Origin of the sequence: Kribbella rubisoli (genome assembly GCF_004217145.1) — a bacterium.
In the GTDB taxonomy this organism is placed as follows: Bacteria; Actinomycetota; Actinomycetes; order Propionibacteriales; family Kribbellaceae; genus Kribbella; species Kribbella rubisoli.
Map to the genome: position 1 here is coordinate 1,096,885 of NZ_SHKR01000013.1, position 43,696 is coordinate 1,140,580.

Here is a 43,696-nt window from a genome sequence, read left to right on the forward strand (position 1 = left end):
CGGCGGCGACCGGATCGAGCAGCTCGACAAGGCTGCGGCCGACGTGGAGCGGCTCGGAACGAAGTACGCGAATCTCGGCAAGCTGGCGACCAATCTCATCGAGGGGATCGCCGTGGCGGGCGCGGTGGTCGCCTTGCTGCAACTCGCCGTACCGCATCTGGCCCTGATCGTTGCCGGTGCGCTGGCGGCGGTTGTCGCCGGAGTGCTGCTGCTGGCCATGGACTACGTCGGGGATCGACCTGTGCTGCACACGATCCGGGGCGTCAAACTCGTCCTTGCTGACGCAGTCGGGTGATGGGGATGGCGCGACCCGCTCTGGAAGATCGGGTGGCCGCTGTCTGCGAACAACTCGAGCTGGCCGAGCGGCAGCTGGACCTGCCGTTGATCCGCGATCTGCTCGAGCCCCAGGCGGCGACGAGGCTGAGCGGGAAGCTGGGTGACAGGCGCAAGAGTGTCAAGCGAGCCTTGAGTACGGCGACCGAGGACGCCGGCTGGGACTTGTTCGCTACCGAGGAGAAGGCCGCACGTCAACTGATGGCCGAGCTGTTCGCCCTTGTCCAGGGCCGCCTGTTCAGCTCGGCGGGATTGGACAACGGCATCGCCGGGGCAGCACGCCGACTGCTGCAGGATGTGCAGGAGCTAAGCGGCTTGGACCGGGGCGTGCTTGTCACGTTCAGCCCCGACACCGAGAGCGTCGACCACACGATCGGCCTGGTCCGGCTGCGGTTTCCAGGCACCACCGTGTGGGACCTGCCGTTCGCAGTCCACGAGTTCGGTCACCATGCCGTCCACGAACTCGCACACATCGACGCCGCCCACAGCGACGACCGCCCGCTGCGCTCACTCGTCACCGGCCCGTTCGGCACCAAGGCCGGCCTCGACGAATCCCACGTCCATGAACTGATCGCCGACGTCTTCGCAACGGTCGCGCTCGGCGCGACGTACCCGATCGCTTGCATCCAGCGGCGGATCAACGCGAAACAACGAGCCACCGACGGTACGACGCACCCGTCCTGGCAGCGCCGCGTCACGACGATGGTTGCCGCGCTCGACCACATGACCAAGCTCAGCGACGACAAGCGGTACGCCGCCACCGCCGCGCAGCTCGTACTGCCCGCGTGGCAAGCACTCACCGGCCAGGCTGCCCCGCCCGACGCGCCGGAGCTGAAAGCCCTTGCACACAAGGCGGTCGACGTACTCGCGCGCCACGCCCCGAAACTCACGTACGACGACAAGGAAAGCGCGGTGCTGGTGAAGTACGAGCTGACGACCGCCGCCCAGCCCGGGCCGCCGCGGCCCGTCGAGGTACCGCCGAACGCCGGCCCGGCCGCGATCGTCGACGCCGCCTGGCGGTGGCGGCGGCAGAACCCGGACGCGACACCCGTCCAGCGATCGCGCGTCGACAAGCACGCCATCGCGCTGTGCACCGCCGTACCGACCGATCGGGGAAATTGATGACCCAACAGCCGTTGCTGCGGATCCGGCTTGAAGTACTCGTCAACGACATCAACAAGGTCGAGGGCGCGATCGACCGGGCCAAACAACGCGGCTGCGAGCTGGACGCAGTCATAGGTTCGATCACCGACGGAAACCGGTCGGTGGTCAAGCTGATCCAGCAGCTCGCCAGGCTGAACGACCAGACCGCGGGTGCGTTCCGCCGTAACGACGAGCTCGCCGAGCTGCTCGACGAGGACGAGGGGTCGACCGATCTCCGCGACCAGATCGAGGCGGCCGAGTCGGACTTCAAGGAGCTGGACCGCCAGGTCAACGCGATCAGGCGGGAGCTGCGGCGGATCCGGAAGACGACCAAGGAGGTGAACGCCCGCTTCACCGGCGAGAACAGCACTCTGCAGAAGCAGTGCAGCCAGTTGCGCGGAGATGTCGAGAGCCTTCTCAAGCGGGTCCGGGACGCGGGCGACGACAAGCCGCGGCAGCGCGGTTTCTGGACGGACTACGAGAAGCTGCTCGACGAGCGAGCCCGGCCGCTGTTCGGCGAGTACGTCGACTTCCTCGGCGGCCTCACGATGCGGGACACCGGTCTCGACGACCGGGTCTGCGAGATGACCGACGTACTGCTCGGCCGGTTCAACGCGATCATCGGGGACTTCGTGCCGATCCCGTCCCGCAAGGCCGCGCTCAGCAGCGCGCTGGACAGTGTGATCAAGCTCGGCTTCCCCGAGTGGTCCATCTGGGGCGTCCCGCTGGTCGCGCACGAGGTCGGCCTGGCCTTGAAGGACTCGCACGAGGTGAAGAAGCTCCAGGAGCAGTTCGCCGGCGAAGCGACCAAGGAGCAGCTGGCCGAGCTTTACGCGGATGTCTTCGGCGCCTACACACTCGGGCCGGCTTACGGCTACGCGGCACTACTGCTGCGGCTGCACCCGCACCACGACGAGCCGATCCGTGACACCGAGGCGAAGGACGTCGATCGGGCCCGACTCATCCTGCTGGCGCTGGAGAGTGCGGGCGATCCGGGCACCGGCTACCAGACGGAAGTCGAGCGGCTCAAGGAGACCTGGACCGAGGCCGTGGTGACGAAAGCCGCTCCCGGGCATGAAGCCCAGGCCGAGGCCGATGCCCTCGGACCGGTGGCCGAGGCCGACTGGATCGACAACTTCGTCGCTACCGCTCGCGGATACCTCAAGGACAGAAGGTCGTTGCGAGCGTTCGACGAGCGGCGCTGGACGGAGGCGAAGACAACCTGGGAGGAGCTGAAGGACGGACGGGCGATGTTCGACGACGACATCGACCTGCTCGCCGTGCTGAACCACGCGTGGGCCGCGAGGTTGCAGGATGCCTCCGCGGTGGTCGAGCTCACCCAGCAGGTCGAGGCCATGTGGAACGGACCGAAGCAGCGGAGGCGGGCACAGTGACACCGGAGGTACCACCGCGCAAACCCCGGCTGCCGCGCATCGAGGTCACGGAGTCGGTAGCGACGATCGTCTCGGATCGTTCCCGGTCCGGGACCATGCAGGAGCGCTACATCAGGATCTGGGCCAAGGTCGAGCACGCGAGGACCGATTACCGCGCCGGCCGGTTGCCCGACCCGGTCACCACGGCACGGCGGTTGCTCGAGGAGGTCGAGTCGGCCTGGCCGACCCGGCAGGCAGCGGACCAGAACCAGCAGGCGGTGCTCGGTACTGCGGCCTTCCTGCTGGCAGCCGCCTTGCGCGACCAGGGGGACGAGGCGCAGGCGCTCCCGTACTTCGAGCAGGCGGTCGCCGCGTTCGAACGAGCTCCCGAATCGACGGACATCCGAGGCGACCTGGCCGCGGACCAAGGATCGGCCTTGCTCGCACTCGGGCGCGCCGAGGAGGCCGTCGACGTTCTCCGACGGGCGCTGAACGATCTCGGGGAGTCCCTGCCGGTGGTTCGACGCAACCTGGCAGCGGCGCTGGCCGCCTCTGGCCGGGAGGCCGAAGCGATCGACCTGCTGGCAGCCGGAGTCGTGCGGGGAACCTTCGATCCGGCGTCCCACCACCTGTTGGCGACCCTCCTCGACCAGGCCGATCGACCGGCCGATGTCCGGGAGAGGGCCTGGACCGATGCCGCGGAAGCCTTGCTCGCGGCGGAGCAGATCGACCAGGCGATCGATGCGGGCCGGCGCGCCGTCGATGCCCAGCCCAGCAGCCTTTCGCTGGCGGTGCTGGGCCGCAGTTACGCCGCCGCCGGGCGGTACGACGAAGCGGCGGCCACACTCCGCGAGTCCGACGACCGCAACCCGTCGGCGTGGACCCGGCTGTACCTGGCCGATGTTCTGGCCGCAGTCGGGGATGTGGACGGCACGGCGGACGCGGCGCTCGCTGCTGTCGCCTTGTCGACCGATGGTTCCGTGCTGACCAAAGCCGCCGTACATCTCCTCAATGCAGGCCGGTTCGACGAGCTCGACGGAGTGCTCGATGCTCTGGCGCCGGCGGATCCTGGGCTGGCGGTGAATCTGCGTGGTCTGGCTGCGCTCCGGAGCGGGCGGCGGGACGAGGCGCTCGAGTTGCTGCGCGAAGGCGTCAGCCAACTCCCGGACGACACGGCGATGCTGTGGGACGTGGCGGTAGCGCTCTATGACCTCGGTGAGTACGAGCTCTCCATCGACGTACTGCGCAGAGTTCTCGAGCTGGACACGACCGACGTGCTCGCGCTCGCGCAGATCGGTGTGCTCGAGGGGGAGCTGGAGCGGTACGACGACGCCGAACGGGACCTTCGCGCTGCGCTCGAGGAGATCGACGATCCCGGCACCCACGCCTACCTGGGGCGGCTGTTAAGCCTGACCGGCCGACCGACAGAGGCCCTTGAGCATCTGCGGATCGCGGTCGACCAGGGATACACCGGCTCTTTGACGTTGACCGACTACGGACTCGCACTGAAGGACGCCGGGGACCCCAAGGAAGCCGAGAAGATCCTCCGGCAGTCGCTGGAGCTCGACCCCGAACAGCCGAACGCCCTTCTGACCCTGTCCGCGATCCTGCTGGACAAGGGTGATGCCGCCGCCAACACCGAGGGCGGTGAACTGGCGCGGCGCTTGCTGGAGTTCGACCCGGAGTCCGCGTCAGGCTGGGGCATCCTCGGCGAGGTCCGCCGTCGCGAGGGACAGTACGACGAAGCCGTGGAGTACTTCGAGCGTGCCGTCGAGATGTCGCCGGAATGGGCGTGGGCATTGGGCAGCTACGGCCAAGCTGTGCGCGAGCGGTACGACGTACGCGGAGCTGCCGACGACGCCTCGCTGGTGCTCGCGGCCGATCTGCTGGATCGGGCGCTGGCGATCGACGCCGACGAGACCTTTCTGCGTGCCGAGCTCGCCCTGGTGCGGATTCGGCAGGACGCATACGACGAGGCGGTCGGTCTCCTCGACCGCGCGCGGGAGCTGGATCCGCAACCCGCTCTGACCATTCCGCTGGCGACCGCATTGCGCGGCCGCTATCTCAATTCCGGTGCCCCGGGCAACCATGACGACCTGCTCCGGGCCGAGCGCATCCTGATCGGGGAACTGGCCGCGGCGACGGCGACCGATCAGCAGGACGACGTCTTCGTCGCGAGTTTGAACGGTGAACTGGCCGAGGTGCTTGTCCTGCTCGGCCGACCCGACCATGCCCATCAGAAGTTCAAGCTGGCCTCGAAATTCGACCCTGAGATCGCCTACTACCGGGTCCGGCGTGGCCAGCTGTACGCCGATGCGGGCGATCTGAAACGGGCGCTGCGGTGCTACGAGCAGGCGATGGAGCTCGAGCCCGACTACCCGGATCTCCGTGTCCTGCAGGCGGACGCGCTGGTCAAGCTGCACGACTCGCTCGGCGCGCGGGCCGTCCTCGACGAGGCGCTGGCGGCGAAGCCCGACGACGAGTCCGCACGCTTCAAGCGATACCAGGTGCTCTGGGAGGCGGAGCGGATCGCCGAGTCGGTCCGGGATCTCGAGCTGCTCGCGGAATCCCCTGACGTGCTGGCTGGGCGGGGCGAGGCTTTACGGCTTCGAGGCCAGTACGACGAGGCCCTCGCGCTACTGAACCGCGTCCTCTCGGACGATCCACAACACCCGAGCGCGCTGACGACGACTGGCACTGTTCGGCTCGCTCAAGGCGATCTCGACGGGGCCCGATCGGCGTTGGAGCAGGCGGTCGCTGCGAACCCGGGCGAATCGTACGCACAGGGCCGGCTGGCTGATCTGGACTTCACCTACGGCGATGCCGAGCGGGCCCTGTCGCGGCTCGCGGCGCAGCTGGAGGATCAGCCGGACCCCGCACTGCGGGGCGTCTACGTGGACGTGCTGACCAGGCTGGAGCGCTGGGAGGAGGCCGAGTCCCTGATCGAGAGCGCGCTGTGGGACGACGCGGACAATCCGCTGTTCGTGGCCAAGCTCGGTTGGGTGCTGCTCGACACCGATCGGACCGCGGAGGGTCTGCGCAACCTGCAACGAGCCGTCGACCTGCAAGGGGATCTACTCACGCCGCTGGTGGAGCTGGCCTACGGCGAGCTGCGCGCAGGCCATCCGGAAGAGGCCGATGCGGCCGCGGTTCGGGCCACCCTGGCCGCCGAGGACGAGCCGGGTGGCTGGCTCGCTCGTGCGCGGATCGCGATGGCCGTCGGGGATTACCGGACCTCGGTCGAGACGGCCCGGCGGGCGGCAGGCTGTTGGTACCAGGTCTCCAACGTGTACGACCAGCTTGGCTGGGCCTTGCGGTACTGGCCCGAGAACGCGGCTGACGACAGGGTTGCGGCGTACGACTCGGGGCTCCGCCTGGATGCGCTCGACCCGTGGATGATGGCGGGCCGGGCGGATGCCCTGCGCCGGATCGGCGACTCGGACAGCTCACGGCAGAGCTACGAGCAAAGCTTGTCGTTGATCGGCCTGCGGACCGGGCCGGACGCCAACGTGTTCGGGTTGCAGGGTTGGTGCCTGTTCCAGTTGGGCCGGTACGACGAGGCCACCAACGCTTATCTGCGCCGTCTCTCCTGGCCGGCCCGGACTGCGTCGACCCTGTTCGAGCTGGCGCTGATGGCGGCCGTGACCGATCGCCGGTCCGAGGCGGAGTCGTTCCTCGAGCGGGCCGTCCAGGAGACGGCCCGCGAGCATCCGGCGGTCCGGAACGGAATCGTCGCAGTCGCCGCGAACGAGGCGGAGTACGAGCGCGAGCGACTGGCCGGCGACGTCTGGCAGATTCTGCAGAACGCCTTCGCGCGCGCGTCCGAGTCCGCGAGGCGGGCCGCCGGAGGCTAGCCGAGGTCAGGCCGGTTGGCCGAGCCAGGTGTGGAGGGCTGTGGCCAGGCCGTCCAGGTTGTTGTTGTCGGTGGTCCAGGCGATATGGCCGTCGGGGCGGATTAGGAGGGCTGCGGGGGCGCCGGGAGCGGCTGGTTTGGTGTCTACGAGGTGGAGGCGGTCGGACCAAGGCGCGGCCAGGTCGCGTAGTTGTGGTGAATCCGCGAGGTTGAAGAGGACGGGCTTGCCGGCTCGGAGGTGGTCGCCGAGGCGGGTGCCGTCGGCGAACTCGAGGTCGGGGGCCGACGTTCCGACGAGGTCGTTGTCGCTACCGAAGTCGTAGCGCTGCCACGCGCCGGAGAGCTTCTTGGCCAGGTAAGTCGCGCCGTCGGGGGTGTTCAGGAGGTCCGCGACGACCGGGCGGAGAGCTCGCGCGTGGCGGTCGGTGCGCATGATGGTGATCTGGGCCCGGGTCCAGTCGAGGACCCATTCGCCGATCGGGTGGCGTTCGGTGGTGTAGGTGTCGAGCAGGCCGTCCGGCGCCCAGCCCTGGATGGTGGCGGCCAGTTTCCAGCCGAGGTTCACGGCGTCGCCGATGCCCAGGTTGAGGCCCTGACCGCCGAACGGTGAGTGCACATGCGCCGCGTCGCCGGCCAGGAGCACCCGACCGAGACGGTACGTCGTTGCCTGGCGCGCGTTGTCGGTGAACCGGGTCGCGGTGATGACCTTGGTGATCGTGACGTCGGCGCCGGTCACGTTGCGGAGGCTGGCTTCCAGCTCGGCCGCAGTGATCGGGGCGTCGCGGTCGATCGGCGGGCCGTCGAACTCGACAGTGAGGATGCGGCCGGGGATCGGACCGTACGCGTAGATGCCGGTGTCGGTGCTGTTCCAGCCGAGGGTCAGGTTCTCGGCGCCTTCCAGCTCGACCATCGCCTGGTGGCCGGTGATCTCGGGGTCGGTGCCGACGAAGTCGAAGCCGGCGAGCTTACGCACGATGCTCCGCCCGCCGTCGCAGCCGACGAGCCAGCCGGCCGACACTTCTTCCTCACCCAGCACAACGCGTACGCCGTCGTCGTCGGTCGTGAAGGTGGTCAGCTCGACCCCTCGGCGTACGTCGACGCCCAGCTCGGCTGCTCGTTCGGCGAGGACCTGCTCGATCGTCTGCTGCATGATCAGGAAGATGCTGGACGCCGGGCCGGCGTCGCGGAACTCGGGGTCGGTGAAGTCGACGTTGTCGGCGCCGACCAGGATGCCGCCGAAGTGGCCGGCGATGGGTGGGCGCTTCATCGCTGCAGGTGCCGGGGCGCCGGCCGGGCGGGCGAACTGCTGCAGCATCCGCTGCTGGTGCTCCTGCAGCGTGGGCGCCAAACCCCTGCGGTACAAGGCCTCTGCGGTCGGCAGGTTGATCGAGCCGGCCTTGATCGTCAGGTCCGGCTCGGTGAGCCGCTCGACCACCAGTACGTCCACCCCGGCCAGTCGCAGCTCGCAGGCGAGCATCAGTCCTACCGGCCCTGCGCCGGCTACCACCACGTCGTAATCCATCTCAGCTCCCAGGTTGTCGTCAGCAAATAGTGTACCCGGTCTAAATTTATGTCGAGTATGCTATCTGTTATGGATGAGCGGCTCGGCCTGCGCGAGCGGAAGAAGCGGGAGAGCCGCCGGCGGATTGCGGACATCGCGTCGGGGTTGTTCATCGAGCGCGGGTTCGACAACGTCACGATCGCCGAGGTCGCGGAGGCGGCCGACGTCGCGCGGATGACGGTCTTCAACTACTTCCCGCGCAAGGAGGACCTCTTCCTCGATCGGCACGCTGACCTGGTCGAAGACTTGAAGCGCGCCATCCGCGCTCGCGAGACCGGTGAGTCCGTCGTCGCCGCCGTACGGCGCCATCTGCACGAGCTCCTCGCGACACAGCACCCGCTGTCCGGCGCGCGGGACGGGAGCGAGTTCTTCTACCAGATCGTCGACGCGAGCCCGGCGCTCGTACGTCGTACGCTCGAGCACACGCGTGAAATGGCCGACGCGCTGACCGAGCTCCTCGAGACCGAGGTAGGACCGGGCATGCAGGCCGCGGTCGTCGCCAACTTGATCGCGACCGCCGTCACGATCGTCCCCCGCGTCGCCGTCGACAAGCTGATCGCCGGACAGCCGGGCGAGCAGGTACGCCGCGAGCAGGCCGACGTCATCGACCAGACCTTCGACCTGCTCGAGGGCGGCATCGCCAACTATGGAAGCTGAGTTGCGGAACCAGTCGCTGAAGGTGGTCAGGAATCGAGAAGCGGTGTGGGGTCGGGCGAAACTAGCTTGAAGGCATGACAAATCTTCGTGGTGTGGTTCTGGAAGTGGCTGACGTTGCAGAGGCCGAGCGGTTTCTGAAGGAAGCCTTCGGGCTGGATGAGCGGGTGCGGGTGCGTGAGTCGGCCGCGGACACGAGCGGTTTCCGCGGCTTCACGCTCTCGTTGACCGTAGGGCAGCCGAGCACGGTGACCAGCCTGTTCGAGAGCGCGATCGCCGCCGGTGCGACGGTGGTGAAGCCGGTCACCAAGTCGCTCTGGGGGTACGGCGGCACGCTGCAAGCGCCCGACGGCACGATCTGGAAGGTGGCCACGTCCGCCAAGAAGGACACCGGTCCCGCGACCCGCGACATCGACTCCGTCGTACTCCTGCTGGGCTGCGAGGACGTGGCCGAGAGCAAGAAGTTCTATGTGGACAACGGGCTGACCGTGGCGCGGAGTTTCGGGCGCAAGTACGTCGAGTTCGACGGCACGGGTCCCGTGAAGCTTGGCCTGTACAGCCGCAAGGCCTTGGCCAAGGACGCCGGCGTACCTGCCGATGGCGGTGGGGCGCACCGGATCGCGCTCACCATGGACGCGGGCACCCACGTCGACCCCGACGGTTTCGCCTGGGAGCCCGCTGCCTGATGCGTCAGCGCCAGTCGCTGCGATCGGCCGTGCTGCCGGGGACCGGGTCGAAGGAGACCTCCGACGCCGGCACGCGGATCCCCGACTCGGTCGTGAACGAGACGTCGACCCGTTCGCCGGACTTCGCGTGCCGTACGACGGTGGGGCCTTGGTCGCGGGGGACGTGGACATCGCCCCACTGCTGCAGGGCGGCGAGGACGATCTTGAGGTCCTCGCCGGCGGGCGTCAGGTGGTAGTCGCAGCGGGTGCGTTCCCGCTCCGCGCGGTACTCGCGCCGCTCCAGCAGTCCCGCATCCACCATCGCCGTCAGGCGGTTGGTGAGGATGTTGGGCGCGATGCCGAGCACGTCACGGAAGTCGGCGAAGCGAGTAGTGCCCAAGTGCGCCTCGCGGAGGATCAGGAACGTCCACCGGTCGCGCAACAGGTCGAGGGCGCGGGCGATCGAGCAGTTCGGTCGGCCCGCGGTGCGGGTGCTCATGACACCTCCTTGCGGGTGGTGTGGAGGATGGCCGCCGCCAGGATCAGGATGGCCAGCGTACCGATCACGGTGACGCCGAGGAGCAGCGCCGTACTCAGGCCGGACGCCGTCGCGACCAGGCCGAGGGTGAGCGCGATCGCGCCCTGCAGGATGTACGCGACGAGGTAGACCGCCGCGACCGTGGCGCCTCGGTGGTGCGCCGGGGCGTGGGCCGCGATCAGGCCGAGTCCGCCGGAGAACAGCAGGCCGTACGCCGTGCCGCCGACGATCGTCGTCACGATGAAGAGCGAGACCGAGTGCCCTGTCGCCGCGAGTTCGAGCAGTCCGAGGTCGACGAGGGTGAGGACCGCGCCGAGCGGGACCAGGCGCTGCGCGGGGAACCGGCGGCCGATGATCGCGGTCGTCCCGGTGGCGACCGAGAAGATCGCGAGCAGCAGACCGATCACGAAGATGTTCCCGGTACCGACCAGGTCACGCACGATCTCGGCGCCGAGGGCCAGGAAGACCGAGCCGAACGCGTACGCGCCGGTGACCGCGAGGGCCGCCGCCAGGTACAGCAGGCGAGTGCCCTTGGCAACGGTAATCGGGCGCGGGCGCCAGCGGCCCTGTGCCTCGTCCTTCGTGTGCCGCGGCATCCGCCAGATGGCTGCGAGGACGCCGACGATGACCGCGACCAGGACCCAGTAGTCCAGGTGCAAAGGAGCCGGGGCGTACTCGATCAGCCCACCGCCGACGATCGTCGCGAGGGCCAGCCCCGCCGCTGTCGCCACCGTCGTGACCGATGCCGCTCGGTGCTCCTTGCCCCGGGCGCTGAATTCGACTGCGGCAGCCGTCGCCGGCGTCAACGCGAGGCCGACTCCTGCGCCCATGAGCGCGCGGCCCGCGTACACCCAGCCCACCGACGGGGCGACCGCGAAGAGAAGTACGCCGGCGAGCATCGCGCCGACGCCGTACAACATCGTGTTCCGGCGGCCGATGTAGTCGGACACCTGGCCGAAGATCAGCAAGAACGCGACCAGCACCACCGGGTAGACCGCGAAGATCGCCGTCGTCGCCGTGGGGGTGAGGTGCCAGGTCGAGGCATAGAGCGGGTACGTCGTGGTCGGGGCCGCGCTGGTCCACAGGCTGATGCCCGCGACGGCGGCCGCCGTCCAGAAACTGCCGCGCCGGCTCAGGCTGCGGCGGGATCGCGGAGCAGCCGAGATGGAGAGATCGAGAGTGCTCACAGAGGGGTCCTTTCAGGGACGGCTGAGTTGCTCGATGAAAGCCAGAACAGCTGAGTTGCTCAAAGCAATCCAGGATCCAGTGTGATGCGCGTCACTTGACGATCTCGAGGTGTCTGCAGCAAGGTTTACAGCGCTGCAAATACAGCGCTGTAAATGGTGAGCGAAAGGTAGTAGATGCGTCCCGACATCGTCATCGTGATGACCGATCAGCAGCGGGTGGGGCTGACTCGGCGGAGTGGGTATCCGGTCGACACCATGCCGTTCGTAGACGGTTTGGCGGCCGCCGGGACCGACTTCCGGCGGGCCTACACGGCGGCGCCGGCGTGTGTCCCGGCGCGGACGAGTCTGCTCACCGGGCGGTTCCCGAGCGCGCATCAGGTCCGGCAGAACAGCAACGCCCGGCACGCGCGGTTCTCCGAGGACCTGCTCGATGTACTACGGGCCGCCGACTACCAGTTGCACTTCGCCGGGAAGCCGCACATGCACCGCGGCGCGCAAGACTTCGACACCTTCGCCGGCCCGTACTTCCACACCCGAGGACCCGAGCGGGACGCGGATGAGAAGGCGTTCGACGATTGGCTCGAGCACCTCGACCACGGTGTCTCCGACGAGCCCACGCCGTACGACGTGCGCTGCCAACTGCCGCACCGGATCACCACGGATGCACTCGAGGCCGCGCGAACCGCGGACCCCGACAAGCCCGGTCTGTTCTGGGTCTCCTACCCCGAGCCCCACAACCCGTACCAAGTCCCTCAGCCGTACTTCGACCTCGTCGCGCCCGACCACATCCCGGATCGGATCGGCGGGCCCGAGGCAACAGAAACCAAGGGCGGCACCTACGCCTGGCTGCGCGAGCTCCAGGAAGAGAAGCGACCCGGGTACGACGACAACTGGCGCCGGTACGCCGCGAACTATCTCGGCATGCTGCGCCTCCTGGACGACCAGATCCGCCGCCTGCACGAGGGCCTGAGGCAACGACCGCGCCTGACCATCCTGCTCGCCGACCACGGCGACTACGTCGGCGAGTACGGCCTGCAACGCAAGGGCGCCGGCCTGAACGACTTCCTGATGCGGATCCCGCTGATCATGACCGGTGACGGCATCGCGATCCAGCAGCGCGACGAGCCGGTCTCGATCGTCGACGTACTCCCGACCATCTGCGAGGCCGTCGGCCGGCCGATCCCCGACGGCGTCCAGGGTCGCAGCCTGCTCCCACTCGCGCAGGGCGAGGCGGCGCCCGAGACCGAGTTCGGCAGCATCGTCGCCGAGCAAGGCTTCGGCGGACGCGCGTACGACGTGACCGCCCGGCCGCCGCTGCACTTCGCGTACGACGGCCCGACCTTCGACGAGCTCAACACCGTCACGCAGTCCGGTGCCGCCCGGATGCTTCGCAGCGGCAACTGGAAGCTGATCGTTCACGCCGACCTGGCCGGCGAACTCTATGACGTGGACAAAGATCCGGCCGAGCTCGACAACCTCTTCGACGACGACAACTACCTGGCCGTCAGGGCCCAGCTGCTGCACCAGCTCGCCCGCTGGCAAGCACGGCTGACCGACGACCTCCCCAACGGCAACTACGTCCCGCTCCGCCTGCCCCACAACTGGCGCTGGGCCCAACGCAGGGAGAACCAATCATGACCAAACTGACCCGCCGGACCCTGCTGGGTCTCGGCGCCGCCACCGCCGCCGCGACAGTCCTGCCCGGTTGCTCGGGAGGCAAGAAGCCGCTGCGCGTCTCCTGGTACGGGCCCGACCCGGTCACCAAGGCGCTCAACACGGCACTGACCGCGTGGAAGTCGAGCGGCGGCGTCGAGTACTCCGCGGAGAGCGCGCCGTTCGACGACTACTGGGACAAGCTCGCGACGCAGACGTCCGGCAACAACGCTCCCGACGTACTGCGGATGTCGATGAGTTACTTCAGCGACTACGCCGGCCGGAGTGCGCTGAAGGACCTTGGCTCGTTGGGGATCGACACCTCGGGCCTCGACAAGGACGTCGCCGGCAGCGGTGTTGCTGACGGCAAGAACTACGGCATCGGACAGAGCTCGATCAGCTACGCGATGTACGTCGACGAGGCCGCCGTCAAGCGCGCCGGCGGCACGGTCCCGGCGCAGGGCTGGACGTGGGACAGGTTCGCCGAGTTCGCCCGCGACTACAGCGGATCCATCCAGGGCTCGTACGGATCGACCGACCAGGCCGGGAACTTCCAGCTGTTCGAGGTGTACGCGCGCCAGCACGGCACCGAGCTGTTCTCCGACGACGGCGGAAAATTTGCCACGAGCAAGGACACGGTCCAGGAGTGGTTCCAGTACTGGGCCGACCTGCGCACCGCGAAGGCCGCGCCGCCGCAGAATGTCAGCGCCGAGACGACCGCGATCGAGAAGTCGTTGGTTGCCAAGGGCAAAGCTCCGCTGCAGTTCGGTTGGGTCCAGCAGGTCACCTTCTACCAGCCGGTGGTCAAGAGCCCGCTGTCGGTGTTGCCCGTGCCGCAGGACACGGCCGGCGATCTCAAGGGTCAGTTCATCAAGGGGCTCGACCTGTGGTGCATCTCGGCCGCGAGCAAACATCCCGAGGACGCGGCCAAGCTGATCGGGTACCTGCTGAACGACGAGAAGGCGATCAAGACGATCGGCATCCTGCTCGGCGTACCGCCGTCGAAGAAGGCGCGTGACCTGGTCTCGGCGGATGCCGGCTCGGCCGGGGCGCGGGCGATCAAGTACGTCGAGGACATCGCCGGCAAGGTCGGTCCGTCGCCGAAGCCGTGGCCGAAGGGGTACGGCGAGCTGCTGACCGGTTTCGGCCGGATCGCGGAGAACATCGGCTTCGGCAAGACCAAGCCGGACGCGGGCGCGCAGGAGTTCGTCGACCTGGCCGGAAAGACTCTCGGTCAGTGATGGCGCGTCTCCGCCAGAGCCTCCCGGCGTACCTGTTCCTGCTGCCGTGGCTGATCGGCGTACTCGGGCTGACCATCGGCCCGATGCTGTTGTCGCTGTACTACTCGTTCACCGACTACGCGCTGCTCAACACCCCCGAGTGGACCGGCCTGCACAACTACACGGCGCTCTTCCAGGACCCGCGCTACCTGCACTCGCTGCGCGTCACGTTCATCTACGTCGGCGTCTCGGTGCCGCTCGAGATGGCGTTCGCGCTCGCGGTCGCCGTACTGCTCAACCGTGGGCTCAAAGGTCTGGCCGTCTACCGCGCGTTGTACTACGTGCCGAGCCTGCTCGGCGGCAGTGTCGCGATCGCCCTGCTCTGGCAGCAGATCTTCGGCAGCGACGGCTTGCTCAACGACATCCTCGGCGTCTTCGGGATTCACGGCCGCGGCTGGATCTCCGAGCCCGGTACGGCGTTGTGGACGCTGATCGTGCTCCGGGTCTGGCAGTTCGGCGCGCCGATGGTGATCTTCCTGGCCGGGCTGCGGCAGATCCCGGACGACGTTCTCGAGGCCGCCGAGGTCGACGGTGCGGGCCGATGGCAACGGTTCTGGCGGGTCACACTGCCGCTGCTGTCGCCGGTGGTGTTCTTCAACCTGGTGCTGCAGATCATCGGCGCGTTCCAGGCGTTCACCCCGGCGTTCGTGATCAGCGGCGGTAAGGGCGGCCCGTCGGACTCGACGCTGTTCTACACGCTGTACCTGTACCAGCAGGCGTTCGGCAACTTCCGGATGGGCTACGCCGCCGCGATGGCCTGGGTGCTACTGCTGATCATCGCGGTCTTCACCGGACTGAACTTCGTCCTCGGCCGCACCTGGGTGTTCTACGGAGACGAAGGGGTACGCCGATGAAGCGCGTGCTGGCACATCTCGGACTGTCCGCCGGCGCACTGATCATGCTCTACCCGCTGCTCTGGATGGTCAGTGCCTCGCTGCGCAAGAACACCGATATCTTCGACCACCCGGGCCTGATCCCGGAGCACCCGACGCTCGGCAACTACGCGCTCGGGTGGTCCTCGACCGGGACGAGCTTCGGCGTCTACATCATGAACTCGCTGATCATCTGCGCCGCGGTCGTGATCGGCAACGTGATCACCTGCTCGCTGACGGCGTACGCCTTCGCCCGGATGCGGTTCGTCGGCCGGAAGGCGTTGTTCGCGGTGATGCTCGGCACGATCATGCTGCCCGCGCACGTCACGCTGATCGCGCAGTACTCGATCTTCCGGAACCTGAACTGGATCGACACGTTCTGGCCGATGATCGTGCCGAGTTTCCTGGCCACCGACGCGTTCTTCGTGTTCCTGATGGTGCAGTTCATCCGCTCGATCCCGGTCGAGCTCGACGACGCGGCCCGGATCGACGGCTGCGGGTACTGGGGGATCTACCGGCGGATCATCCTGCCGCTGCTGTCGCCGGCGCTGGTGACGACAGCGATCTTCTCGTTCATCTGGACCTGGAACAACTTCTTCAGCCAGCTGATCTACCTGTCGACCAGGACCAGGCTGACCGTTCCGGTGGCGCTGCGCGGTTTCCTCGACGCGACCGGCAGCTCGGAGTGGGGAGGCCTGTTCGCGATGAGCGTGGTGACGCTGGTCCCGGTGGTCGTGGTGTTCGTGGTCTTCCAGCGGCGGATCCTGGCCGGAATGGCCCACACCGGCCTCAAATGAGATCCTGCCAGGTATGAGGCCGCGCCTGACCGACGTCGCCGAGGCGGCCGGGGTGTCGATGAAGACGGTGTCGAACGTCGTCAACGGGGCCGAGCATGTCCGCGAGGAGACCCGGCAGCGGGTGCTCGCCGCGATCGACAAGCTCGGGTACCGGCCCAACATCGCCGCCCGCAACCTCGCGCAGGGCCGCAGCGGCGTGATCGCGCTCGCCGTACCGCAGCTCGACCGTCCGTACTTCGCTTCGCTGGCGGCGCGGATGCTCGACGAGGCGGAGGCGTTCGGGTGGATCGTGCAGTTCCACCAGACAGGCGGGCGTCGGGAGGCTGAGCTCGCGCTGCTCAACGAGCGGCACCCGGCCCGGCTCGACGGGATCGTGATGAGTCCGCTCGGCCTGACGCCCGAGGATGTGGAGGGCCGCGATCCGACGCTGCCACTGGTCCTGCTCGGGGAGAAGGCCGGCGCGGAGCACCACGCCGACCACGTCGGGATAGACAACCGGGATGCCGGACGTGTGGCGACCGAGCATCTGTTGTCGCTCGGGCGCCGGCAGGTGATGGCGCTGGCGCCGGGCCCGGGGATGGAGGACGAGCGGATCAACGGGTACCGCGATGCCCTCGCCGCGGCCGGGTTGCCCGTCGACGAGGACGTCGTGCTGCCGACCGGCGGGCTGCGCGGTCAGGATGCCGAGCGAACCCTTGGCGAGTGGCTGGACTCCGGTCATCCGGCGCCGGACGCGATCTTCGCGGCCACCGACTGGCTGGCGATGGGTGCGATCCGGGCACTCGTACTGCGCGGCCTGAAGGTCCCGCAGGACGTCGCGGTGGTCGGGTTCGACGACATCCCGTACGACCTCGCGACCCTGCCCACTCTCACCACGGTCGCGCCGGACCGGGTCGCCATTGCCCGGCTCGCATTACAGGCGCTACGTGACCAGAGGCCTGGAGGCGAACCAGTCCGCCTCCAGGCCCCTTTCAGCCTCGTGGTGCGCGAGAGCACCACGGGTATCAGCTAATGCGGCTCAGCCGGCCAGCGCGAGCGAGATCGTCGCGTAGTTGAGGACCGCGCCGAGGTCCTTGCTCTGCGCGGGCGAACCGGCCGTCGAGATCTCGACGTCGGCGTTCTTGCTGCCATCAAGGCCGACGTACCGGGTCGCGACCCAGCGGGTGGTGTTGCCGCTCTTGTAGGTGTAGACGACCGTGCTCACAGTCAGCCGGCCCTGGTGGTTGGTCGAGTTCATCCCGACCGTCGAGGTGCCGACGATGTGCAGACCGCGGGTGCCCTTGAGGGCGGCGATCTTGCGGTTGAGCGCGGTCACGGTGGTGATGTTGTAGTTGTAGTTGCAGTCGAACCGGATCATCCGGTTGTTCGCGCTGTCGTCGAAGCGCGCCTGCCAGTTCCCGAGCTCGACGTCGCGCCAGGTGGTCGGCAGCACCGCCATCGCGTGGTGGCCCTCGCTGTAGCCCAGGAACAACCGGGTCTTGTACCGCACCGGCGTCGACGCCGCGCTGTTGCTTGCAGCAACTGTCTTGATCTGCTCGGTGGCGGCGTTGCTGGGCAACGCCCCACCGAGCACGAGCGCCCCCGCACCCGCCAGCGCCATGACTCCGGAGACAGCCCCCGCAACGATTCCGAACCGCTTCATCTCTCGTAACCCCCAGCTCTTGTCGCCGCCTCCCTGGCCGCGCACCGGATGAGACACCCGCTCGTTCGCAAAAGTTGCCGCCAACTCTCGACGTTTTATGGGCAGTCCGTCGAGACTGGCGACATGGGTGGGGGAATGGTGTCGATGTTGTTCTCCGACATCGAGGGGTCGACGGTGCTGCTGCGGCGGCTGGGGGATCGGTACCTCGATGCGCTGGAGGGACATCGCCGGATCCTGCGGGCGGTCTGGACGACGTACGGCGGGACGGAGATGGGGACCGAGGGCGACAGCTTCTTCGTCGTGTTCCAGACGGCCGGGGACGCGGTGCGGGCCGCGGTCGACGGGCAGCGCGGGCTGGAGGAGCACCGATGGCCGGGCGGTGAACGGCTGCGGGTGCGGATGGGTATCCACACCGGTACGCCGGGTGTGTACGACGGCGACTACTGGGGGATGGACGTCCATCTCGCAGCGCGTATCGGGGCCGCCGCGCAGGGTGGCCAGATCGTGGTCTCGGCGGTCACCGGTCAGCTCACCCAACTGCCTGACGGCGTGACGCTGCGCGACCTCGGAACCCATCATTTGAAGGACATTCCGGAGCCCGAGCACCTGTTCCAGGTCACGATCGACGGCCTGCAGACCGACTTCCCGCCACCACGCACCATCGGTACGTCGACCAGCCTCCCGGCTCCGGCGACCGCGCTGCTCGGTCGCGAGCAGGACGTCGACCGCATCGTCGACCTGCTCGGCCAACCCGACGTACGGCTCGTCACGCTGACCGGTCCCGGCGGTTCGGGGAAGACCCGGCTCGCGATCGGAGCGGCGTCCAAGGTCCCCGGCGGCGTGTACTTCGTTCCGCTCGCGGCGGCCACGTCCGAATCGGTGATGTGGACGACGATCGCCGAGGTCCTCGACGTTCCGCCGCGGGAGCGCAACCGGATCGTTGCCTACCTCGCGCAGCGCACGCTCCTGCTCGTCCTCGACAATCTCGAGCAACTCCCGGACGCCGGCAAGATCGTTGCCGAGATCATCGAGGGCGCGTCTCATGTGAAGATCGTCGCGACCTCCCGGCGCGCACTCGGTCTGGTCGGCGAGTACCAGCATCCCGTGACGCCGCTGCCCGTCACGGACGAGGACTCGGCCGCCGTACAACTCTTCATGCAGCGCGCCCGCGCCGTCCAGCCGGCGTTCACGTACTCCAACGACGTACTGGAGATCTGCCGGCGGCTGGACGGGCTTCCGCTCGCGATCGAGCTCTGCGCGCCGCGTGTTCGCCTGCTCAGCGTTAAGGAGCTGCTGGCCCGGGTGGACCAGTCGCTCGACATCGCGTCGACGAGCAGCGTGATCCCGGAACGCCAACGCACGTTGCGGGAGACGATCGCCTGGTCGTACGAGCTGCTGAGCCCCGAGCACCGTCGTACCTTCCGTCGCCTGGCGGTGTTCTCCGGCGGCGCCGATCTGGCTGCGATCCAAGAAGTTGCTACTGGCGTCGATCCGCTGGAAACCCTGGCGGAGTTGAACGATGCCAACCTGATCACCCTCGTCGAAGGGCCGGAGGGCACGCGGGTCCAGCTGCTCGAGACCATCCATCAGTACGCCGCCGACGAGCTGCGGACGACCGACGAATCAGCGGCGATCCGCGGTCACCACGCGACGTACTACGCCGACCTGGCCGAGCGACTCGAGATCCTGAAGAGGACCATGGCCGAGCCGCCGATGGAGCGCTCGGAGGCCGACCTCGACAACTACCGCGCCGCGCTCGCCTGGGCCACCGACAACGACCTCCGGACGGCGCTGCGCCTGTGCTCGGCCCTCGGCTGGGTCTGGCAGCTCGGTGCCTACCACGACGAAAGCCGCCGCTGGCACGAACAAGTCGTCGCCGCCGCCGGTACGACGTCCTCGCCCGAGCTGGCCGCTTGCCTTCGCGGATTGAGCAATCTCCTTCTCTTACAGGGCGAAACCGGCCGCGGCTACGAGGTTGCCGCGCGAAGCCTGGCCATGTCGCGCGAACTCGACGACGCGGCCGGCATCGCGTTCGGGATGACCGTGCTCGGTACGGCGCAACGTCAGCAGGGCGATCTGGACGCGGCCAGGCAGACGCTGACCGAAGCGGTCGAGCGGCTCCGCACCCTCGACGACAGCTGGCGATTGGCCCGGGTCCTCGGACATCTCGGCGGTATCGAGGAGGCGCTCGGACACCTCGACCGCGCGGAGGAACTGCTGCGCGAAGCCCTCGGCATCAGCGAGTCTCTCGGGGACGCGTTCGAGAGCACGATCCACGGACAGAATCTGGCCTATCTGCTCGCGCTCGCCGATCGCGTCGGCGAGGCCGCCGAGCTGGCTCGGCACCTGACGCCGACCGTGGTGGCGCTCGGCAGCCCGAGTCTGACCATGGCGTTCTCCAACACCGCGATGAACATCCTGCTCCGCCGCGGTGATCCGGCCGGCGCGGCCGAGCTGTTCGGCGCCGAGGAGGCGATGGGCGAGCGGCTGGAGATCGTCAATCCGTACGCGGACGAGGAGCTCGCGGAGGCACTTGAATTGGTCGGCGATGCACTTTCTCGCGCCGACTGGGAGCGCCACCGGCTGGCGGGTCGCACCGAACGCGTCGAAGATTTGCTCCTGCGACTGGATTTTTGAGGCGCGCGGTTGTACAAGGCAACGGCGAGCGGTTGACCACTGTGAGCGTCCACACCATACTGCTTGCACCGCCATCGGGGCGGTCTGTGGGGGCAGTTGTTACTGGGGTTCAAATGGGGATGGGGGGCTATTGCTTATGCATGCCTGGAAGTTGTTTCGTGCTGCGCTGGTGACGGCAGTCGCCGGCGCGACACTGGTGACGGTCCCGGTGACCGCTCATGCGGCGCCGCCGACGAGCGCGATCGAGGTCAGTACGACGTCGGTCGCCCGCGGGGAGACCTTTACGATCAAGCAGACCGTGTACAACTCGGACTCGGGCACGGTCCTGGGCGGCAAGGCGACGTTGTACGCCAAGGACGCCATGCTCCCGGACATGGTCGACCTGGTGTCATGCCCGGAGGCCACGGCCTGTGACACGCTCGGGACCAGCGTCCGGGCCGGGACCGGCGACGTACTGCCGGGTGGGTCCAAGACCATCACCTTCACCTTCCGGGTGAAGGACGACGCGCCGCTGGGGACGATCCAGTTGCAGCACCAGTTCGTCGGCGAGAACTTCTCGTTCGAGATCATCGACGGGCCGGAGCTGACCATCAAGGAAGCACCTGCCGACATCGCCGTGTCGCTGACCGGAAAGGCCACCGGAGCGCGGATCACCTACACGATCGGCGTGACGAACAACGGCCCGAGCGACGCGACCGGGGTCCGGGTGGTCGGCACTTTCCCGGCCAACCTGGCGTACTCCAGCTCGACCTGCACGCGGGTCGGGACGACGCGATCGGTGAACTGTGACATCGCATCCCTCGCCAGCGGCGAGACTGCGACCCGCACGCTCACCGTGTCCGCGGGGATGCTGACGCTCGGAACGCTGACCACGACGGCGACCCGGACGGCCAGCTCACCGGTCGACCCGCTGGCTACGAACGACAAGGCCAGCAAGGTCTGCCGGGCGCTCACCTTCTTGATCGTGTCGTGCTGACAACGCACTGAAACACCGACGACGGCCGGCGGCCGCGGGTTCTCGAGCCCGCGGTCGCCGGCTTCATTTTTGTCTCATGCCTTGCATCCAGGGGCGGCAGAGGTTTACGGTCCGGGTTAACGTTTAAGTGAGTGTTAGTGAGCACTTCTTCGAAACTTGGAGCAACTATGATCAGTCGGCGACGGTTTTTGCAGGTAACCGGTGCGGCGATTGCCACCTCGACGACGCTGGCGGCTTGTGGTGACGGTGGAGCGTCGAGCGGCGGCGCGAAGGCGTCCGGTGAGCTCACGCTCCCGACGTACAAGCCCTTCGAGGGTCTGCATCCGGACTTCCCCGGGGCCGAGTCCGGCCTGGAGCCCGGGTTCCTGAAGTTCCCGGCGGACGCGATCTCGAGCGTGAAGGCGCCGCCGCTGAAGAGCGCGGTGACCGCGCTGACCGAGACGTTCGCGACGCCTCCGCCGCCGATGGGCAGCAACCCGATGTGGCAGGCGCTGAACTCCGCGCTCGGCGGCGAGCTCAAGCTGACCATCGGCACCGACCCGGGCTACCCGGAGAAGTTCGCCACGCTGCTGGCCAGCGACTCGCTGCCGGATCTGATGTGGCTGCCGCCGAACCAGGGCATCCCGAACATCGGCCCGATGCTCGAGGCCAAGTTCCAGGACCTGACGAAGTACCTGTCCGGTGACGCGGTGCTGGAGTACCCGAACCTGGCCGCGCTGAAGCCGGCCTCCTGGCGGACCGCGGTGGTGAACGGGAAGATCTGGGGCGCGCCGATCCCGTCGACGCCGTTCGGCCAGGTGATGATGGGCAACCCGAAGACCTGGGCGAAGGTCGGCGGCCTGCAGTGCGCGACCGCGGACGAGTTCTTTGCCAAGTGCAAGGAGCTGAGCAACGGCACGAACTACGCGCTCGAGCCCGCGATCATCAACATGCTGCACATGTTCGGCGAGTGGTTCGGCGCTCCCAACGGCTGGCGGGTGAACCAGGACCGGTCGCTCACCTACCTCTACGAGACCGACAACTACAAGGCCGCTGTCGAGTACGCCGCGAAGCTCTGGGCGGCGAAGGTGTTCTACCCGGACCTCAACCTCGCCGACGCCACGCCGAAGACCGTGAACGGCCAGATCGCCGCGCAGGTGACGGTCGGTCCGCGGGCGACCTCCGACTTCCGGAACCTGGACCCGACGCTGTTCGTGGACACGATGATCCCGTTCGGCCACGACGGCAAGGCGAAGCCGACCTACGACATGGGCTACGGCACGGTCGGGTTCACGCCGTTCAAGAAGACCGACGAGGGCCGGATCCGCGAGCTGCTCGCGCTGATGGACTACCTGTCCGCGCCGTTCGGCACCAAGGAATACCTGATCAAGAACTTCGGCGTCGAGGGCCAGCAGTACGAGCTGGACGCGGGCAAGAACCCGGTGCTCACCAAGGCCGGCAACACGCAGGCGCCCGGTCTGGTCAGCGCGCTGCAGATCATGAACTCGCCGGAGAGCGTGATCTTCAACCCGGCGTTCCCCGACGACACCAAGAAGGTCTACGCGACCGAGCAGCAGTTGCTCAAGTACGCGATGCGGAACCCGACCGCGGGCACGTACTCCGACACGTCGAGCAAGCTCGGTCCGAAGCTGACCGCGGCGTTCCGGGACACGATCGTCGACATCGTCACCGGTCGGCAGAAGATGGACGCCTACGACGCGGCGCTGAAGCGCTGGAAGTCCGGCGGCGGTGACAAGATGCGCGACGAGTTCGCGGCCGTGCTGCCCTCGAGCGTGCCGGTCACAGGCTCGTGATGCTGAAGTCGAGTGCTCCGAAGCGGCAGGCCAAGGTGGGCCTGCCGCTGGCGGCGAAGTGGCGCCGGGACTGGCAGATGGTGCTGCTGATGATCCCCGGCGTCGTCTTCCTGCTGGTGTTCTTCTACCTGCCGGTGCTGGGCAACGTCGTTGCGTTCCAGGACTTCCAGCCGTACCTCGGCATCATGCACAGCGAGTGGAACGGCCTGCAGAACTTCGTCAACCTCTACGACAACCCGGACTTCTGGGACGCGTTGCGGAACACGTTGCTGCTGGCCGCCGTACAACTGCTGCTGTTCTTCCCGGTGCCGATCGGGCTGGCGCTGATCGTCGACTCGCTGGTGAGCAACAAGCTCCGGCGCTGGTTCCAGACGATCGCGTACCTGCCGCACTTCCTGTCCTGGGTGCTGGTCGTGACGCTGTTCCAGCAGTCGCTCGGCGGCGCGGGGTTCATCAACAACCTGCTTCGGCACGCGGGGCTGGACCCGATCCCGTTCATGACCAACCCGGACACGTTCCCGCTGCTCGTGGTCGCACAGCTGGTCTGGAAGGACGCGGGCTGGGCGATGATCATCTTCCTCGCGGCGCTGACCACCATCGATGTGTCCTTGTACGAAGCCGCTGCGGCGGACGGCGCCGGGCGGTGGCGGCGGATGTGGCACATCACGCTGCCCTCGCTGCGCACTGTCATCGTGCTGCTGCTGATCCTGCGGATCGGCGACATCCTCAGCGTCGGGTTCGAACAGTTCATCCTGCAACGCGATTCGGTCGGCCCCGGGGCTGCCGAAGTACTCGACACGTTCACGTACTACGCGGGCGTGGTCGGCGGCGACTGGAGTAGCGGCGCCGCGGCCGGCCTGGCCAAGGGCGTGGTCGGGGCATTGCTGTTGTGGGGTGCGAACTCACTTGCCCATCGGCTCGGCGAGCCGGGGATCTTCCAAAGGCGCGGCGCATGAGACCCATCTGGAAAGAACGTCCCTCTCCCGGGTACCAGGCGATCAAGGCCTTGGTGCTGGGCGGCTTCGCGTTGGTCATCGTGATCCCGATCCTGGTCGTCATCTCGACGTCCCTGGCCAGCGATCGCGACATCATCGACGCCGGCGGGTATGTGCTGTGGCCGTCGCATCCGACGTTCAAGGCGTACCAAACGCTGTTCGGCGGCGGGTTGATGGGACGGGCGATCCTGGTCAGCGTCTTCGTCACGCTCGTGGGTACGGCGATCGCGCTCGCCGTCACGATCGCACTGGCGTACGCGACCTCGCGGCCGGTGCTGTTCGGACGGCCGGTGTTGCTGATGGTGCTGTTCACCTTGCTGTTCGCGCCGGGGATCATCCCGATGTTCCTGGTGGTGAAGCAGCTCGGGCTGCTCGACAGCCTGTGGTCGCTGATCCTGCCCGGGGCGCTGGGCGCCTTCAACTTCGTTGTCCTCCGCACCTTCTTCATGAATGTGCCGGGTGAGTTGCTGGAGAGCGCGCGGATCGACGGCGCGAGCGACTTCACGATCCTGCGACGGATCGTGCTGCCGTTGTCGAAGGCCGTGGTCGCGGTCGTCGGGCTGTTCTACGCGGTCGGGTTCTGGAACGCGTTCTTCAACGCGCTGCTGTACCTGAACGACACGTCGAAGTGGCCGGTCCAGGTGATCCTGCGAACGTACGTGCTGCAGGGCAAGTCGCTGTCCGCGGACCAGCTCGGCGTACATCCGCCGTCACAACCGCAGTCCCTGCAGATGGCCGTCGTCGTGGTCGCACTGGTCCCGATCGCCATGGTGTACCCGTTCCTGCAACGCCACTTCACCAAGGGCGTCATCACAGGCGCCGTCAAAGGCTGATCTGCGACAATCGTCCTATGTCCTCACCTGCGGCCGATCGGCCGACGCTGCGCATGGTGGCGAAGGAGGCAGGTGTCTCGGTCGCGACCGTGTCCTACGTGCTGTCCGGACGTCATCGCAGCCACACGATCAAGGACACGACCGCGGACCGGGTCCGCGAGGCGGCCACGCGGCTCGGGTACCGGCGCAACGACGCGGCACGCGCGATCCGCACCGGGAAGTCGGACCTGGTCCTGCTCTCGCTCAGTGTGCTTGCCGACCCGTGGTCGCAGGCGGTCGCGGCCACGGTCAGTACGGCGGTGACTCCGCTCGGCAAGACCGCCCTCATCGTGGCCGACGGAGACTGGCGCAACGTGCTGGCGAACCGGACGCCGGACGTCATCTTCATCGACAGCGTCAAGCCGGATCCGTCGCAGATCGCTGAACTGGAGGCGTTTGCGGCTCAGGGCGTACAGATCGTCGCGTTCAGCGAGACGCTCGAGCCGGAGGGCTTCGACGTGATCCGCTCGGGTGCTGAGCCGCGGTGTCATCTCGCAGTGGAGCACTTGCTCGAGCATCACGACCGGGTCGGCGCGCTGACGTCACGGACCAGGGGCTTCGCGCGTTTCGACGCTTATCTGAACACCCTGCGCGCCGCCGGCAAGCCGATCCGGGACGACGACATCGAGGTGTTCGAGCAGCATCCCGAGGGTGCGTACCGGGCAGCGATGGCGTTGCTCTCCAAGCCGGATCGGCCGACAGCGATCTACTGCACCACTGACTTCGCCGCGATCGCCGCCGTACGAGCAGCGCATCGGCTGCGGATCGACGTGCCGCGGGAGCTGGCGATCGTCGGCGTCGGCAACACGCCGGAGGGCGAGCATCTCGACCCGTCGTTGTCGACGGTCGGGCCGGTCGACTTCAATGACGCGCTGGCGAAGATCATCGTGAGCAGGCTGACCGATCGAGAGGGTGCACCCGGTGAGGTGTTCGACTTCCCATGGCAGTTGATCGTGCGCGAGTCGTCCCGGGGATGACTCAGCCGAACGTCGTCCTGATCTGTGTCGACGAGTGGCGGGGTGACGCGCTGTCGTGCGCGGGCCACCCGTACGTCGAGACGCCGCATCTGGACGAGTTGGCGCGTGGCGGGGTGCGGTTCAGCCGGGGGTATTCGGCGACGCCTACTTGTGTGCCGGCTCGGGTCGCGTTGTTCACCGGGCAGTCGCAGGAGCGGCACGGGCGGGTCGGCTACACGGACGGCGTACCTTTCGATGCCGCACATCCGGTGACGATCCAGGGCGAGTTCCGGCGGGCCGGGTATCACACGCAGGCGATCGGGAAGATGCACGTGTGGCCGGAGCGGGCGCGGCTCGGGTTCGACGACGTCGTACTGCATGACGGGTTCCTGCATCACTCGCGGCGGGAGTATCGGCAGCAGTTCGGGTTCTTCGACGACTACGTGCCGTGGTTGCGAAGGCAGCCGGGGGTTTCGCCGGATGCGGAGTACTTCGACCACGGCGTGAACTGCAACTCGGTGGTGGCGCGGCCGTGGGACAAGGCCGAGTCGCTTCATCCGACGTCGTGGATCGGGACGTCTACGATCGACTGGCTGTATCGGCGGGATCCGACCAAGCCGTTCTTCTTGTACTTGTCGTTCCATCGGCCGCATCCGCCGTACGATCCTCCGGCGTGGGCGTTCGACCGGTATGACGCGTTGCCGCCGTACGAGCGCTCCTTGGGTGATTGGGAGAGCGACTGGGACGAGTTCCGGCGGGACGGGGACTACCAGGCATCGATCGGGGATCTGCCGGACCGGGTCGTGCATCGAGCGCGGGCCGGGTACTACGGGCTGATGGCGCAGATCGACCTGCAGGTCAACCGGATCCGCGAGGCGCTGGTCGACTTCGGGGTGTACGACGACACGATCATCGCGTTCACGTCCGACCACGGCGAGATGATGGGCGACCATCGGATGTTCCGGAAGTCGGTCCCCTATGAGGGGTCGGCGCATGTTCCGTTCATCGTCGCTGATCGAGCGTCGGCTGCAGATGCTACCCGCGGCGGTGTGGTCGATCAGGTGGTCGAGTTGCGGGATGTGATGCCGACCTTGCTGGAGCTGGCGGGTGTGCCGATCCCGTCGTCGGTGGACGGATGTTCGCTGGCGCCGTTCTTGCGCGGGTCGTCTGTGCCGGTGCGGGAGTGGCTGCACGGGGAGCATCTGCATTTCGGGCAGTCGATCCAGTGGGTGACGGACGGGCGAGTGAAGTACGTGTGGGGGTCGGGGCGTGGGGTGGAGCAACTGTTCGACCTGGTGGAGGATCCGGAGGAGCTGCGGAATCTGGTTGCGTCTCATCCTGAGTTGCGGGCATTGTGGCGGGACCGGCTGATCGAGTCGCTGACCGGCCGTGAGGAAGGATTCGTTGCTGATGGCAACCTGGTGACCGGCCGTCCGGTCACCGCGATCCTCGAGCACACCAGGGAGAGAATTGCTACCGCCGCGCGCTGATGACTGGACCTTGGTGGACGTCGGCGAGTCCGATGCGACGGTCTACCGGCTGGGAGACGTCTTCGCGAAAAGCTGCGGGGCGTCCGGCGTAGCGGACTTGGCCGCTGAGCGGGATCGGGTTGCTTGGCTCGCGGGCACTGGAATGCCCGGCGCCGTGGTCGTCGATTGGCTCGAGTCGTCCTCGGATGGCGCTTGCTTGCTCACGTCCGCCGTACCTGGCGTGCCTGGTGACGCGCTTCCGCCTTCGGCGCACGGTGCGGCGATGCGGAGCTTCGGATCGGCGTTGCGAGATCTGCATGCGTTGACCGATTGCCCGTTCGAGCGGCCGTTGGCGGCGGTGATCGCTTCCGCGGCGGACGTCGTACGCCGGGATGCGGTGAACCCGGACTTCCTGACCGACGAATGGCGACTGCTTCAGCCGTCCGAGCTGCTGTCCCGGGTAGTTGCTGAGAGCCCCTATGTCGAGAGTGTCCTCGAGCCTGTCGTGTGCCACGGCGACGCTTGCCTACCGAACATCTTCTTCGATCCTCGGACGCTGGAAGTGACCGGGCTGATCGATCTGGGCCGGCTGGGCGTCGCTGACCGGTACTCCGATCTGGCGCTCGCCGTGATCCAGCTCCACGACGAATGGTCTGCCGACCCGGCGCCCTTCCTTGACGCGTATGGGCTCCCGGAGCCTGACTCGCGCCGCCTGGAGTTCTTCCGTCTGCTCGATCCACTCACCTGGGGGTGATTCCCATGCTGGTCGAGCTCGTTGCGTTCGTCGTGTCCCGCCAGCACGCCTTCGAGGGCCGGCCGATGGACGGACCGCCTCCGGATCCTGAGCCGGTCGCTCGTACGTCGATCGAGGTGCGCGCCGGGCTGGGCATTGTCGGCGACAGGTACTACGGCCAGCAGATCCACAAGAATGCTGCGATCACGGTGATCGACGCTGCGTCCCTCGACGAGGTGGTCCGGGTGCTCGGGCTGTCCGAACCGCTCGACCCACATCTCACCCGCCGCAACATCACCCTCCGCGGTTTCCCGATCGATTCCCTCGCGGCCCATCGCGGGCCCGACGGCTCCCGCGTCGCCGGGCGCCGCTTTACGCTGGATTCCGGGACCGGCCCGATCACCTTCCAAGCCAACCGTCCGGCCAACCCGTGCGCGTGGATGGACTCGGTCCTCGCCCCAGGTGCGATGAAGGCGCTGCGTGGACACGGCGGGATCCGCACGACGCCGCTGACATCCGGAGTACTCCAGCTAGGACCGGCAGATCTCACCCTGCTGGACTGAAGCGACGGATTTCGGGCGGTTTTCGGTGGGGTGCCTTACCTTCGGATGGTGAGGCTGGGCATAGTCCTGCTGTTGTGCGCGCTGGTTGGGTGTAGTGACACGATTCCAGCCGGTGGGCCTTCGCCCACGCCAACCGCCACTGAGACGCCGTCGGCCACTCCGACGAAGCGGCCAAGTACGCCGCCTCCTGGTACGCCGAAGCCGCCGCCTGCGGCCGGGCCGGTCAGCATGACGATTCCGGCGGCCGGGGTGCGTGGTTTGCGGGTGGTGGCTTATGTGGGCACGGCGGACGACCGGCCGGGGACCAAGATCCAGGATCGGGGAGTAGCGGCGAGTCCGCGCGGGAAGGCCGGCGGGGTGGGCCCTGGCGAGATCGGGAACTTCATCATCACCGGGCATCGCGTCAGCCACGGACGCCCGTTGGAGCACGTGCCTGAGCTCCGGACCGGGGACCACATCCTGATTACCGCCGGCAGGACCGTGTACGACTACGTGGTCAGTCGGACGATGACGATCTCGTTCCGCAAGCCGGCCGAGAAGGCGCAGCAGAACGCTGCCGTACCTGGGAAGCCGGGCGCCCGGCCGACCAAAGCGATGATCACCATCTCAACCTGCGCGACCATCGAGGACCACGCCGCAGGCAACTACTGGCACGACGAACTCGGCAACCCCGAACACCGCATCAACAAGATCGGCGTCCTCGTCGCCACCCGTCCGGCCTGACCGGCCGGGTTACTTCCGGCCGAGCTTCCACCACTTCGGCTTGTTCATCTTGATCTCGTCCGGCGTCATCGGCGGCGGGACGGGCGGCCGGGACTCCTCGGTGAGGAAGTCACCGGACTCGGTGTCGTACGGCGTGACGCCGAGCTTGCGGCTGATCTCCATCACGATCGGGATCGACCGCGGGCCGTCGTTCAGATAGAACGTGATGTCGCGGACCTCGACACCCTTGCCGATCGTCATCTCGACGTCGTAGTCCGGACTTCGCAGCGCCAGCCAGGACGGCTTGCTCGTGTCGACATCCGGCACCACCTCCCGGACCGCGGCCACCACGTCGGTCGCCGTACCGACCGATGGCGGCTCGTAATCCATCGGCATGTCGTCGAGGCGACGTACGCCTCCTGGCCCGCGCACCGCATAGACAGCCCAGCTCATGCCCCCAGCATGCCAGGCGCTCAGCGCTTCCGGGCCGCCAGGATCGCAAACGTCAGATACTCGCCCTGATCCGTCTCGAGCATGTCGAGCGAGCCGTCGCGTCGCTCGTCCCGGTACTCCGCGACCGCGCGGGACCATCTGAGCCAGTCCGACCAGCCGTTCTCCTGCAGCCGGGCCGCGGTGACGTCGACCAGATCGGTGATCTCCCACTGGAACCGCCACCAGTCCGCGGTGTGCCAGGCGAGCGCCTCCCAGCCGACCACGTTCTTGATGTGCTCCGGGATCTGGCCGAGCTCGCGGACCTCCTTCGTCATCGCCGGAGTCGCGACTCCGAACTGACCGCCCGGCTTGAGGAAGCTCGTGATGTAGGCGAGGTAGTTGTCCGCGGTCCCGAAGTACTCGTACGCGTCGATGCAGACGATCGCGTCGAAGAAGCCCTTCGCGAACGGCAGCGCGTGGGCCTCCGCCTTGAGCGTCACCACCCCGTCCTGGGGCGCGATGTAGGCGGCGGCGTCGGTCGGGTCGATCCACAGGTCCGCGGCCCACACCTGTGCGCCGTACTCCTTCGCCAGGAAGACTGAGGTCGCGCCCTTGCCGGATCCCAGGTCGAGCACTCGCATGCCGGGTCGCAGGTCGAGCTCGCGGGCGAGATCCTCCAGCAACCACAGGGGATTCGGGCCCATGTCGCCGGACAGCAGCCACTCGGCGTCGTACCCGTTGGCCCGCGGATAGTCCTCGTGCTTCAGCTCCACCACGCGCACAGGGTAGCGGTGGGAAAACGGGATGTGCTCGGGATTTTCGGGCGGCACAGTAGGTGAATGGTTGATCTTGATCCGTTGATCCATGAGTTCTACCGGGACCGGTACGTCGAGGACGACCGGCTGATCCGGTCCGGACACGGCCGCCTGGAGTTCGTGCGAACCCAGGAGCTGCTCCGCCGATGGCTGCCGCCCGCGTCCGACGTACTCGATGTCGGCGGCGCGACCGGGATCCATGCGCGCTGGCTCGCCGAGGACGGTCACCGGGTCACGCTGGTCGATCCGGTCGTCGAACACGTCGAGCAGGCGGCGACCGTGGGCACGTTCAGCGCCGAGGTCGGCGACGCCCGCCACCTGCGGCAGGCCGACGCGAGCGTGGACGTCACGCTCCTGCTCGGTCCGCTCTACCACCTGGTCGAGGCGTCCGACCGTGCCCAGGCGCTGTCCGAGGCGCGCCGGGTGACACGCCCTGGCGGCCTGGTCATCGCGGCCGGGATCAACCGGTACGGCGGTCTGATCGAAGCCGGAAGCAACGGCCACCTCAGCCCGGAGAACCTCCACTTCTTCACCGAAGCCTTCGCCTCCGGCCGCAACGACGGCAAGTCCGGTTTCACCGTCGCGTATTTCCACCACGCCGGCGAACTGGCCGCCGAACTCACCGGCGCCGGCCTCACCGACGTCGAGGTCCTCGGAGTCGAAGGCCCCGCCGCCAACATCCTCCAGAACACCCCACCTGAGGCCGTCGACGGCCGCCTCCCATCCGCCGTCCTCCTCGCCCGCCAGGTGGAGTCCGACCCCAACCTCATCTCTGCCGGCTTCCACTTCCTGGCCCACGGCCGCCGCTGATCCGAGATGCCCCTTCGGGCAGGACTGTCCAGGGGGTGACGGTCGCGAAACGATGTCAATAGCTGCAACTCGGTTTTCGGCAAGGTGGTCCAGGCCGTAACATCAGCCGTCGGCCGGCACTGGGGGTGTTCCGGCCGTTCTGGTGGATGGGTGGGACCGGCGTGCGGCCGGTACTGGGGAGAAGCGGGGAAGTCATGGCCGACAAGCCGGCGCCCAAGCCTGGTCACTTCCTGCCTGGCGGCGAGGGTGAGCAGCAGGGCTCGACGGACGTTCAGCGACCGAACGTGGCACCGCCGGCCGGGCCGCTGGCCGCGCCGACGCCGCGACTCGGCGGTGAGGCCCCACCGATCCCGCCACAGTTGCAGGGGACCCGCATCGACCCCCGCCGTACGACGTTGTCCAGCAGCCGGCTCGGTCCGCCGCCGGCCGACGACCGTGCGGCCGCGGCGTACCGGGAGGTGTTCCACCCGCAGCCGATCCCGTTCGACCCGACGAAACGGCGCTCGAAGGGCCTGGTCGCGCTGATGGTGGTCGCCGCGCTGCTGTTCGTCGGCGGCGGCGTGACGTTCGCCGTCAAGGTGTTCTCGTCCGACAAGTTCAGCGTGAACCCGATCGCGACGCCGTCCGTGAAGCCGACCGGCGGGCCGGCGACCACCGAGCCGGTCGGGAAGGGTACGCCGGACGCCGACATCGTCGGCAAGAACGCGATCTACGCGGTCGGCGCGATGCCGGTGGTGAAGTGCCAGGAGCCCGCGTTCCGGCCGACCTCGATGGAGAACGTCCGCTCGTACTACGAGGCGCTGACGGCATGTATGGACAAGGCCTGGAAGCCGATCGTGACCAAGGCCGGGTTCGAGTTCCGGTCGCCGCGGCTGATCATCTACAACGAGGGTGACGAGACGGCGTGCGGCGTACAGAAGGACCTCGCGCTGTACTGCCAGGACGACCAGGGCGGCAGCGCGACGATGCCGTGGCAGAAGATCGTCGAGGACTACCCGAAGCACAAGGCCGAGACCCGCGCGGAGATGGCGCAGTCGTTCGCCTTCGTGTACGGCGTCCACGTGCAGAACCTGACCGGGATGGCCGAGGCGGCCGACAACCTCGCCGACACGGCCGCTAACAAGGCCGGGCAGTTCGAGCAGCAGCGGCGGGCCGCCCTGCAGGCGTACTGCTTCGGTGCGGTGTTCTTCGGCGCGGCCAAGAACAGCTTCCCGCTGCGCGGTGAACTGCTGAACCAGTGGAACGGGCTGATCCAGCGCCGCGGCGACGACAAGACCAAGGACAAGACCCCCGACCACGGCTCGAGCAAGAGCCTGGGCCTGTGGATGAACCAGGGCTTCGCGACAACCAACCCGGGTAGCTGCAACACTTTCGTCGCTGCATCCGCGAAGGTCAGCTGAGCGAGATGGGAATGGCCGATGCCTGAGTCCGAGGACGGTACGCCGAAGCCGGGACACTTCCTGCCCGGCGGCAGCGAGGAGCCGGCCGCCGGGTCGCGTCCGCTGATCCTGAAGAGCCGGCATCCCGACGGCCTCGGGAAGGCGCGCTCGGTCGCGCTGGACGACGCCCCGGTACGCCGTAAGGCCCGTCCGATCCCGACCGAACCCGGCACCACGAGCGAGTACAGCGGCCCGCCGGTCGCACCGCTCACCGGCGCCCCGCTGCCGCCGCTCACCGGCACTCGCCGGATCGGCGGGCAACGGCCGACGGGCTGGCACAAGAACCCGTCGCGCGGCGTACCGCAGTTCTCGACCGAACCACCGCCGGTCAAGCCACCCCGCCACTACTCGAGCCGCGTGATCGCCGGCCTCGCCGCCCTGGTCCTCGTCATGCTCACCGGCGCCACCGTCGCCGGCTTCAAACTGATCAACTCCTACGACACCAGGGTCGACAACCCACTCTCACAGCCGTCGGTGAAAAGGCCCCAGCTCCCGATCCCAACCCTCCCGGACCCGACGGTCACCGTCACCGTCCCGGGGATCCCGGACATGGTTCGCCTGCAGAAGAACAAGCTCTACACGTCGGGCAAGGTCGCCGCGGTCAGTTGCAAGGAGCCCGCGATCAAGCCGGACTCGCAGTCCGCGATCCTGCGGTACTACCAGGCGCTGCTGCCCTGCCTGAACAAGGCGTGGGAGCCGGTGGTGAAGCGGGCCGGGTACGACTTCCGGGCGCCGAAACTGAGGCTGCAGACCAGCCAGGCCACGTCCGAGGACACCTGCACCGGTGAGTCGGATACGGCGTTCTACTGCGGTTACGACGAGAGCATCAACATCAGCTGGAAGAACGACCTCGCCTACTACAAGAACAGCCCGGAGGGTGCCCGGGTCTGGATGCTCGACACGATGGCCCACGAGTACGGCCACCACGTCCAGGAGATGACCGAGATGCTCACCGCGGAGACCTCCCGCGAGGGTTGGACGAACTCCAAGGCGATGAAGCTCGAGTGGTCCCGCCGCCTGGAGCTACAGGCGACCTGCTTCGGCGCCGCCTTCCTCGGCGCCAACAAGAAGGCGCTCGGCATGTCCGGCGAGAAGCTGCACGTCTGGCAGTGGGAGACGCAGCACTCCGGCGACGAGTACAGCACGAAGAAGCTGCGCGACCACGGCTCCCGCAAGAACAACTGGGCCTGGGCCGACCCCGGCTTCAAGTCCGCCAGCCCTGCCTCCTGCAACACCTTCACCGCACCCGCCGCCAAGGTGAGCTGATGCGCCGCGGTCCGGCGGTGGCGCTGGTCGCGTCGGCTTTGGTGTTGGCCGGGTGTGCGCCGTCGCGTGCGCCTGCCGCTGCACCGACGCCCTCCACGACACCACGGACCACGACAACACCGACTGCGACGACGCCCTCCGCGACGGCCCCGCTGGTGACGCCGATGCCAAAACCCAGCCGGGCACCGGTTGCGCCGAAGACCGTACGGGTTCCGCCGAAGGCACCGACCCCGACGTACCGATCGTTGGAGAAGAAATACCTGGTCCGCAACAAGATCTACTCGGCGGGTCCGGTTCCGGCGGTGACCTGTGCGCTGCCACAGATCGAGCTGAGGACGCGAAAGGAAGTGCAGCAGTACGCGAGTGCGGTCCTGGGCTGTCTCCAGCGAGCCTGGAAGTCAGTTGTCGAGCATTCGGACGTCGAGTTCACCTCCGCAAAGGTGTACGCCGTCAACGCGGGCTCGAAGACCCGCTGCGGGATTCTCACCAAGGAGGTCGGCGGCTTCTACTGCGCGGACGGCTCCGGCATCTATCTCGACTGGCAGGAGTTCGTCGAGGACAACGAGTACGACCGGGAGTGGGCTGGGGTGTACCTCCAGTTCACGATGGCGCACGAGTTCGGTCACCATGTGCAGCAGTTGGTCGGAATCTCGGAGTACTACGACGAACGCTCGGAACGCGTGAAGGGCGCGCTCGGCCTGCAGGAGATGCGCCGGCACGAACTGCAGGCGTCCTGTTTCGCCTCCGCGTTCCTCGGTGCGAATCAGCAGACCCTGGACCTGTACGACGCGAAGCTACAGGCGTACCGGGACGCGGCGTACTCCGGCGACGACGACCCACCGGCATCCACACCGGACCACGGATCGCGCAGGAGCAGCACCGCCTGGGCCGAAGCCGCCTTCAAAGCCAAGTCACCATCCGCCTGCAACACCTGGGCCGTCCCCGCACAGCGAGTCACATGAAACGCCTGCCTCTCGCGGTAGCCGTCGTGCTGTGCGTGCTGTTGGCCAGCGGCTGTGCGTCGAACAGCTCGCCGACTGTCGCCGCACCGGCGCCGCCGACGACGACGCCAACCCCCACGCCGACGCCGGTCGCGGTGGTGAGCACGCCGTCGGATCCGATCTCGATCGACCTCGCGGACGGCGTCATCCACAACAAGCTCTACACCGCGGGCAAGGTGCCGGCGGTGCGGTGCTCGTTGCCGCGGCCCGACCTGACGTCCAAGGCGGGGATGGTCGCGTACGCCAAGGTGCTGGTCGCGTGCATGGACAAGGCGTGGGCGCCGATGGTGGAGAAGTCCGACGCCTACCTGGTGCCGCCGGAGGTCTTCGCCTACAGCGTGCGCCACCCCAAGGCCACGCCGGAGTGCCTGGACCCGCCGGCGAACTCCGACGCGTTCTACCACTGGAGCGGCATGACCGGGAAGATCTGCATCGAGTGGGAGGAGTTCCTCGAGGCGGGCGATCCGGTGGAGAACCTGATCGACTTCGAGCAGCTCGTCGCGCACGAGTACGGCCATCACGTCCAGCGGTCGGTCGGCATTCTCACGCTGTACAACGAACTGATGCGCGGGAAGTCCGAGGCCGGCCAGCTCGAGGTCATGCGCCGCAAGGAACTGCAGGCGAGCTGCTTGGGCGCCGCGTTCCTGGGCGCCAACAAACAAACCTTCTCCCTGTCCGGCCGCCGTCTCGCCCTCTGGCGCTCGATCGTCCAGCACGTCGGCGACGAATACAGCACGGTCCGGGACCACGGCTCCCGCAAGAACCACGGCTACTGGACGATCCGAGCCTTCGCCACCACCACCCCTGCCTCCTGCAACACCTTCACCGCCCCAGCAAAGCGAGTCAGCTGAAATGCCCGGTACGCCGAAACGCGCCGCCCTCGCCGCCGCAGCCGCCCTCTGCGTGCTGTTCGCAGGCGCTTGTACGCCGGACGGGACTCCGCACGTCGCCGCACCGACACCGACCGTTGCGCCGACTGCACCGCCGCGGACTCCCGTCGCGCGAGCGGTCGCTGAGCCGGCGCCGATCAAGGACGAGTTTCTGCTGTACAACCCGCTGTACCGCGCCGGGCAGGTCACAGCCGTCAGCTGTTCGTTGCCCACCGCCAAGCTCTCGAACCAGCAGGCGATGATCAGGTACGCCACCGCGTTCGTTTCGTGCCTGAACAAGGGCTGGGGGCCGATCGTCACCCGCGCAGGCTTCGATTTCGTCCCACCGGAGGCCGTTTACCCATCTCCGCCTGGCACCAAGACTGCCTGCGGCCCGATGGAGAAGGGGTACTACGGCTTGTACTGCGACTCCAACCGAGGCATCTATTTCAACTGGCCGGAGTACGTCGTCCCGGGTGCCACCCAGGAAGACACCGCAGCGTCGGTGCAGTGGCTCATCGCCCACGAGTACGGCCATCACGTGCAGTGGCTGACCGGTATCGCCGACGACTACGGCGCCCGCTACGGGGCCGCCGACGGGGCCGCCGCGGAGAAGGTCGAGGAGAACCGCAGCGAGATGCAGGCGCACTGCTTCGCCGCTGCCTTCTTCGGCGCCAATCAGAAGACATTCCGGATCCGCGGTGAACGGCTCTCGCACTACGGGCATCCCGGCTACGACCGTGGGGCGGCGGACTCGATCAACTTCGACCACTGGCTGCGGCAGGCGTTCAAGGCGAGGGGACCGAGCGGCTGCAACACCTGGGCTGCGCCGGCGAGCAGCGTCACTGGAGTTTGAGTTTGAAGCCCTCGTGGGAGTTTGTGAAGCCCAGGTTTTCGTAGAAGCGGTGGGCGTTGGTGCGGGTTTTGTCCGAGGTGAGTTGGACCAGGGTGCAGCCTCGGGTGCGGGATTCTTCGATGGCCCATCGGATGAGCTCGGTGCCGAGGCCCGAGCCGCGGGCGGGTGCGGCGACCCGGACGGCTTCGATCAGGCCGCGGGTGGAGCCTCGGCGGGACAGGCCGGGGATGATCGTCAGCTGCAGCGTGCCGATCACCTCATCGTTGCGATCGGCAACCATCAGCAACTGGTTGGGATCACCATCGATCTGCTCGAAGGCGGCCAGGTACGGCGTGAGATCGTCGAGGGACTCGCGGGTGGCGCCGAGCTGGTCGTCGGCGATCATCGCGACGATCGGGCCGACATCGGCGGCGGTGGCGCGGCGGATCACGGTTTCGGGCATGGTCGCAGCATCTCAAACTTATGCAAACACTTTTCCTAGGGGGACCCGCCGTACCGGGCTGTTTGCCCTGCGCAACCAAGGGTACGAGTGATACTGGACACCACTGCATCCGCCCGTGTGCCGGGGTCGTGTGCAGTGCTGCGCGACAGCGGATGCGGGCCAAGTCGGAAGGAAGTCCCGATGTCCGCATTAGCGATCGACTTCACCGGGCCGTTCGAAGATGCCTTCAGCAAATTGCTGTCGTTCATCCCGAACCTGCTCGGCGGTCTGGTCATCCTGGTGGTCGGCTACTTCGTAGCCAAAGTGCTCGGCAAACTCGTCGGCAAGCTCCTCGGCCGGGTCGGCTTCGACCACTGGATGGAAAGAGCCGGCGTCTCCGGTGTGCTGCAACGGTCGGGCACGGGGCTGACCGCTTCGGCGATGCTGGGCAAGGTCGTGTTCTGGTTCGTGTTCCTGATCAGCTTCACGATGTTCGCCTCCGCACTCGGCGTGCCGGAGATCTCGAACTTCATGAGCAACATGCTCGGCTACATCCCGCGGATCTTCGCCGCGATCGTGATCATCTGCCTGGCGGCGCTGTTCGCGAACTTCCTGGCCGCGATCATCCGCGGTGCCACCGGCAACGAAACGCTCGCCAAGGTGGGCAAGTACGCGATCCTCGTGTACGCCGCGTTCGCCGCGCTGACCCAGCTCGGTATCGCGGTTCAGTTGACCGGCAACACGCTGCTGATCGTGCTCGCCGGCGCCGCGCTCGCCCTCGGTCTTGCTTTCGGCCTCGGGGGCCGCGAGATGGCCGGCCGCGCATTGGCCAACCTGTTCGACCGCGAGAAGATGATGAAGCCGACCGCGGACCAGAGCCCGATGAGCGGTACGCCGTCGTACCCGGCTCAAGGCGGCTACGACAACGGCTATCAGCAGCCCATGCCGCCCCAGCAGCCCCCGGCCGCACACAGCGCCGGTTACTCCAACGGGACCCAGCCCACCGGTAACTGGCAGTCGGGGCAGTAAATCCGCAGTAGTTCTCCTCAAGGCGGGCGGCGATCCTACCGGGTTGCCGCCCGTCCCTTGTCAGCTCTCCGAGGCGTCAGGCCCGGCTTCGCGAACGTCCTCGACCTTCCGCATCGCTTCGCGGAGGTCGGACAGCCAGGTTTCGCTGTGCTGGGCGACCAGTTTGACGCACCAGCCGAGGGCGTCGCTGCGGGAGCGGGCTACGCCGGCGTCGACGAGGGTGTCGAGGACCTGGCGTTCGGGCTGGCGGAGGCGGGTCATCACCGGCGCGGACAGTGAGGTGAAGATGGTCCTGGTCTCGCCACAGCGGACGCCCCAGGCGACCTTGCGGCGGGTGGCGTGCTCGAGCTCGCGGGCGATCTCTATCCGGTGGTCGCGGGTGTCCTCGCGGAACTGCTTCACCCGGCCCGCCTCGGCGGAGGAGCGCTCGGCGTCGCTCACGTCCTTGCTCTGCTCGGGTGCGGGGATCCGGCCGACGATCAGGATCTCGTCCCGGTCGATCGACAGCTCGGTCTCACCCTCGAACCAGTCGCCCGGCAACCGCCCGGTCAGCCAGCCCCGCACCTTCTCCTGCTCAGTCTGTGTACTCATGTAATCATGATTACACCTCAACGGGACGAGCTCAAGCAATCAGCGGTACTGCACCGTGTACGCCGCGTGCGCGTCGCCTTGGGACAGCCCGATGTTCGAAACACCGATCACCAGCGTGTGCTTGGTGACGTCGTTCCGGTACGTCACGTACGTCGTACCGGCCGCGCCTTCGGTGGAGATGCGCGTCCAGTGCGCTCCGCCCTTCGCGGCGACCTTGTGCAGCTGTGCGGCCGCGGTCGGCGTCGCGTAGTACGCAGTCCACTTCGTGTCGCCGCGTCCCCAGGCCCGAACCAGATTGTCCGACCATTGGACCGCGTTCCAGGCCTGCGGCTCGCCGCTGAACTTCGCGGTGTACGCCGCGTGCCAGCCGTTCGCCGCGCGCAGACCGACGTTCTGTACGCCGATCGTGAGGTTCCCGCCGCGAGCGTCGTCGTGGTACGTCACGTAGATCGTCCCTGCGGCGCCTTCGGTCGAGACCCGGCGCCAGTGGATGCCGCCAGGCAACGCCTGTCCGTAGAGCGTGCGGGTGACGGCCGTCGACGCGTAGCAGTTGGCGGTTGCGGTCGCACCGCTGCCCCACGCCCGCACCAAGCGGTCGGCGTAGGCCGCCGCGGAGATGTTCGTCGCAGACGCAAGCCGGCTACAGCTGGCCGTCGTCGTGGTTGCGGTGGCCGGCGCTCCGGCCGCGGTGAGAACGAATGGCGCGCTCACCGCGAGTGCCGTCGTACCGCCCAGACCTATGATCCTTCGAATCATCATCGACCTCCCGAGTGGATGTGGTCCTACTCGTGGGACGCCACATCACACGCGGGAGTTTGCATTACTGGCCAATGAAACAGGGCTGCAATGTGTCAAGCAGCCGGTGGCGGCGCAAAGGCTGCGCGTAACCGCTCCTGTGCACTTGCCCCAGCAGCCGTATGGTCCAGACCGAGCAACGCTGCACCTACTACCGGCGGTACGTCGACCACACGCGGGACCGCCTTCGGAGCAACCTCGGCGAGCAGACGCGTGACGCGGTCGAGCAGAACGGAGTGTCCCGCGGTCAGAACGCCACCGCCGAGTACGACGGTGACGTGCTCGCCCAGCAGTTCGAGCCGCCGCAGCGCGCTGACTGCCATCGCGACGATCTCCTCGGCCTGTTGCTGAATGATGCCCAAGGCAACAGTGTCGCCGGCGGCCGCGACCTGGAACAGCACGGGCCCGGCCTCCAGTTGCCGCTCGGCCGGGATGTCGCCGAAGTGGAACGCCTCGATCAGCGCGGCCAGCGACGGCATCCCGTAGTGCATCGGGAGCGCGGTGAGCAGTGCGGTCGCCGGACCGCGGCCGTCCTCTGCGCGCGACGCCGACCAGAACGCCTCTTCGGCCAGCTGCGCACCACCGCCCCAGTCGCCGGTCAGCTTGCCCAGCGCCGTGAAGCGAGCGGTCCGTCCGTCCGGCAACATCCCGGAGCAGTTGATCCCCGCACCGCACACCACTGCCACACCACGCGGTTCGTCTACTCCGGAACGCAGCAGCGCGAACGTGTCGTTGGTGACGTACACCGACTCCGCCCAGCCGCACTCCTCGAAGACAGTGGTCAACTGCTCGACTTCGATCGGCAGGTCGGCGTTCGCCAGGCACGCCGAGATCTGCTGCACCAGAGGTACGTCGCCGAGGCGCAGTCCGGCTTCTGCAGCGGCTGCCCGCACCAGCGGCTCCAGTCCGGCCACTGCAGCGACAGACCCTAGCTTCTGCGGCTCGAATCCGCCGCCACGCGCCGTACCGAGCACTGTCCCGTCTGCGGCGACCAGTGCGACGTCGGTCTTGCTGTTGCCGGCGTCGAAGGCGAGGACTCCGCCCGGGACTAGCGCGCCCACGGAAGGTACGCCTTGTTGTGCGCAAGCAGCTTGTCGGTCAGCTCTTGTGCGAGCGAGATCTGCCCGACCAGAGGATGTGCCAGCAGTGCCCGGAACACGCGCTCGGATCCACCCTTCACAGCGGCCTCCAGCGCCAGGTCCTCGTACGCCGTGACGTGCGCGACCAGTCCGGCGTACAAAGGCTCCAGGGGGGCGACGGGCTCCGGCGTCGTTCCCTCTGCGCCGACTGTGGCAGGCACCTCGATGACAGCATCGTCAGCGAGGAAGGGGAACGTGCCGTTGTTGAGGGTGTTCACCACCTGCACGTCGCCGGTGTTGTTGAGCAGTGACGACGCCAGTGCGACAGCGGCCTCGGAGTAGTACGCGCCGCCGCGCTTCTCGAGCAGTGCGGGCTTCTCGTCGAGCTTCGGGTCGGCGTACATGTCCAGCAGCTCTTTCTCGAGAGCTGCGACCTCTGCGGCGCGAGAAGGCTTGGTGAGCAGCTCTTTCACCACTGCGTCGTGCGCGTAGTAGTAACGCAGGTAGTACGACGGCACAACGCCCAGCTCGCGTACGACGTCGGCCGGCAGGATCAGGTCCTCGGACAGCTCGTCCAGGTGCTCGGCGAGCAGCTTCGGCAGCATGTCCTCGCCGTTGACGCGGACCGCGCGCTCCCAGGTCAGGTGGTTCAACCCCACGTGGTCCAGCGACACCTCTTCCGGCGTGACTCCGAGCATGGCGGCGAACCGACGCTGGAACCCGATCGCCACGTTGCACAGCCCGACGGCCTTGTGCCCGTGCGACAACAACGCACGGGTCACGATCCCCACCGGGTTGGTGAAGTCGATGATCCAGGCGTCCGGATTGGTACGCCGTACTCGCTCTGCGATGTCCAGCACGACCGGCACGGTCCGCAGCGCCTTCGCGAGACCACCGGCGCCCGTTGTCTCCTGGCCGACACAGCCGCACTCCAGCGGCCACGTCTCGTCCTCGTTACGCGCAGCCTGCCCGCCGACGCGCAGCTGAAGCAGTACGGCGTCCGCGCCCTCGATACCCGCGTCCAGATCGGATGTGGTGATCACGCGGCCGGCATGCCCTTGTTTTGCGAAGATCCGGCGGGCCAGGCCGCCGACCAGCTCGAGCCGGTCCGCCGCCGGGTCGACCAGCACCAGCTCCGAGACCGGCAACGTGTCCCGCAACCGGGCGAAGCCGTCGACGAGCTCGGGCGTGTAGGTGGACCCGCCACCAACGACTGTGAGTTTCATGCTGTGGCTCCTAGGTGACAGGTGGACCGGCGGTGTCGAAGACCTCGTCGCGGGTCGTGCTCAGTGCGGACTGCAGTGCTCCGGAGAGCACGGGATCGGTGCTGATCGCGGTCATCAGCAGCTGCGGCCGCGGTACGGCCAAATCGGCGAGCTCGTCCTGGACGAGGCCGCGCAGACGTTCGCCACCTGCGGTGATGACACCGCCGGCGAGCACGATCAGCTCCGGGTCGACGACTGCGACGACCGCGGCCAGACCGACGGCCAGCCGGTGCGCGAACTCCTTCAGTACGGCGTCGCCCGCGCCCTCGGTCTGCAGCGCGGCCGCGATCGCGGCTTCCGCCGTACGTGCCTTGAGGCCGTGTTCGCGGGCGAGCTCCAGGACCGGCTCGCCACCGGCGAGCTCCTGGAAACCGCCGGCGTTGTTGCGCCCGACGTTGCGGACCAGCGGCGTACCCGGGAGCGGCAGGAACGCCACCTCACCCGCGCCGCCGGTCGCACCGCGGTGCAGGCGGCCGTTGATCACGATCGCGGCGCCGATGCCTTCCTCGCCCCAGAGCAGCACGAAGTTGTCGTGCTCGCGGGCGTGGCCGATGCGCTGCTCGGCGATCGCGGCCAGGTTGACGTCGTTCTCGACCTCCAGCGGTACGGCGATCGCGGCGGCCAGCTCCTCGAGCAGGTGCGGCGCGTGCCAGCCGGGTAGGTGGGTCGCGTACCGCAGCCGGCCGGTCGTCGGGTCGAAGCCGCCCGGCGTACCGATCGAGACCCGGTGCAGGCGTTCGCGATTCAGGCCCGCCTCGCCGGCTGCGCCCTCGATCGCCTTGACCACCCGGTCGACGGTGCCCTTGGCGCTGCGGCCCGGCGTGGCCAGCTCGTACTCGCCGACCACCTTGCCGGTCAGGTCCGCGACGGCCGCCCGGATCCGGGCCGGTGTGACGTCGAGGCCCGCGACGTACGCGATGCCGCCGTTGATCTCGTACAGCTGCGCGTTCGGGCCGGGACGGCCTGCCGTGGTGCCGCTCGGGCGGACCAGATGGGCAGCCTCCAGCCGCGCGAGCAGTTGGGACGCAGTCGGCTTGGACAGACCGGTCAGGTTGCCCAGCGTGGTGCGGGAGAGCGGTCCCTGGCTGAGTAGCAGATCCAGGGCGGCGCGGTCGTTCATCGCGCGCAGCAGGCGCGGCGTTCCGGGTGTTGTTGCCATGAGCCAACCCTGCCTCCCTTCGCCGCCCGCGGGTACTCGCCGCGCTGAATATGCGAACTGTTAGGAAAGTTTCCTATTAACGCGAGACCGTACGGCGGACTTCGTCGGGTGTCAATCGGCGGCCCTCGGTTAGGGTTGCCTAACTATGTCCACTGGGGAGTTGTTGAGGCGGGCGGTCCGGCGGCATCGGGGCAGGATGATCGCGGGCGTGCTGGTGCTGTCGTTGCATCAGGCGACCGAAGCGGCCGTGCCGGTGGCGATCGGTGTGTTCGTGGATCGCGCCGTGTCGACAGGACGCGTCGAGCCGCTGCTGTGGTGTGTGCTGATGATGGTCGTGCTGTTCGCCGTACTGTCGAACGCTTGGAAGACCGGTGCGCGGCAGGTCGTGTGGGCGATCGAGTACGAGACACACCTGCTCCGGCTGGAGATCGCGCAGCGGGTGCTGGACCCACGCGGTCACCGCACCGGGCTGCGGTCCGGTGAGCTGCTGTCGATCGCTACGTCGGACGCCGAGAAGGCCGCACTGGTGGGCGGTTTCAAGGGGTCGTTGCAACACCGCCTTGGTTTCTAGGTGGTGAGTAGATCACGCAAACGCTCGGCTGGGGTGTCCCAGTCGAGCGTT

Annotated in this window: 41 protein-coding genes (1 of these 41 cut by a window edge); 29 read left to right on the forward strand and 12 right to left on the reverse strand. The window is 67.7% G+C overall.

What is annotated here, in order from left to right; all coding sequences use genetic code 11:
- The 4 genes in view from EV645_RS25430 to EV645_RS25445 are tightly spaced (at most 5 nt apart) and all read left to right on the forward strand, a layout consistent with a single transcriptional unit that may run on beyond the window.
- Positions 1-295 carry the end of a hypothetical protein gene (locus tag EV645_RS25430; protein WP_130446443.1) on the forward strand. It extends 782 nt beyond the left edge of the window, so only the last 295 of its 1,077 coding nucleotides appear in the window; its start codon lies off the left edge, out of view; it ends in the stop codon at positions 293-295.
- A gap of 5 nt (positions 296-300) precedes the next feature.
- Entirely contained in the window at positions 301-1,455 is a 1,155-nt protein-coding gene (locus EV645_RS25435) for a hypothetical protein (RefSeq protein WP_130446444.1), read from the forward strand.
- The gene (locus EV645_RS25440) at positions 1,455-2,870 is read left to right on the forward strand and encodes a hypothetical protein (protein ID WP_130446445.1); all 1,416 of its coding nucleotides are present in this window, start codon (positions 1,455-1,457) and stop codon (positions 2,868-2,870) included. The genes EV645_RS25435 and EV645_RS25440 overlap by 1 nt, the downstream gene beginning before the upstream one ends.
- Complete coding sequence (locus EV645_RS25445; protein WP_130446446.1) at positions 2,867-6,703, forward strand: tetratricopeptide repeat protein; 3,837 nt, start codon at positions 2,867-2,869, stop codon at positions 6,701-6,703. The genes EV645_RS25440 and EV645_RS25445 overlap by 4 nt, the downstream gene beginning before the upstream one ends.
- A 6-nt stretch (positions 6,704-6,709) precedes the next feature.
- On the opposite strand, the gene EV645_RS25450 is transcribed toward EV645_RS25445, so the two are convergent.
- A complete protein-coding gene (locus EV645_RS25450; RefSeq protein WP_130446447.1) occupies positions 6,710-8,224 on the reverse strand; it encodes an FAD-dependent monooxygenase in 1,515 nt (504 codons plus the stop codon).
- A 69-nt stretch (positions 8,225-8,293) separates the two neighbouring features.
- Between EV645_RS25450 and EV645_RS25455 the strand changes: the two genes are divergently transcribed.
- Complete coding sequence (locus EV645_RS25455; protein ID WP_130446448.1) at positions 8,294-8,920, forward strand: TetR/AcrR family transcriptional regulator; 627 nt, start codon at positions 8,294-8,296, stop codon at positions 8,918-8,920.
- A gap of 104 nt (positions 8,921-9,024) precedes the next feature.
- Positions 9,025-9,603, forward strand: coding sequence for a VOC family protein (locus EV645_RS25460; protein ID WP_242000636.1), 579 nt, complete (start codon positions 9,025-9,027; stop codon positions 9,601-9,603).
- Positions 9,604-9,607: 4 nt separating this feature from the next.
- Here EV645_RS25460 and EV645_RS25465 read toward each other — a convergent pair whose 3' ends face one another.
- Both EV645_RS25465 and EV645_RS25470 read right to left on the reverse strand, forming a co-directional pair.
- Complete coding sequence (locus tag EV645_RS25465; protein ID WP_130446450.1) at positions 9,608-10,081, reverse strand: winged helix-turn-helix transcriptional regulator; 474 nt, start codon at positions 10,079-10,081, stop codon at positions 9,608-9,610.
- On the reverse strand, positions 10,078-11,307 hold the full coding sequence (locus EV645_RS25470; RefSeq protein ID WP_130446451.1) for an MFS transporter: 1,230 nt from the start codon (positions 11,305-11,307) through the stop codon (positions 10,078-10,080). Before EV645_RS25470 ends, EV645_RS25465 begins: the two co-directional genes overlap by 4 nt.
- A 174-nt stretch (positions 11,308-11,481) precedes the next feature.
- On the opposite strand from EV645_RS25470, the gene EV645_RS25475 reads away from it, so the two are divergent.
- The 5 genes from EV645_RS25475 to EV645_RS25495 are packed head-to-tail and all read left to right on the forward strand — an operon-like array spanning position 11,482 to position 16,921.
- On the forward strand, positions 11,482-12,945 hold the full coding sequence (locus EV645_RS25475; RefSeq protein ID WP_130446452.1) for a sulfatase-like hydrolase/transferase: 1,464 nt from the start codon (positions 11,482-11,484) through the stop codon (positions 12,943-12,945).
- Positions 12,942-14,201: an extracellular solute-binding protein gene (locus tag EV645_RS25480; RefSeq protein WP_130446453.1), complete on the forward strand. Its 1,260-nt coding sequence runs from the start codon at positions 12,942-12,944 to the stop codon at positions 14,199-14,201. The genes EV645_RS25475 and EV645_RS25480 overlap by 4 nt, the downstream gene beginning before the upstream one ends.
- The gene (locus EV645_RS25485; RefSeq protein ID WP_130446454.1) at positions 14,201-15,094 is read left to right on the forward strand and encodes a carbohydrate ABC transporter permease; all 894 of its coding nucleotides are present in this window, start codon (positions 14,201-14,203) and stop codon (positions 15,092-15,094) included. Before EV645_RS25480 ends, EV645_RS25485 begins: the two co-directional genes overlap by 1 nt.
- Positions 15,091-15,909 (forward strand): carbohydrate ABC transporter permease, encoded by an 819-nt coding sequence (locus tag EV645_RS25490; protein WP_130446455.1) that lies wholly within the window; start codon positions 15,091-15,093, stop codon positions 15,907-15,909. Before EV645_RS25485 ends, EV645_RS25490 begins: the two co-directional genes overlap by 4 nt.
- Positions 15,910-15,922: 13 nt before the next feature.
- Positions 15,923-16,921, forward strand: a complete 999-nt coding sequence (locus tag EV645_RS25495) for a LacI family DNA-binding transcriptional regulator (RefSeq protein ID WP_130446456.1) — start codon at positions 15,923-15,925, stop codon at positions 16,919-16,921.
- 6 nt (positions 16,922-16,927) lie between these two features.
- Here the strand turns inward: EV645_RS25495 and EV645_RS25500 are convergent, their stop codons facing one another.
- The gene (locus EV645_RS25500) at positions 16,928-17,551 is read right to left on the reverse strand and encodes a hypothetical protein (RefSeq protein ID WP_130446457.1); all 624 of its coding nucleotides are present in this window, start codon (positions 17,549-17,551) and stop codon (positions 16,928-16,930) included.
- 123 nt (positions 17,552-17,674) lie between these two features.
- On the opposite strand from EV645_RS25500, the gene EV645_RS25505 reads away from it, so the two are divergent.
- From EV645_RS25505 to EV645_RS25550, 10 genes are all read left to right on the forward strand, one after another.
- Positions 17,675-20,188, forward strand: coding sequence for an ATP-binding protein (locus EV645_RS25505; protein WP_198681831.1), 2,514 nt, complete (start codon positions 17,675-17,677; stop codon positions 20,186-20,188).
- A 169-nt stretch (positions 20,189-20,357) separates the two neighbouring features.
- Positions 20,358-21,164 (forward strand): DUF11 domain-containing protein, encoded by an 807-nt coding sequence (locus tag EV645_RS25510; RefSeq protein ID WP_198681832.1) that lies wholly within the window; start codon positions 20,358-20,360, stop codon positions 21,162-21,164.
- A gap of 167 nt (positions 21,165-21,331) precedes the next feature.
- Positions 21,332-22,957 carry a type 2 periplasmic-binding domain-containing protein gene (locus tag EV645_RS25515; RefSeq protein WP_130446460.1) on the forward strand — a complete coding sequence of 542 codons (1,626 nt, stop codon included), beginning with the start codon at positions 21,332-21,334 and terminating at the stop codon, positions 22,955-22,957.
- On the forward strand, positions 22,957-23,913 hold the full coding sequence (locus EV645_RS25520) for an ABC transporter permease (protein WP_130446461.1): 957 nt from the start codon (positions 22,957-22,959) through the stop codon (positions 23,911-23,913). The genes EV645_RS25515 and EV645_RS25520 overlap by 1 nt, the downstream gene beginning before the upstream one ends.
- Positions 23,910-24,785, forward strand: coding sequence for a carbohydrate ABC transporter permease (locus tag EV645_RS25525; RefSeq protein ID WP_130446462.1), 876 nt, complete (start codon positions 23,910-23,912; stop codon positions 24,783-24,785). Before EV645_RS25520 ends, EV645_RS25525 begins: the two co-directional genes overlap by 4 nt.
- Before the next feature lie 17 nt (positions 24,786-24,802).
- Positions 24,803-25,801: a LacI family DNA-binding transcriptional regulator gene (locus tag EV645_RS25530; protein WP_198681833.1), complete on the forward strand. Its 999-nt coding sequence runs from the start codon at positions 24,803-24,805 to the stop codon at positions 25,799-25,801.
- A complete protein-coding gene (locus tag EV645_RS25535; RefSeq protein WP_242000637.1) occupies positions 25,765-27,270 on the forward strand; it encodes an arylsulfatase in 1,506 nt (501 codons plus the stop codon). The genes EV645_RS25530 and EV645_RS25535 overlap by 37 nt, the downstream gene beginning before the upstream one ends.
- Before the next feature lie 13 nt (positions 27,271-27,283).
- A complete protein-coding gene (locus EV645_RS25540; RefSeq protein ID WP_242000652.1) occupies positions 27,284-28,003 on the forward strand; it encodes an aminoglycoside 3'-phosphotransferase in 720 nt (239 codons plus the stop codon).
- 5 nt (positions 28,004-28,008) lie between these two features.
- The gene (locus EV645_RS25545; RefSeq protein ID WP_130446464.1) at positions 28,009-28,545 is read left to right on the forward strand and encodes an MOSC domain-containing protein; all 537 of its coding nucleotides are present in this window, start codon (positions 28,009-28,011) and stop codon (positions 28,543-28,545) included.
- A 228-nt stretch (positions 28,546-28,773) separates the two neighbouring features.
- Positions 28,774-29,268 carry a class E sortase gene (locus tag EV645_RS25550; RefSeq protein WP_198681834.1) on the forward strand — a complete coding sequence of 165 codons (495 nt, stop codon included), beginning with the start codon at positions 28,774-28,776 and terminating at the stop codon, positions 29,266-29,268.
- Positions 29,269-29,277: 9 nt separating this feature from the next.
- On the opposite strand, the gene EV645_RS25555 is transcribed toward EV645_RS25550, so the two are convergent.
- Together EV645_RS25555 and EV645_RS25560 are read right to left on the reverse strand one after the other, a co-directional pair.
- Positions 29,278-29,700, reverse strand: a complete 423-nt coding sequence (locus EV645_RS25555; protein ID WP_130446466.1) for a hypothetical protein — start codon at positions 29,698-29,700, stop codon at positions 29,278-29,280.
- 20 nt (positions 29,701-29,720) lie between these two features.
- Positions 29,721-30,455, reverse strand: a complete 735-nt coding sequence (locus tag EV645_RS25560) for an SAM-dependent methyltransferase (RefSeq protein ID WP_242000638.1) — start codon at positions 30,453-30,455, stop codon at positions 29,721-29,723.
- Positions 30,456-30,518: 63 nt separating this feature from the next.
- On the opposite strand from EV645_RS25560, the gene EV645_RS25565 reads away from it, so the two are divergent.
- The 6 genes from EV645_RS25565 to EV645_RS25590 all read left to right on the forward strand — a co-directional run bounded on the left by EV645_RS25565 (position 30,519) and on the right by EV645_RS25590 (position 36,735).
- Positions 30,519-31,304, forward strand: a complete 786-nt coding sequence (locus EV645_RS25565) for a class I SAM-dependent methyltransferase (protein WP_130446468.1) — start codon at positions 30,519-30,521, stop codon at positions 31,302-31,304.
- A 194-nt stretch (positions 31,305-31,498) separates the two neighbouring features.
- Positions 31,499-32,704: a neutral zinc metallopeptidase gene (locus tag EV645_RS25570; RefSeq protein ID WP_130446469.1), complete on the forward strand. Its 1,206-nt coding sequence runs from the start codon at positions 31,499-31,501 to the stop codon at positions 32,702-32,704.
- 18 nt (positions 32,705-32,722) lie between these two features.
- On the forward strand, positions 32,723-34,009 hold the full coding sequence (locus EV645_RS25575) for a neutral zinc metallopeptidase (RefSeq protein WP_130446470.1): 1,287 nt from the start codon (positions 32,723-32,725) through the stop codon (positions 34,007-34,009).
- Positions 34,009-34,971, forward strand: coding sequence for a neutral zinc metallopeptidase (locus EV645_RS25580; protein ID WP_130446471.1), 963 nt, complete (start codon positions 34,009-34,011; stop codon positions 34,969-34,971). The genes EV645_RS25575 and EV645_RS25580 overlap by 1 nt, the downstream gene beginning before the upstream one ends.
- Positions 34,968-35,861, forward strand: a complete 894-nt coding sequence (locus tag EV645_RS25585) for a neutral zinc metallopeptidase (protein ID WP_130446472.1) — start codon at positions 34,968-34,970, stop codon at positions 35,859-35,861. Before EV645_RS25580 ends, EV645_RS25585 begins: the two co-directional genes overlap by 4 nt.
- A gap of 1 nt (position 35,862) precedes the next feature.
- Positions 35,863-36,735: a neutral zinc metallopeptidase gene (locus EV645_RS25590; protein WP_130446473.1), complete on the forward strand. Its 873-nt coding sequence runs from the start codon at positions 35,863-35,865 to the stop codon at positions 36,733-36,735.
- On the opposite strand, the gene EV645_RS25595 is transcribed toward EV645_RS25590, so the two are convergent.
- Positions 36,722-37,177, reverse strand: coding sequence for a GNAT family N-acetyltransferase (locus EV645_RS25595; RefSeq protein ID WP_130446474.1), 456 nt, complete (start codon positions 37,175-37,177; stop codon positions 36,722-36,724). The two genes, EV645_RS25590 and EV645_RS25595, sit on opposite strands and share 14 nt — an antisense overlap.
- A 180-nt stretch (positions 37,178-37,357) precedes the next feature.
- Between EV645_RS25595 and EV645_RS25600 the strand changes: the two genes are divergently transcribed.
- Positions 37,358-38,185: a mechanosensitive ion channel family protein gene (locus EV645_RS25600; protein ID WP_130446475.1), complete on the forward strand. Its 828-nt coding sequence runs from the start codon at positions 37,358-37,360 to the stop codon at positions 38,183-38,185.
- 60 nt (positions 38,186-38,245) lie between these two features.
- Here the strand turns inward: EV645_RS25600 and EV645_RS25605 are convergent, their stop codons facing one another.
- The 5 genes from EV645_RS25605 to EV645_RS25625 form a co-directional block, all read right to left on the reverse strand.
- Complete coding sequence (locus tag EV645_RS25605; protein WP_130446476.1) at positions 38,246-38,776, reverse strand: hypothetical protein; 531 nt, start codon at positions 38,774-38,776, stop codon at positions 38,246-38,248.
- Between the two features lie 39 nt (positions 38,777-38,815).
- A complete protein-coding gene (locus EV645_RS25610; protein WP_130446477.1) occupies positions 38,816-39,535 on the reverse strand; it encodes a hypothetical protein in 720 nt (239 codons plus the stop codon).
- A 92-nt stretch (positions 39,536-39,627) separates the two neighbouring features.
- Positions 39,628-40,632 carry an N-acetylglucosamine kinase gene (locus EV645_RS25615; RefSeq protein ID WP_130446478.1) on the reverse strand — a complete coding sequence of 335 codons (1,005 nt, stop codon included), beginning with the start codon at positions 40,630-40,632 and terminating at the stop codon, positions 39,628-39,630.
- Positions 40,620-41,876, reverse strand: a complete 1,257-nt coding sequence (locus EV645_RS25620; protein WP_130446479.1) for a 6-phospho-beta-glucosidase — start codon at positions 41,874-41,876, stop codon at positions 40,620-40,622. The genes EV645_RS25615 and EV645_RS25620 overlap by 13 nt, the downstream gene beginning before the upstream one ends.
- A gap of 10 nt (positions 41,877-41,886) precedes the next feature.
- On the reverse strand, positions 41,887-43,074 hold the full coding sequence (locus tag EV645_RS25625; protein ID WP_130446480.1) for an ROK family transcriptional regulator: 1,188 nt from the start codon (positions 43,072-43,074) through the stop codon (positions 41,887-41,889).
- A 145-nt stretch (positions 43,075-43,219) separates the two neighbouring features.
- Here EV645_RS25625 and EV645_RS25630 point away from each other — a divergent pair, with 145 nt between their 5' ends.
- Positions 43,220-43,645 carry a hypothetical protein gene (locus tag EV645_RS25630; protein ID WP_242000639.1) on the forward strand — a complete coding sequence of 142 codons (426 nt, stop codon included), beginning with the start codon at positions 43,220-43,222 and terminating at the stop codon, positions 43,643-43,645.
- The last annotated feature ends 51 nt before the right edge of the window (positions 43,646-43,696 follow it).

Coding starts and splice junctions, on each gene's coding strand:
- EV645_RS25435 (WP_130446444.1), top strand. CDS start 301: ATGGCGCGACCCGCTCTGGAAGATCGGGTGGCCGCTGTCTGCGAACAA.
- EV645_RS25440 (WP_130446445.1), top strand. CDS start 1,455: ATGACCCAACAGCCGTTGCTGCGGATCCGGCTTGAAGTACTCGTCAAC.
- EV645_RS25450 (WP_130446447.1), bottom strand. CDS start 8,224: ATGGATTACGACGTGGTGGTAGCCGGCGCAGGGCCGGTAGGACTGATG.
- EV645_RS25455 (WP_130446448.1), top strand. CDS start 8,294: ATGGATGAGCGGCTCGGCCTGCGCGAGCGGAAGAAGCGGGAGAGCCGC.
- EV645_RS25465 (WP_130446450.1), bottom strand. CDS start 10,081: ATGAGCACCCGCACCGCGGGCCGACCGAACTGCTCGATCGCCCGCGCC.
- EV645_RS25475 (WP_130446452.1), top strand. CDS start 11,482: ATGCGTCCCGACATCGTCATCGTGATGACCGATCAGCAGCGGGTGGGG.
- EV645_RS25480 (WP_130446453.1), top strand. CDS start 12,942: ATGACCAAACTGACCCGCCGGACCCTGCTGGGTCTCGGCGCCGCCACC.
- EV645_RS25485 (WP_130446454.1), top strand. CDS start 14,201: ATGGCGCGTCTCCGCCAGAGCCTCCCGGCGTACCTGTTCCTGCTGCCG.
- EV645_RS25490 (WP_130446455.1), top strand. CDS start 15,091: ATGAAGCGCGTGCTGGCACATCTCGGACTGTCCGCCGGCGCACTGATC.
- EV645_RS25495 (WP_130446456.1), top strand. CDS start 15,923: ATGAGGCCGCGCCTGACCGACGTCGCCGAGGCGGCCGGGGTGTCGATG.
- EV645_RS25500 (WP_130446457.1), bottom strand. CDS start 17,551: ATGAAGCGGTTCGGAATCGTTGCGGGGGCTGTCTCCGGAGTCATGGCG.
- EV645_RS25505 (WP_198681831.1), top strand. CDS start 17,675: ATGGGTGGGGGAATGGTGTCGATGTTGTTCTCCGACATCGAGGGGTCG.
- EV645_RS25515 (WP_130446460.1), top strand. CDS start 21,332: ATGATCAGTCGGCGACGGTTTTTGCAGGTAACCGGTGCGGCGATTGCC.
- EV645_RS25520 (WP_130446461.1), top strand. CDS start 22,957: ATGCTGAAGTCGAGTGCTCCGAAGCGGCAGGCCAAGGTGGGCCTGCCG.
- EV645_RS25525 (WP_130446462.1), top strand. CDS start 23,910: ATGAGACCCATCTGGAAAGAACGTCCCTCTCCCGGGTACCAGGCGATC.
- EV645_RS25530 (WP_198681833.1), top strand. CDS start 24,803: ATGTCCTCACCTGCGGCCGATCGGCCGACGCTGCGCATGGTGGCGAAG.
- EV645_RS25535 (WP_242000637.1), top strand. CDS start 25,765: ATGGCAGTTGATCGTGCGCGAGTCGTCCCGGGGATGACTCAGCCGAAC.
- EV645_RS25545 (WP_130446464.1), top strand. CDS start 28,009: ATGCTGGTCGAGCTCGTTGCGTTCGTCGTGTCCCGCCAGCACGCCTTC.
- EV645_RS25550 (WP_198681834.1), top strand. CDS start 28,774: ATGACGATTCCGGCGGCCGGGGTGCGTGGTTTGCGGGTGGTGGCTTAT.
- EV645_RS25555 (WP_130446466.1), bottom strand. CDS start 29,700: ATGAGCTGGGCTGTCTATGCGGTGCGCGGGCCAGGAGGCGTACGTCGC.
- EV645_RS25565 (WP_130446468.1), top strand. CDS start 30,519: ATGGTTGATCTTGATCCGTTGATCCATGAGTTCTACCGGGACCGGTAC.
- EV645_RS25570 (WP_130446469.1), top strand. CDS start 31,499: ATGGCCGACAAGCCGGCGCCCAAGCCTGGTCACTTCCTGCCTGGCGGC.
- EV645_RS25575 (WP_130446470.1), top strand. CDS start 32,723: ATGCCTGAGTCCGAGGACGGTACGCCGAAGCCGGGACACTTCCTGCCC.
- EV645_RS25580 (WP_130446471.1), top strand. CDS start 34,009: ATGCGCCGCGGTCCGGCGGTGGCGCTGGTCGCGTCGGCTTTGGTGTTG.
- EV645_RS25585 (WP_130446472.1), top strand. CDS start 34,968: ATGAAACGCCTGCCTCTCGCGGTAGCCGTCGTGCTGTGCGTGCTGTTG.
- EV645_RS25590 (WP_130446473.1), top strand. CDS start 35,863: ATGCCCGGTACGCCGAAACGCGCCGCCCTCGCCGCCGCAGCCGCCCTC.
- EV645_RS25595 (WP_130446474.1), bottom strand. CDS start 37,177: ATGCCCGAAACCGTGATCCGCCGCGCCACCGCCGCCGATGTCGGCCCG.
- EV645_RS25600 (WP_130446475.1), top strand. CDS start 37,358: ATGTCCGCATTAGCGATCGACTTCACCGGGCCGTTCGAAGATGCCTTC.
- EV645_RS25605 (WP_130446476.1), bottom strand. CDS start 38,776: ATGAGTACACAGACTGAGCAGGAGAAGGTGCGGGGCTGGCTGACCGGG.
- EV645_RS25610 (WP_130446477.1), bottom strand. CDS start 39,535: ATGATGATTCGAAGGATCATAGGTCTGGGCGGTACGACGGCACTCGCG.
- EV645_RS25620 (WP_130446479.1), bottom strand. CDS start 41,876: ATGAAACTCACAGTCGTTGGTGGCGGGTCCACCTACACGCCCGAGCTC.
- EV645_RS25625 (WP_130446480.1), bottom strand. CDS start 43,074: ATGGCAACAACACCCGGAACGCCGCGCCTGCTGCGCGCGATGAACGAC.
- EV645_RS25630 (WP_242000639.1), top strand. CDS start 43,220: ATGTCCACTGGGGAGTTGTTGAGGCGGGCGGTCCGGCGGCATCGGGGC.